The organism is Mycobacterium sp. IS-2888, from assembly GCF_001954215.1.
Classification (GTDB): domain Bacteria; phylum Actinomycetota; class Actinomycetes; order Mycobacteriales; family Mycobacteriaceae; genus Mycobacterium.
The window spans coordinates 1-44,769 of the sequence record NZ_MBET01000073.1; the positions used below are offsets into that span (position 1 = coordinate 1).

The 44,769-nt window shown below is 68.8% G+C and carries 39 protein-coding genes and 1 pseudogene; 23 read left to right on the forward strand and 17 right to left on the reverse strand.

The features are described from left to right. Positions 1 to 62 precede the first annotated feature (62 nt). The 3 genes from A5745_RS15160 to A5745_RS15170 are packed head-to-tail and all read right to left on the reverse strand — an operon-like array spanning position 63 to position 1,624. Positions 63 to 494: a DUF4247 domain-containing protein gene (locus A5745_RS15160; RefSeq protein WP_076117007.1), complete on the reverse strand. Its 432-nt coding sequence runs from the start codon at positions 492 to 494 to the stop codon at positions 63 to 65. Next, positions 491 to 1,003, reverse strand: coding sequence for a DUF2617 family protein (locus A5745_RS15165; RefSeq protein ID WP_076064618.1), 513 nt, complete (start codon positions 1,001 to 1,003; stop codon positions 491 to 493). The genes A5745_RS15160 and A5745_RS15165 overlap by 4 nt, the downstream gene beginning before the upstream one ends. A 9-nt stretch (positions 1,004 to 1,012) precedes the next feature. Next, positions 1,013 to 1,624 carry a DUF4178 domain-containing protein gene (locus A5745_RS15170; RefSeq protein WP_076117009.1) on the reverse strand — a complete coding sequence of 204 codons (612 nt, stop codon included), beginning with the start codon at positions 1,622 to 1,624 and terminating at the stop codon, positions 1,013 to 1,015. A 180-nt stretch (positions 1,625 to 1,804) separates the two neighbouring features. Between A5745_RS15170 and ruvC the strand changes: the two genes are divergently transcribed. The 6 genes from ruvC (at position 1,805) to A5745_RS15200 (ending at position 6,093) form a co-directional block, all read left to right on the forward strand. Continuing rightward, a complete protein-coding gene (gene ruvC, locus A5745_RS15175; RefSeq protein WP_076064616.1) occupies positions 1,805 to 2,359 on the forward strand; it encodes a crossover junction endodeoxyribonuclease RuvC in 555 nt (184 codons plus the stop codon). Beyond that, positions 2,356 to 2,949, forward strand: coding sequence for a Holliday junction branch migration protein RuvA (ruvA, locus tag A5745_RS15180; RefSeq protein ID WP_076117011.1), 594 nt, complete (start codon positions 2,356 to 2,358; stop codon positions 2,947 to 2,949). The genes ruvC and ruvA overlap by 4 nt, the downstream gene beginning before the upstream one ends. A 4-nt stretch (positions 2,950 to 2,953) precedes the next feature. Further along, positions 2,954 to 4,015, forward strand: a complete 1,062-nt coding sequence (gene ruvB / locus A5745_RS15185) for a Holliday junction branch migration DNA helicase RuvB (protein WP_076117013.1) — start codon at positions 2,954 to 2,956, stop codon at positions 4,013 to 4,015. 216 nt (positions 4,016 to 4,231) lie between these two features. After that, positions 4,232 to 4,864, forward strand: a complete 633-nt coding sequence (locus tag A5745_RS15190; RefSeq protein ID WP_076117015.1) for a hypothetical protein — start codon at positions 4,232 to 4,234, stop codon at positions 4,862 to 4,864. A gap of 57 nt (positions 4,865 to 4,921) precedes the next feature. Then, complete coding sequence (locus A5745_RS15195) at positions 4,922 to 5,308, forward strand: DUF1304 domain-containing protein (protein ID WP_076117017.1); 387 nt, start codon at positions 4,922 to 4,924, stop codon at positions 5,306 to 5,308. Between the two features lie 71 nt (positions 5,309 to 5,379). Further along, the gene (locus A5745_RS15200; RefSeq protein ID WP_076117019.1) at positions 5,380 to 6,093 is read left to right on the forward strand and encodes a hypothetical protein; all 714 of its coding nucleotides are present in this window, start codon (positions 5,380 to 5,382) and stop codon (positions 6,091 to 6,093) included. Positions 6,094 to 6,126: 33 nt separating this feature from the next. Here A5745_RS15200 and car read toward each other — a convergent pair whose 3' ends face one another. Together car and gabT are read right to left on the reverse strand one after the other, a co-directional pair. Beyond that, on the reverse strand, positions 6,127 to 9,606 hold the full coding sequence (gene car / locus A5745_RS15205; RefSeq protein ID WP_076117020.1) for a carboxylic acid reductase: 3,480 nt from the start codon (positions 9,604 to 9,606) through the stop codon (positions 6,127 to 6,129). Between the two features lie 126 nt (positions 9,607 to 9,732). Then, positions 9,733 to 11,082, reverse strand: coding sequence for a 4-aminobutyrate--2-oxoglutarate transaminase (gene gabT / locus A5745_RS15210; protein ID WP_076117022.1), 1,350 nt, complete (start codon positions 11,080 to 11,082; stop codon positions 9,733 to 9,735). 144 nt (positions 11,083 to 11,226) lie between these two features. On the opposite strand from gabT, the gene yajC reads away from it, so the two are divergent. Genes yajC through A5745_RS15240 form a run of 6 tightly spaced genes read left to right on the forward strand, consistent with a single transcriptional unit; the run spans position 11,227 to position 19,154 of the window. Continuing rightward, complete coding sequence (gene yajC, locus A5745_RS15215) at positions 11,227 to 11,556, forward strand: preprotein translocase subunit YajC (RefSeq protein WP_076064608.1); 330 nt, start codon at positions 11,227 to 11,229, stop codon at positions 11,554 to 11,556. A gap of 57 nt (positions 11,557 to 11,613) precedes the next feature. Next, positions 11,614 to 13,251 carry a protein translocase subunit SecD gene (secD, locus tag A5745_RS15220; protein WP_076117024.1) on the forward strand — a complete coding sequence of 546 codons (1,638 nt, stop codon included), beginning with the start codon at positions 11,614 to 11,616 and terminating at the stop codon, positions 13,249 to 13,251. A gap of 3 nt (positions 13,252 to 13,254) precedes the next feature. Then, the gene (secF, locus tag A5745_RS15225) at positions 13,255 to 14,529 is read left to right on the forward strand and encodes a protein translocase subunit SecF (protein ID WP_076117026.1); all 1,275 of its coding nucleotides are present in this window, start codon (positions 13,255 to 13,257) and stop codon (positions 14,527 to 14,529) included. Between the two features lie 25 nt (positions 14,530 to 14,554). After that, positions 14,555 to 16,189, forward strand: a complete 1,635-nt coding sequence (locus A5745_RS15230) for an ABC transporter substrate-binding protein (protein WP_076117062.1) — start codon at positions 14,555 to 14,557, stop codon at positions 16,187 to 16,189. A 7-nt stretch (positions 16,190 to 16,196) separates the two neighbouring features. Further along, a complete protein-coding gene (locus A5745_RS15235) occupies positions 16,197 to 16,739 on the forward strand; it encodes an adenine phosphoribosyltransferase (protein WP_240563157.1) in 543 nt (180 codons plus the stop codon). Positions 16,740 to 16,763: 24 nt separating this feature from the next. Beyond that, positions 16,764 to 19,154 (forward strand): bifunctional (p)ppGpp synthetase/guanosine-3',5'-bis(diphosphate) 3'-pyrophosphohydrolase, encoded by a 2,391-nt coding sequence (locus tag A5745_RS15240; protein ID WP_371336960.1) that lies wholly within the window; start codon positions 16,764 to 16,766, stop codon positions 19,152 to 19,154. A 32-nt stretch (positions 19,155 to 19,186) separates the two neighbouring features. Here the strand turns inward: A5745_RS15240 and A5745_RS15245 are convergent, their stop codons facing one another. Both A5745_RS15245 and A5745_RS15250 read right to left on the reverse strand, forming a co-directional pair. Next, entirely contained in the window at positions 19,187 to 20,929 is a 1,743-nt protein-coding gene (locus A5745_RS15245) for a protein kinase (RefSeq protein WP_083662942.1), read from the reverse strand. 137 nt (positions 20,930 to 21,066) lie between these two features. Then, positions 21,067 to 21,960, reverse strand: a complete 894-nt coding sequence (locus A5745_RS15250) for a peptidylprolyl isomerase (protein ID WP_076064605.1) — start codon at positions 21,958 to 21,960, stop codon at positions 21,067 to 21,069. Positions 21,961 to 22,066: 106 nt separating this feature from the next. Between A5745_RS15250 and A5745_RS15255 the strand changes: the two genes are divergently transcribed. The 5 genes from A5745_RS15255 to A5745_RS15275 all read left to right on the forward strand — a co-directional run bounded on the left by A5745_RS15255 (position 22,067) and on the right by A5745_RS15275 (position 26,319). After that, entirely contained in the window at positions 22,067 to 22,729 is a 663-nt protein-coding gene (locus A5745_RS15255) for an MBL fold metallo-hydrolase (protein ID WP_076064604.1), read from the forward strand. After that, positions 22,726 to 23,988, forward strand: a complete 1,263-nt coding sequence (gene hisS / locus A5745_RS15260) for a histidine--tRNA ligase (RefSeq protein WP_076117030.1) — start codon at positions 22,726 to 22,728, stop codon at positions 23,986 to 23,988. The genes A5745_RS15255 and hisS overlap by 4 nt, the downstream gene beginning before the upstream one ends. Further along, on the forward strand, positions 23,988 to 24,284 hold the full coding sequence (locus A5745_RS15265) for a hypothetical protein (protein WP_076117032.1): 297 nt from the start codon (positions 23,988 to 23,990) through the stop codon (positions 24,282 to 24,284). The genes hisS and A5745_RS15265 overlap by 1 nt, the downstream gene beginning before the upstream one ends. 182 nt (positions 24,285 to 24,466) lie before the next feature. Next, positions 24,467 to 25,246 carry a DivIVA domain-containing protein gene (locus A5745_RS15270; protein WP_076117064.1) on the forward strand — a complete coding sequence of 260 codons (780 nt, stop codon included), beginning with the start codon at positions 24,467 to 24,469 and terminating at the stop codon, positions 25,244 to 25,246. 47 nt (positions 25,247 to 25,293) lie between these two features. Next, a complete protein-coding gene (locus A5745_RS15275; RefSeq protein ID WP_076117035.1) occupies positions 25,294 to 26,319 on the forward strand; it encodes an Rv2578c family radical SAM protein in 1,026 nt (341 codons plus the stop codon). Here the strand turns inward: A5745_RS15275 and A5745_RS15280 are convergent. Next, on the reverse strand, positions 26,316 to 27,902 hold the full coding sequence (locus A5745_RS15280; RefSeq protein ID WP_076117037.1) for a metallophosphoesterase family protein: 1,587 nt from the start codon (positions 27,900 to 27,902) through the stop codon (positions 26,316 to 26,318). The genes A5745_RS15275 and A5745_RS15280 overlap by 4 nt on opposite strands. A gap of 27 nt (positions 27,903 to 27,929) precedes the next feature. Then, positions 27,930 to 28,775, reverse strand: coding sequence for a patatin-like phospholipase family protein (locus A5745_RS15285; RefSeq protein ID WP_076117039.1), 846 nt, complete (start codon positions 28,773 to 28,775; stop codon positions 27,930 to 27,932). A 63-nt stretch (positions 28,776 to 28,838) separates the two neighbouring features. On the opposite strand from A5745_RS15285, the gene A5745_RS15290 reads away from it, so the two are divergent. Further along, complete coding sequence (locus A5745_RS15290) at positions 28,839 to 29,282, forward strand: hypothetical protein (protein WP_076117041.1); 444 nt, start codon at positions 28,839 to 28,841, stop codon at positions 29,280 to 29,282. A 28-nt stretch (positions 29,283 to 29,310) separates the two neighbouring features. On the opposite strand, the gene A5745_RS15295 is transcribed toward A5745_RS15290, so the two are convergent. The 3 genes from A5745_RS15295 to A5745_RS15305 are packed head-to-tail and all read right to left on the reverse strand — an operon-like array spanning position 29,311 to position 31,597. Further along, entirely contained in the window at positions 29,311 to 30,192 is an 882-nt protein-coding gene (locus tag A5745_RS15295; protein WP_076117043.1) for a neutral zinc metallopeptidase, read from the reverse strand. 9 nt (positions 30,193 to 30,201) lie between these two features. Further along, positions 30,202 to 30,699, reverse strand: a complete 498-nt coding sequence (locus tag A5745_RS15300; protein ID WP_076117045.1) for an SRPBCC family protein — start codon at positions 30,697 to 30,699, stop codon at positions 30,202 to 30,204. Between the two features lie 10 nt (positions 30,700 to 30,709). Then, a complete protein-coding gene (locus tag A5745_RS15305) occupies positions 30,710 to 31,597 on the reverse strand; it encodes an oxidoreductase (protein ID WP_217695286.1) in 888 nt (295 codons plus the stop codon). A gap of 56 nt (positions 31,598 to 31,653) precedes the next feature. Between A5745_RS15305 and aspS the strand changes: the two genes are divergently transcribed. Then, entirely contained in the window at positions 31,654 to 33,426 is a 1,773-nt protein-coding gene (aspS, locus tag A5745_RS15310) for an aspartate--tRNA ligase (RefSeq protein ID WP_139329634.1), read from the forward strand. 47 nt (positions 33,427 to 33,473) lie between these two features. Here the strand turns inward: aspS and A5745_RS15315 are convergent, their stop codons facing one another. Further along, entirely contained in the window at positions 33,474 to 33,797 is a 324-nt protein-coding gene (locus A5745_RS15315) for a hypothetical protein (RefSeq protein WP_076117049.1), read from the reverse strand. 126 nt (positions 33,798 to 33,923) lie between these two features. On the opposite strand from A5745_RS15315, the gene A5745_RS15320 reads away from it, so the two are divergent. Beyond that, positions 33,924 to 34,358, forward strand: coding sequence for a nitroreductase family deazaflavin-dependent oxidoreductase (locus tag A5745_RS15320; protein ID WP_076117051.1), 435 nt, complete (start codon positions 33,924 to 33,926; stop codon positions 34,356 to 34,358). Positions 34,359 to 34,400: 42 nt separating this feature from the next. Further along, positions 34,401 to 35,465 carry an aromatic acid exporter family protein gene (locus tag A5745_RS15325; protein ID WP_076117053.1) on the forward strand — a complete coding sequence of 355 codons (1,065 nt, stop codon included), beginning with the start codon at positions 34,401 to 34,403 and terminating at the stop codon, positions 35,463 to 35,465. Between the two features lie 7 nt (positions 35,466 to 35,472). Here A5745_RS15325 and A5745_RS15330 read toward each other — a convergent pair whose 3' ends face one another. Further along, entirely contained in the window at positions 35,473 to 35,862 is a 390-nt protein-coding gene (locus A5745_RS15330) for an MmcQ/YjbR family DNA-binding protein (RefSeq protein ID WP_076117055.1), read from the reverse strand. 69 nt (positions 35,863 to 35,931) lie between these two features. On the opposite strand from A5745_RS15330, the gene A5745_RS15335 reads away from it, so the two are divergent. Next, on the forward strand, positions 35,932 to 36,873 hold the full coding sequence (locus A5745_RS15335; RefSeq protein ID WP_076117056.1) for a transglutaminase family protein: 942 nt from the start codon (positions 35,932 to 35,934) through the stop codon (positions 36,871 to 36,873). Next, a pseudogene (locus A5745_RS15340) lies at positions 36,866 to 37,932 on the forward strand (putative zinc-binding metallopeptidase). The gene A5745_RS15335 and the pseudogene A5745_RS15340 overlap by 8 nt, the downstream one beginning before the upstream one ends. Here the strand turns inward: A5745_RS15340 and A5745_RS15345 are convergent. The 3 genes from A5745_RS15345 to A5745_RS15355 all read right to left on the reverse strand — a co-directional run. Further along, the gene (locus A5745_RS15345; protein ID WP_076117058.1) at positions 37,929 to 40,562 is read right to left on the reverse strand and encodes a circularly permuted type 2 ATP-grasp protein; all 2,634 of its coding nucleotides are present in this window, start codon (positions 40,560 to 40,562) and stop codon (positions 37,929 to 37,931) included. The pseudogene A5745_RS15340 and the gene A5745_RS15345 sit on opposite strands and share 4 nt — an antisense overlap. After that, on the reverse strand, positions 40,562 to 43,894 hold the full coding sequence (locus tag A5745_RS15350) for a DUF2126 domain-containing protein (protein ID WP_076117068.1): 3,333 nt from the start codon (positions 43,892 to 43,894) through the stop codon (positions 40,562 to 40,564). The genes A5745_RS15345 and A5745_RS15350 overlap by 1 nt, the downstream gene beginning before the upstream one ends. Before the next feature lie 72 nt (positions 43,895 to 43,966). Beyond that, a partial coding sequence (locus A5745_RS15355) for a hypothetical protein (protein ID WP_217695285.1) occupies positions 43,967 to 44,769 on the reverse strand: 803 nt, incomplete at its 5' end.

A 44,769-nucleotide genomic window follows, 5' to 3' on the forward strand; every position in this document is an offset into this window, starting at 1 on the left:
GCATGGGGTCCACACCCCGAGCCCGCGGGCGCGCACCAGCGTTGGCTGTTTGGGTTTTGGCGTTACTGGGTTCCGCCCGGGCCGCGGGGGGCCCCGCCGCCCCCGCGGGCGGGGGACCCGGGGCTGAACCCGGGGCCGAGGAAGAGGAACGCTCCGTGGCTGTATCCGCCGCCCAAGCCTTCGACGCGGATGCTGCACGGATACTTGCCGTCGGGGCCGACGATCACGATGTTGTTGCTGTAACGCAGGTATTCGCTCTTGTCGTTGTCGGCGCGCGCGTCGGGTGCCTGGTAGTCGGCGAGCGTGTCGGCGACGTCGTCGGGCGATCCGCTGCACTGGTAGCGCGTTCCGCTGGCGTCCGTGGCGTACGCGTGGTAGTGGTCGGCGACGTAGGACCCAATGTCCTTGTTCAGCAACACGATTCCGAAAACCAGCGACGCGATGGCCGCGACGGCCAGGCCGCCGGAAAGCCAGAACAGGCCCTTGCGGCTCATGGGTGCCACCGGCTCGCCGTGTGCACCACCATGCCGCCCGACCCCACCGGGCGGAGCGGGTAGAGATGCCATGTCTGCCAGCGCCAGCCGGCGCCGTCGGGCTCGGCGGCCAGCGCGGTCAGGGCGGCGTCGTCGCCGGGAAAGGTTCCGCCGAGCCAACCGGTTTCGGTCGCGCAGCGGCGGCGAAGTTCGTGCGCGAGTTCGCGAAACGCTGCCTCATCGCGGGTGTCGGTCCGCGACTCGATGCGGTAGCCGGGCGCGTCGGCGTGCCCCGGCAGCCCGCCGCCGTGGCTGCGCGCGGCGCAGGAGACCTGCTCGGAGAACCGGCTGCCGGCCTTCTCGACGGTGACGACGTGCGATGCGCCGAGGACTCCGAGCAGCAGGGTGCCGCCGCCGGGATGGTTCAGCGCATGGCTGGCCAACGGGTCCGGCGCGGGGGCGTTGAGCGCCAGTCCGAGCCTGTTCCCGGACACGTCCGCCGGAGTCACTGCGAGCTGATGAAGCGGCACCGACGTCGCCTACGGGGAGGGGGCTGGGGGCGCGGGGTAGACGGTCAGCTCGCCGGGCGACACGGACTTGCCCGTGGATACCTCCCAGGGCGTGTCCGGTGCCCAGCGTTCGAAGGAGAGCAGCACGCTCTCGTCGGCGTTGGCGCAGTCGACGAATTCCATCTCACCGCCGGCCGGCAGGCCCGTCGTGCCTTCGGTGGTGTACGAGGCGCGACCGCGCTCCGACTCGTGAAAGGTCACCCCGTCGACCACGTACTGGTCGCCGGGCCGCAGCGTCACGTCCTTGCGGGTCACCCACATCACCAGCTCCAGGCGCCCGTCGTCCTCCTCGACGCTGAACCAGAGCGGCTGGTCGCCACCTTCCAGCAGGTGCTCCCACCACACGAACGGGCCCTCGCGGAAGGTCACCGACCCGCGCACCACGTAGTCGACGCCGCCGTAGCTGACGATGGCGCCGGGGCCCAGGCTGCGCGGCCCGAACTGCGGCATCGCGTCGGCGGAAAGCGGATCCTGGCGCCCGCGCCGCGCGGCCGGTTGCTTGGGCCGCCGCAACGCCACGACGAGTACCACGATGGACGCGACGAACAACACCGCGGCTATCACGACCAGCAGTGTTCCCACGCATACCCTTCCGTGCCCGCGGCGGTCCAGCGAATGTGGGCTTTAAGTTAACAGCTTTCGCTGGGCCCGTCGCCGCAACACGACCCGGTGACCGGTGCCGCGTGTCCTACCCGGCGCGGTCGGTATCGCCCGTTAGGCTATCGAACAGCTGTTCGGTACGCGATATAGGGGAGCGGGCGCATGCGCGTGATGGGCGTCGATCCGGGGCTGACCCGATGCGGGCTGTCGGTCGTGGAAAGCGGGCGCGGCCGAGACGTCGTGGCGCTGGACGTCGACGTGGTGCGCACCCCGGCGGATGCACCGTTGGCCAAGCGGTTGCTGGCCATCGGCGAGGCCGTCGACCACTGGCTGGACACCCACCGGCCGGACGTCGTGGCCATCGAGCGAGTGTTCTCTCAGCACAACGTGATGACGGTGATGGGCACGGCTCAGGCCGGCGGGGTCGTCGCGCTGGCCGCCGCCAAACGCGGCATCGACGTGCACTTCCATACGCCCAGCGAGGTCAAGGCCGCGGTCACCGGCAACGGGGCCGCCGACAAAGCACAGGTCACCGCCATGGTCACGAGAATCCTTGCGCTGCAAGCCAAACCGACACCGGCCGACGCGGCCGATGCGCTGGCGCTGGCGATCTGCCATTGCTGGCGGGCGCCGATGATCGCCCGGATGGCGGCGGCCGAGGCGGTGGCCGCGCGCCAGCGCCGCGCCTACCTCGCGAAAGTGAAGGCCGCCCGATGATCGCGTCGGTGCGCGGTGAGGTGCTCGAGGTGGCCCTCGATCACGCGGTGATCGAGGCCGCCGGCGTCGGCTACCGGATCAACGCGACGCCGTCGACGCTGGCGACGCTGCGCCAGGGCAGCGAGGCCCGGCTGATCACGGCGATGATCGTGCGTGAGGACTCGCAGACGCTCTACGGGTTCCCCGACTCCGAGACCCGGGATCTGTTCCTGACACTGCTGTCGGTGTCGGGCGTCGGGCCGCGGCTGGCGATGGCGACGCTGGCCGTGCACGACGCCGCGGCGCTGCGGCAGGCGTTGGCCGACGGCGACGTCGCCGCGCTGACCCGGGTGCCGGGCATCGGCAAGCGCGGCGCCGAGCGGATGGTGCTGGAATTGCGCGACAAGATCGGCGCGATTGCCGGGTCGGCGCCCGCCCCGGCGGTCAACGGCCACGCCGTGCGGAGCCCCGTGGTAGAGGCCCTGGTCGGCCTCGGTTTTGCGGCCAAACAAGCGGAGGAGGCCACCGACAGCGTGCTGGCCGGCGATCACGACGCGACGACGTCGTCGGCCTTGCGGGCGGCGCTGTCGCTGCTGGGTAAGGCCCGGTGAGCCGATGAGTGCCGAGGACGACTTCGCCGACCCGGAGGTCCGGGAGGTTTCGCCCGCGCTCGCGTTCGGCGAGGGCGACATCGACGTCAGCCTGCGGCCCCGCACGCTGAATGAGTTCATCGGCCAGCCGCGCGTGCGCGAGCAGCTGCAGCTGGTCATCGAGGGGGCCAAGAACCGCGGCGGCACACCGGATCACATCCTGCTGTCCGGCCCGCCGGGCCTGGGCAAGACGTCGCTGGCCATGATCATCGCCGCCGAGCTGGGGTCCGCGCTGCGGGTGACGTCGGGGCCCGCGCTGGAACGCGCCGGCGACCTGGCCGCGATGCTGTCCAACCTCGTCGAGCACGACGTGCTGTTCATCGACGAGATCCACCGCATCGCCCGGCCCGCCGAGGAGATGCTCTACCTCGCGATGGAGGACTTCCGGGTCGACGTGGTCGTCGGGAAAGGCCCTGGGGCGACGTCGATTCCGCTGGAGGTCACGCCCTTCACCCTGGTCGGCGCGACCACCAGGTCCGGCGCGCTGACCGGCCCGCTGCGCGACCGCTTCGGCTTCACCGCGCACATGGACTTCTACGAGCCGGCCGAGCTGGAACGGGTGCTGGCCCGGTCCGCCGGAATCCTGGGCATCGAACTGGGCGCCGAGGCCGGGGCGGAGATCGCGCGGCGCTCGCGCGGCACGCCGCGCATCGCCAACCGGCTGCTGCGGCGGGTGCGGGACTTCGCCGAGGTGCGCGCCGACGGCGTGATCACTCGCGACGTCGCCAAGTCCGCGCTCGAGGTGTACGACGTCGACGAGCTCGGCCTGGACCGGCTGGACCGGGCGGTGCTGTCGGCGCTGACCCGCAGCTTCGGCGGCGGCCCGGTCGGCGTTTCGACGCTGGCGGTGGCGGTCGGCGAGGAGGCCACCACCGTGGAAGAGGTGTGCGAGCCGTTCCTGGTCCGCGCGGGCATGATCGCGCGCACCCCGCGGGGCCGGGTCGCGACCGCGCAGGCCTGGACGCACCTGGGCATGACCCCGCCGGCCGGTGTCACCGGACTGGGGCAACCGGGGCTCTTCGACTAGCTCGCCGCCGGCGGCTTGGGCATTTCGCGTTCAAATCGTGACCTTCGCGCCGGGGCGCCGCCAGAAGGCCCGCTGGCTGGGGCTTTGCGGCGACGGCGGGCGCGCGCGCCGGTCACACCGGCCACAGCAAACGCAGCCGTGGCCGCGCGCCGGTTACATCCAGGAGCCGTCGGGTATCCGAACCCACAGCAGTAATGCCTGTTGAAGGAGATTCAGATGAGGCACACGAACGCTGACTATGAACGCCCCCGCGCGCTGTACATGCCACGCAGCCGCGGCGCGTTGACCGGGCTGCTCTTGATCCTCTTGGGTGCCTGGGGTGCATTGGTGCCGTTCTTCGGACCCAACATCGATTGGGCGTACATGACCGACCCGGCCTGGACGTGGAGGACGGCGAAAGGCTGGCTGGAGGTGCTGCCCGGCGCGGCCGCCGCAGTGGGCGGCCTGCTGGTGCTCTTCTCCGGTAACCGCGCCAGCGGTGTGTTCGGCGGCTGGCTGGCGGTCTGCGCCGGCGCGTGGTTCGTGGTCGGCCGCGCTTTCGCATCGACCCTGAGCATCGGCGACGTCGGCCAACCGGCGGCGGCGACCGACCTGAAGCGTGCCCTGCTCGAGGTCACGTACTTCACCGGTCTCGGTGCGTTGATCGTGTTCCTGGGTGGCGCCGCCGTGGCGCGCCTGGCGGTCCGGCACGCGCGCGACGTCGCCGTGGCCGCACCGGCGCCCGTCGCCGAGGAGGAGCCATTACGCGAACCGGTTGCGGCCGAGCCCGACGGGCACCGCGGGCGTGGACTTTTCCACCGTCACGACGGTGGTGGGCTATTCCGCCGGCACCACCACGTCGGCGCCTAGCGCCCTAACCGGCTGAGGGTAGTCGCGGCGACACCAGGTCGGTAGTGTTCATCGGCGATGATCACTGCCGCCCTGGTGTTCGCTGGCCTGGCCGCCCTGCTGCACGTCTATATCTTCACGATGGAGTCGCTGACCTGGACCTCGCCGCGCACCCGGGCCACCTTCGGGACGACGTCCGAGGAAGCCGAGACCACCAAGCTGCTGGCGTTCAACCAGGGTTTCTACAACCTGTTCCTCGCGGTGGTCAGCGGCATCGGCATCGCCGCGATTGCCATGGGGCACAACGCCGTTGGAGCCGCACTGGTTTTCGCGGGCGTCGGCTCGATGGCTGCGGCCGCGCTCGTCTTACTGCTGTCGTCGCCGGACAAGGCGCGCGCCGCCTTGACGCAGGGCACTTTTCCGGTGATCGCTGTGGTGCTGCTCACACTCGGTCTCGCCGTTTAGCGGTTACTTCGTCTCGACGCGGGGTATCCAGGCACCTGCTGAAGTAGCCCGGCGACAATTGAGGAGAGCTAATGAAACACCCATTAAACGGCCACCCATTGTGGATGCCCCGCTCGCGCGGCGCGGTGAGCGGATTGCTCCTGGTCGTCCTGGGTGCATGGGGTGCGTTGATACCGTTCGTCGGTCCACGCTTCAACTTCGCCTACACGCCCGACCAAGATTGGGCATGGACCTCGGCCCGGGGCTGGCTCGAGGTGCTACCGGGGGGCGCCACCGTCCTGGGTGGCCTGCTGCTGATCTTTTCCGGAAACCGCATGACCGCGATCGTCGGCGGCTGGCTGGCGGCCGTTGCCGGGGCATGGTTCGTGATCGGGGGGCAGATCGCCCCGCTCCTGGGGATCGGGTCGGCCGGGGATCCGATTGCCGCGACCGACCGCAAGCGGGCCGCGCTCGAGGTGTCGTACTTCTCCGGCCTGGGCGCGCTGATCGTATTCATCAGCGGCATCGCGCTGGCGCGCCTGGCCGTGCGGTTGGCGAGCGACGTCGAGGCCTTCATGGAGCCGGCGGAACTCGCCGGACCCGCGGAACCGGCCTCGGCACCCGCCGGCGAGCCGGTGTACATGTCCGGGCTGGAGGAACCGGCGCGCGAGGTGTCCTCGGGCGCGTTCACCAAGCCGCGGACGGCCGAAGACGGACCGAAGCCCAAGGGCTGGCGGCGGCATCGCGCCGGCACCGAGGCCGGTGGGGCCAACGCGTATCTGCGCTGGCCCCATCCGCAGAGCTGAGGCCGCCCGAGCTGAGGCCTTAGAGCAGCGGCCTTAGAGCAGCCCGAGCAGCCGCAGGTCGCTGACGTACTTCGCGATGATCGGCGGCGTGATGTGCGGAATGTCTTTGTCCGGGCCCACTTTCGCGTCCTGGACCGCCGCGCGGAACCGATCGGTCGGCGCCATCGAGCCGTTGATCGGCTTGTCGGGCTTCTGGTAGTTGTGCAGCAGCGGCAGTAGCGAGGCGTTGCGCTGCTTTTCGGGCAGGGCGCGCAGCGCGGTCTCGAACCGCTGCAACCACTCGCCGTAGTCGTCGATGCGCTGGATGGCGCACCCGGCGACGGCCGGGTCGATCAGCCAGTCGACGAACTCGTCGAACCCGATGCCGTCGTCGTAGGGGTTCATCACGTGGTACGTCGCGAACCGGTCGGCGCTCTGGGCCCCCAGCGTCGCGATGGCCTCGGCGATGAACTCGACGGGCAGGCCGTCGTAGTGCGCGCGCTGCCGGTTGCCCTCGGCCCCCAGCTCGTAGAACGAGCCGGGTGCGATGCCGGTTGCCACCAGGCTCAGAATCGTCCGGGTGAACATGTCCGGCACGTTGAGCTGACCGGCGTAGGTGGTGTCGGCGAGGATCATGTCGCAGCGGAACACCGCGACGGGCAGGCCGCACAGGTCGTGCGCCTCGCGCAGCAACACCTCGCCGGCCCACTTGCTGTTGCCGTAGCCGTTGGCGTAGCTGTCGCTGATCCGCCGCGTCGCGCTGATGGTCCGGATATCGGCGTCCTCGGTGAACTTCCCGGGCTCGATCTGGTCGCCCACGCCGATCGTCGACACGTACGTGTACGGCTTTTGCTTGCCGGTCAACGCGATTCGGAGCAGCTCCGCGGTGCCCAGCGCGTTCGGGCCGAACAGCTCGCTATACGGCAGCACGTGGTTGACCAGCGCCGCGGGGTCGACGATCAGGTCGACGGTGTCGGCCAGCCGCTGCCACGTCGCCGGATCCAGGCCCAGGTTGGCCTCGCCCTTGTCACCCGCGATGACCTCCAGGTGGTCCGCGGCCAGCTTCCGGTAGTGGGCCAGCAGCGCCGGGTCGGAATCAAAAGTGTTGTCCAGCCGGGCCCGCGCGTCCTCGTCGGACTTGGCCCGCACCAGCGCAATGACCTTGCCGCCGACGAGGTCCATCCGCTCCAGCCATTCCAGCGCCAGGTAGCGCCCCAGGAACCCGGTAGCCCCGGTCAGCAGGACGGTGCGCACCTCGGCGCTGGGCCGCGGCAGCGTCGGCGCGGCGGCCAGCGTCGCCCCGTCGATGAACTTGTCCAGGGTGAGGTCACTGGCGTACACCTCGGTCGTGTCGCGGCCGTGCACGGTGGCAAAGCTCGGACGCTTCGTGCCCTGCCGCTCGCCTTCGATGTAGTCGGCTATGGCCTGCAGGTCGCTGGCCGGGCTGACGATCACACCCACCGGCACGTCGATGTCGAAAATCTCGCGCAGCAGGTTGCCGAATGTCAACGCGGACAACGAGTCTCCACCCAAGTCGGTGAAGTGCGCGCCGGGCGACAGGTCGGTGGTCGCCGCGCCGAGCAGCGCGGCCGCGGCCCGGCTCACGGTTTGCAGGACCGGGGCGTCGGACCCGCTGCGGCGCAGTTCGCTCAACTCATTGGCCTGTCCCTCGGCCAGTTCTGCGTACAGCTCTTCCAGCCGATCGCCGTAGTGTTGCTTCAGCTTCGGCCACGCCAGCTTGCGGATGCCGGTGAGCAGACCGTTCTCGAGCGTGAAAGGCGTTGTCTCGATAAGGAAGTCGCGCGGCACCTCGTAGGACTGCAGGCCCGCCTCCTTCGCGACGGCCTGTAGCGAGTCGGCAATCAGCGGCTTGAGCGCCGCAATGTCGTTGCCGGCCAACGCTTCTTCGGTGGGAACCACGACCGCCAACAGGTACGGGTGGGCGCTGTTGCCGTAGACGTAGATCTGGCGGACCAGTGGGCTGTTGCCGAAGACCGCCTCCAGCTTCGCGACGGTGACGAACTCGCCCTGCGCGAGCTTGAGCACATTGTTGCGGCGGTCGACATAGACCAGGCGGTTGGGCGCGACCTCGGCGACGACGTCTCCGGTGCGGTAGTAGCCGTCGGCGTCGAACACGTCGGCGGTCACCTGGGGCCGCTTGTAGTAGCCGGGGAACATGTTCTCGGTCAGCAGCAGCAGTTCGCCGCGCGGGTAGGGCCGGTCGGTGGCGAAGTAGCCGAGGTCCGGGACGTCGACGAGCTTGTAGTCGATGACCGGCGGGCGCTGCACCTCGCCGTCGAACAACACCATGCCGGCCTCGGTGGAGCCGTAGCCGTCGAGTAGGTGCATTTCCAGTAGGTCTTCGACCCACGCCTTGAGCTCGGGGGAGGTGGGCGCCGATCCCGTCATCGCGAAGATGAACCGACCGCCCAGCAGGTTTTGGCGCAAGTCCTCCATGACCTCGGCTTCGTCGGCCCCGCGGTCGACCTGACGCTGGTATTCGCCGTAGATGGTCTCCCAGATCCGCGGCACGAAGTTCATCTCGGTGGGCCGCACCAGCGCGAGGTCGTCGAGCAGTGTCGACAGGTCGCTCTTGGCCGCGAAGTACGCGGTGCCGCCGTTGCCGAGGGTGCCGTAGAGGATGCCGCGCCCCATGACGTGGCTCATCGGCATGAAGTTCAGGGTGATCGACGCGGCGGTGGGGCCGAACCAGTTCCTGCTCGACCGGCGGAACATCTTGGCCACGTTGCGCTGCGGGTACATCGCGCCCTTGGGCGCTCCGGTGCTGCCGGAGGTGTAGATCAGCAGGGCCAGGAGATCGTCGTCGTCGGGCGCGGCGACCGGTCCGGCGGGCAGGTCGTTGCCGCGGGCGAGCACGTCGTCCAGCGTCTCCACGATCGTGTCCGTCAAACGGGTGCGCGCCGCCGCCACTGCGTCGCGGTGGTCGTCGACCTCGGGGTGGTAGTCGAACACGACGAGCCGGGCGGGTGCGGGGCCGGTGCTGACGAGCTCGACGGCGTCGGTCAGCTGGTTGACGCTCGCGGCGATGACGGTGGGCTCGGTCTCGGCCACGATCGGCTGCAACTGGCTGAGCGCCGCGCTGGTCTGCAGCGGTACCGACACCGCGCCGATCTGGCCCAGCGCCATGTCGATGGTGGTGTAGTCCACGCCGGTGAAGCCCAGCACGCAGACTCGGTCGCCGGCGCGGACCGAGTCGGTGGACCAGGCGCGTGCCAACGCGCCGACCCGGTCGCCGAGCTCACGATAGGTGATGGTGTCGAAGTGGTTGAGCAGCTCGGCGACGGTGCGCCCGCTCGCCGGGTCCGTGACGAACTCCACGGCGCGCCGGCCCAGCGCGGGCCGGTCGGCGTATCCCTCCACCAGGGTCGCGACGATTTGCGGCAGTCGCAGCTCGGGCTGCTCCAACGCGGCGGCGACGGCGGGGTCCGGTCGGGCGGCGGCGAACTGTGGGTCGTTGGCGGTCAGGTCCTCGACGCGGCGGGCAAGCCACTCTTCACGGGTAATAGTCGACATAACAGTTCCCCTGTACTGACTGAGAAATGGTCTGTGCGCGACGCTGCGCTGACCGACATAACGTTAGCTAAACTAAAGGTATTCCACAATGGCCGTGGCCGACATGTGAGATGCCACACGAAGGGGCTAGAGCTCGCCCAGGGTCCGGACGACGATGTCGAGTCCTTCGGTCAGCAGCTCTTCGCTGATGTTCAGCGGCGGCAGCAGCCGGATGATGTTGCCGAACATGCCGCAGGTCAACACGATGACGCCGGCGGCGTGGACGGCGGTGGCCAGCCTGTCGGTCAGCTCGGCGTCGGGCTCGGCGGTGCCGGATTTCACCAGCTCGATGGCGATCATGGCGCCGCGGCCACGCACGTCGCCGATCCGGTCGTCGGCGGCCTGTAGGCGCAGCAGCGGTTCGGTCATCAATCGTTCCAGCTGCCGGGCGCGCTCGATCAGGCCGTCGCTCTCGATCGTCTCGATGGTGGCCAGCGCCGCGGCACAGGCGACGGGGTTGCCGCCAAAGGTGCCGCCGAGGCCGCCGACATGCGGGGCGTCCATGATCTCGGCGCGCCCGGTCACGGCCGACAGCGGAAACCCGTCGGCGATGGCCTTGGCGGTGACGATCAGGTCGGGCTCTAGACCATTGGGGCCCTCGTGCTCGCAGGCGAACATCGCCCCGGTGCGGGCGAAGCCGGTCTGCACCTCGTCGGCGATGAACACCACCTCGTTGTCGCGGCACCATTCGAGCAGGGCCGGCAGGAAGCCCTCGGCCGGGACGATGAAACCGCCCTCGCCCTGGATCGGCTCGATGAGGACGGCGGCCAGGTTTTTCGCGCCCACCTGCTTGTCGATGACGCTGATGGCGCGCTGCGCCGCCTGCTCGCCGTCGGTGGCCAGCTCCTTGTCCAGCAGCCCGTCCCGGTAAGGGTAGGACAGCGGCGCCCGGTAGATCTCCGGCGCGAACGGACCGAATCCGCTCTTGTAGGGCATCGACTTGGCCGTCAGCGCCATCGCCATGTTGGTGCGCCCGTGGTAGGCGTGGTCGAACGCGACGACCGCGGGCTTGCGGGTATAGGAGCGGGCGATCTTGATGGAGTTTTCGACCGCCTCGGCGCCGGAGTTGAACAGCACCGAGCGCTTCTCGCCGGATCCCGGGGTGATCCGGTTGAGTTGTTCGGCGACGGCGACGTACAGCTCGTAGGGCGTCACCATGAAGCAGGTGTGGGTGAACTCGGCGACCTGGGCGCGCACGGCGTCGACGACGCGCGGCGACGAGTTGCCGACCGTGGTGACGGCGATGCCCGAACCCAGGTCGATGAGCCGGTTTCCGTCGACGTCCTCGACGATGCCGCCGCCGGCACGGGCGGCGAACACCGGCATGGCGACGCCGACACCCCGCGGCACCGCGGCGGCGCGCCGTTTGGTCAGTTCCAGCGATGCCGGACCGGGGATTTCGGTGACCAGCTGACGAGTCTGCTCGAGGCTGGCCACGACGTCCTCCTCACCGCGGCGCGAGTGTCACGTCGCGAACAAAAGCGTATCTGGTCAGCCAGACCCCGGCCGACCTGTGAGCTGCCAGACCGGACGGGCACACTGGACCCTTACGAGAGAAATACCGAGACGAAAGACGGGTTGATGGATAGTTTGGTCTTGTTCTTGCCGTTCCTGCTCATCATGGGCGGCTTCATGTACTTCGCGTCGCGGCGGCAGCGCCGCGCGATGCAAGCCACGATCGACCTGCACGAGTCATTGGAGCCCGGCGACCGGGTGCACACCACGTCCGGCCTGCAGGCCACCGTCGTCGCCATCGCCGACGACACCGTCGACCTCGAGATCGCGCCCGGCATCGTGACCACCTGGATGAAGCTGGCCGTCCGGGACCGGATCGAGCCGGAGGACGCCGAAGACTACGACGAAGACGACGAGGACTCCGCCGACGATCACCGGGTGACCGAGGATTCCTAGGGCGCCACGTAGGCTCTGTCGGGGTAGAAACCGATTCGCAAGGAGATATGAAGGAACGTGGCATCGTCTTCGGCGCCGGTGCACCCCGCCCGCTACCTGTCGGTCTTCTTGTTGTTGCTCGTCGGCGTGTATCTGCTGGTATTTCTCACCGGGGACAAGCGGGCCGCCCCCAAGCTCGGTATCGACCTGCAGGGCGGCACCCGCGTCACGCTGACGGCACGCACCCCCGACGGTTCGCGCCCGAGCAGGGAGGCGTTGGCGCAGGCGCAGCAGATCATCAGCGCGCGCGTCAACGGGCTGGGCGTTTCCGGGTCGGAGGTCGTCGTCGACGGTGACAACCTGGTCATCACGGTGCCCGGGAACGACGGCAACGAGGCCCGCAACCTGGGTCAGACCGCGCGGCTCTACATCCGACCGGTGCTCAACGCGGTGCCGGCGCAGGGCGCCCAACCGAAGCAGCCCTCGCCCGGCGGAATGCCGCCCGGGGCCCCGCCCGCCGGTACGCCGCCGGTGCCCGGCCAGCCGGCGCCCCCGGGCCAGCCCGGGGAGCCACCGCCGCCGGATCCGCGCAAGGATCTCGCCGAGCGCATCGCCGACCAGAAAGCGTTGCGGCAGAGCACCAATCAGTACATTCAGACGATCGCGCTGGAAGTGCAGGCCAAACACTGCGACAAAGAGGACCTCCTGGCCGGCAACGACGACCCGGCCCTGCCCCTGATTACCTGCTCGACCGACCACAAGATGGCCTACCTGCTGGCGCCGTCGATCATCAGCGGCGACCAGATCCAGGACGCCACGTCGGGGATGAACCAGCGCGGGCTCGGTTACGTCGTCGACCTGCAATTCAAGACCGCTGCGGCAAACACGTGGGCCGACTTCACCGCCGCCCATATCGGTACTCAGACCGCGTTCACCCTGGACTCGCAGGTCGTCAGCGCCCCGATGATCCAGGAAGCCATCCCCGGCGGACGCACCCAGATCACCGGCGGTGATCCGCCGTTCACCGCGTCCACCGCGCGCCAGCTGGCCAACGTGCTGAAGTACGGGTCGCTGCCGCTGTCCTTCGAATCGTCGGAAGCCCAAACGGTTTCCGCGACACTGGGTTTGACGTCCTTGCATGCGGGCCTGATCGCCGGTGCGATCGGATTGGTCCTGGTGCTGCTGTATTCGTTGCTGTATTACCGGGTGCTGGGATTGCTCACGGCGCTGTCGCTAACCGCTTCCGGCGCAATGGTTTTCGCGATCTTGGTGTTGCTGGGCCGATATATCAACTACACCCTGGACCTGGCGGGTATCGCCGGTCTGATCATCGGCATCGGCACCACCGCCGACTCGTTCGTGGTGTTCTTCGAACGCATCAAAGACGAGATCCGCGAAGGCCGTTCGTTCCGATCGGCGGTGCCACGAGGCTGGGTGCGGGCGCGCAAGACCGTCGTGTCCGGCAACGCGGTGACCTTCCTGGCCGCCGCGGTGCTGTACTTCCTGGCCATCGGCCAGGTCAAGGGATTCGCGTTCACCCTGGGGCTGACCACGATCCTCGACCTCGTGGTGGTGTTCTTGGTGACCTGGCCACTGGTATACCTGGCGTCCAAGTCTCCGACGCTGGCCAAGCCGGCGTACAACGGCCTGGGGGCCGTTCAGCAGGTTGCCCGCGAACGCCGGGCTGCGTCGCACGTGAAGACGGGACAGGGATAGCGCATGGTTGCCTCCAAGGCCCCCAAAAGCAAGACGGAAACGGACGCGGTCGAAATCACCGAAGCCACCGAGGGTGCCGTCGAGCTGACGTCCGGCGCGTCCGCCCAGCTGCCGCACCACAGCTTCATCACCCGGCTCTACACCGGGACCGGCGCGTTCGAGGTGATCGGGCGCCGTCGGCTCTGGTACGGGATCAGCGGCGCGATCGTCGCGGTCGCGATCGTCAGCATCATCCTGCGCGGCTTCACCTTTGGGATCGACTTCAAGGGCGGCACCACCGTGTCGATGCCGCGTGGCACCGCGACGGCCGCCGCGGTGTCCGATGTCTTCCGGAAGACGCTTGGCCGCGACGCGGAATCGGTGGTCATCGTCGGCAGCGGCGCGTCGGCCACGGTGCAGATTCGCTCGGAAACGCTGTCCAACGACCAGACGTCGAAACTGCGAAACGCGCTGTTCGACACGTTCCAGCCCAAGGGCACCGACGGTAAGCCCAGCAAGCAGGCCATCAGCGACTCGGCGGTGTCGGAAACCTGGGGCGACCAGATCACCGACAAGGCGCTGATCGCGCTGGTGGTGTTCGTGGCGTTGGTCAGCCTGTACATCACGGTGCGCTACGAGCGCTATATGGCGATCTCGGCGCTGACGACCATGTGTTTCGACCTCGCCGTCACCGCCGGGGTGTACTCGCTGGTGGGATTCGAGGTCACCCCGGCCACGGTCATCGGTTGGCTGACGATCCTCGGGTTCTCCCTCTACGACACGGTGATCGTGTTCGACAAGGTGGAGGAGAACACGCACGGTTTCCAGCACACCACCCGGCGCACCTTCGCCGAGCAGGCCAACCTGGCGATCAACCAGACCTTCATGCGCTCGATCAACACCAGCCTGATCGGGGTGCTGCCGGTGCTGGCCCTGATGGTCGTGGCGGTGTGGCTGCTGGGCGTGGGCACGCTGAAGGACCTGGCGCTGGTGCAGCTGGTCGGCATCATTGTCGGCACCTATTCGTCGATCTTCTTCGCCACCCCGCTGCTGGTCTCGCTGCGCGAGCGCACCGAGCTGGTGCGTGGCCACACCCGTCGCGTGGTCCGGCGGCGCAAGCCCTCGCACGAGGACACCGCCGAAGAGCCGGCCGAGGAGAGCGCCGAGGCGGCTGAGGTGGCCGAGCCGTCCGCGGAATCGAGCAAGCCCGCATCGAACAAGCCGGCGCCGGGGGCGCGGCCGGTGCGTCCCACCGGTACCCGGCGCCCGACCGGCAAGCGAAACGCCGGCCGGCGGTAGTCACGTGTGGGGCGGCCGGGGGAGCCTGAGGGGGTCGGCTGCCGCCGCTTTGGCCGTGATCCTCACGACGGCTTGCACGCTGACCGCCTGTTCGGGCAGCGCCGCGTCGCAGATCGACTACGTGGTCGACGGCGGCCTGCCCACCTATAACACGAACACCGTCGTCGGCGCCGCGTCGGCCGGCGCACAGGCGTTCGCTCGCACGCTGACCGGCTTCGGCTATCACGGGCCCGACGGCCAGGTCGTCGCCGATCACGACTTCGGCACCATCTCGGTGGTCGGGGGCGCGCCGCTGGTGCTCGACTACCAGATCGCCGACAACGCCGTCTATTCCGACGGCAAGCCGGTGACCTGCGACGACCTGGTGCTGGCGTGGGCGGCGCAATCCGGGCGGTTCCCCGGGTTCGACGCCGCCACCCAGGCCGGCTACGTCGACATCGCCAACATCGAGTGCTCGCCCGGGCAGAAGAAGGCGCGCGTGTCGTTCGTCCCGGACCGCAGCGTCGTCGACTACACGCAACTGTTCACGGCGACCTCGATGATGCCGTCGCACGTCATCGCCGACCAGCTGAACGGCGATGTGACCGCGGCGCTGCTGAACAACAACGCGGGCCTGGTCGCGCAGATCGCGAAGCTGTGGAACACCACCTGGGACCTCAAGCCCGGTGTCGACCTCAAGCGCTTCCCGTCGTCGGGGCCGTACAAGATCCAGTCGGTCCTGGACGGCGGCGCCGTGGTGCTCGTCGCCAACGACCGGTGGTGGGGCCCCAAGCCCATCACCAAACGGATCACCGTGTCGCCGCAGGCTCCCGACATCCAGGACCGGGTCAACAACCACAGCGTGGACGTGGTCGACGTCGCGGCCGGGTCGTCGGGCACGCTGGCCACCCCGGACAACTACCAGCGCACCGATTCGCCGTCGGCCGGCATCGAGCAGCTGATCTTCGCATCGCAGGGACCGCTGGCGCAGGCGAAGGCGCGCCGGGCCCTAGCGCTGTGCACGCCGCGCGACACGATCGCGCACGACGCCGGCGTGCCGATCGCCAACTCGCGGCTGTCCCCGGCCACCGACGACGCCATCGCCGCCGGCGACGGGGCCGCCGAGGCCGCGCCGTACGGCAAGGCGGACGCTGTCGCCGCGCGCGCTGCGCTGGACGGCGCGCCGCTGACGGTGCGGATCGGCTACCACGGACCCAATGCGCGGCTGGCGGTCACGATCGGGGAGATCACCAAATCGTGCGCCGCGGCCGGTATCACCGTCGTCAACCCCACCCTGGACGGCCCCGGCCCCCAGGCGCTCAAGGACGGAAAGATCGACGTGTTGCTGGCGAGCACCGGGGGCGCCGCGGGCAGCGGCTCGACGGGGTCGTCGGCGATGGACGCCTACGACCTGCACAGCGGCAACGGCAACAACCTGTCCGGCTACGCGAATCCCCAGATAGACGGCATAATCGGCGCGCTCGCGGTGTCCGCCGACCCCAGCGAGCGGATCAGGTTGCTGGCGGAGAGCGCCCCGGTGCTGTGGGGCGATTTGCCGACGTTGCCCCTGTACCGCCAGCAGCGCACGCTGCTGATGTCGAAGAAAACGTATGCCGTGAGCACGAATCCGACACGCTGGGGGGCGGGCTGGAACATGGACAGATGGGCCCTAGTACAATAAACGAGCGGTGACTAGCGTCTGGGGGAACACTTTGCTGGACAAGATCATCGCCTCGCTGACCCGGAACGTGGCCGACTTTCCCAAGCCCGGTGTCCAGTTCAAGGACCTCACCCCGCTATTCGCCGATCGGGATGCGCTCGCCGCGATCACCGACGCGTTGGCGGAGATCGCTGCCGGTGCTGACCTGGTGGCCGGCGTCGACTCCCGCGGGTTCCTGGTGGCGGGGGCGGTCGCGGAGCGGTTGGGCACCGGCGTGCTGGCCATCCGCAAGGGCGGAAAACTACCCCCGCCGCTGCACGCGGAGGAGTACGACCTGGAGTACGGCAGCGCCGTCCTGGAAATCCCCGCCGACGGCATCGATCTGAACGGTCGCGATGTCGTGCTCATCGACGACGTGCTGGCCACCGGGGGCACCCTCGCCGCCGCGACGCGGTTGCTCGAGCAGGCTGGGGCCAACGTCATCGCCGCGGTCGTCGTCTCCGAACTCGTCGAACTGGGTGGTCGCGAGGCGGTTGCGCCCGTGCCGGTACACAGCTTGAGCTGCGTCTAACCTGGCGGTTACGCGATATCCTCGATGTCGGAGGTGACCACCGTGGCGGACGACAAGGGTGCGGCGCAAGCCCTTGACGCGCCCTTAGAGACGCCCGCGGAGCCGCCTCCGGTTCCCGAGGCGCCGGAGCCGCCGGCCGAAACTCTGAAGGCCCCCAGCAGCGCGTCGCGCCGCGTTCGCGCCCGGTTGGCCCGGCGGATGACCGCCCAGCGCAGCACCCTCAACCCCGTGCTCGAGCCCTTGGTGGCGGTGCATCGGGAGATCTACCCCAAGGCGAACGTCCAGCTGCTGCAGCGCGCCTTCGAGGTCGCCGACCAGCGCCACGCCTCGCAGTTGCGGCATTCGGGTGACCCCTACATCACCCACCCGCTGGCGGTCGCCAACATCCTGGCCGAATTGGGCATGGACACCACCACTTTGGTGGCCGCGCTGCTGCACGACACCGTGGAGGACACCGGTTACACGCTCGAGGCGCTGAGCGAGGAATTCGGCGAGGAGGTCGGCCATCTCGTCGACGGCGTGACCAAGCTGGACCGCGTGGTGCTGGGCACCGCCGCCGAGGGCGAGACCATCCGCAAGATGATCACCGCCATGGCCCGCGATCCCCGCGTGTTGGTGATCAAGGTCGCCGACCGGCTGCACAACATGCGCACCATGCGCTTCCTGCCGCCGGAGAAGCAGGCCCGTAAGGCCCGCGAAACGCTGGAAGTCATTGCGCCGCTGGCACATCGGCTGGGTATGGCCAGCGTCAAGTGGGAACTGGAAGACCTGGCGTTCGCGATCCTGCACCCCAAGAAGTACGAGGAGATCGTCCGGCTGGTCGCCGGGCGCGCCCCGTCGCGGGACACCTACCTCGCCAAGGTCCGCTCCGAGATCGTCAACACGCTGGGCGCATCGAAAATCAAGGCGACGGTGGAGGGTAGGCCCAAGCACTACTGGTCGATCTATCAGAAGATGATCGTCAAGGGACGCGACTTCGACGACATCCACGACCTGGTCGGCATCCGCATCCTGTGCGACGAGATCCGTGACTGCTATGCCGCTGTCGGCGTGGTGCATTCGCTGTGGCAGCCGATGGCGGGACGGTTCAAGGACTACATCGCGCAGCCGAGATACGGCGTGTACCAGTCGCTGCACACCACCGTCGTCGGTCCGGAGGGCAAGCCGCTGGAAGTGCAGATCCGCACCCGCGACATGCACCGCACCGCCGAATACGGCATCGCCGCGCACTGGCGCTACAAGGAAGCCAAGGGCCGCAACGGACTTCCGCACCCGCACGCCGCCGCCGAGATCGACGACATGGCCTGGATGCGTCAGCTGCTCGACTGGCAACGGGAGGCCGCGGACCCGGGCGAGTTCCTGGAGTCGCTGCGCTACGACCTTGCGGTGCAAGAGATCTTCGTGTTCACCCCCAAGGGGGACGTCATCACTTTGCCGACCGGGTCGACTCCGGTGGACTTCGCCTACGCGGTGCACACCGAGGTCGGCCACCGCTGCATCGGCGCCCGGGTGAACGGGCGCCTGGTGGCGCTGGAGCGCAAGCTCGAAAACGGGGAAGTCGTCGAGGTTTTCACGTCCAAGGCGCCCAACGCCGGGCCGTCGCGCGACTGGCAGCAGTTCGTGGTCTCGCCGCGCGCCAAGACGAAGATACGGCAGTGGTTCGCCAAGGAGCGCCGCGAGGAAGCGCTGGAGGCCGGCAAGGAGGCGATGGCCCGCGAGGTACGCCGCGGCGGACTTCCGTTGCAGCGCTTGGTGAATGGCGAGTCGATGGCCGCCGTCGCCCGCGAACTGCACTACACCGACGTGTCGGCGCTCTACACCGCGATCGGTGAGGGACACGTGTCGGCCCGCCACGTCGTGCAGCGGCTGCTGGCCGAGCTCGGCGGGATCGATCAGGCCGAAGAGGAGCTGGCCGAGCGGTCCACGCCGACGACCATGCTGCGACGCCCGCGCAGTACCGATGACGTCGGCGTCTCCGTTCCCGGAGCCCCGGGCGTGCTGACCAAGCTGGCCAAATGCTGCACGCCGGTGCCCGGTGACCAGATCATGGGCTTCGTCACCCGCGGCGGCGGGGTGAGCGTGCACCGCACCGACTGCACCAACGCAGCGTCGCTGCAGCAGCAGGCCGAGCGCATCATCGAGGTGCTCTGGGCGCCGTCGCCGTCGTCCGTGTTTCTGGTGGCCATTCAGGTCGAGGCGCTCGACCGGCACCGGCTGCTCTCGGACGTGACGCGGGTGCTGGCCGACGAGAAGGTGAACATCCTCTCGGCCTCGGTCACCACCTCCGGTGACCGGGTGGCGATCAGCCGGTTCACCTTCGAGATGGGCGACCCGAAACACCTCGGGCACCTGCTCAACGTGGTGCGCAATGTCGAGGGCGTCTACGACGTGTACCGCGTGACGTCTGCCGCTTAAAGGCGGCCTAGGGCAACGCGCCTCGGACGGGCTCAGCCCACCCGCACCGAGGTGATGGTGACCGTGCTGGCGGGCATGCCCTGGTCCCGATTGCCGGCGATGCCGCCCTTGACGATCTTGTCGATGGTCTCCAGGCCCGCCTCGTCGATTGTGCCCAGCACCGTCGAGGTCGGCTCCGTCTCGGTGTCTTTGAACACCAGGTTGAACTGGCTGCCGTTGGTGTTGGGCCCGTTGTTGGCCATCGTGATGGTGCCACGCGGGTACACCACCGTCGCCCTCAGCGCGGGATCGCCGGCCTGGTACTGATTGGCGGGGTATTCGTCGGCGAATTCGTAGCCGGGACCACCGGTGCCCTCGTTGTCGGGGCCGCCGCACAGCAACAGGCCCCCGTCGGCCATGTTGGTCAGCCGGCCGCATTCGGTGTTGTCGAAGAATTGTTGCCGCACCAGGCTGGTGAAGCTGTTCACCGCGCACGGCGACTTGTTGTTGGCGAGCCGGATGCCGATGTTGCCGAAATTAGTGGAGATGGTGGCGGGGATCTCCGCGGGCTCGGTGGACACCCTGCCGGATGGGGGCGGGGTGACAGGCTTGCTCGCCGGATCCGGAGCGGCGGGGTACTGACAGTTGGCGCCAAGGTCGGCTGGCGGAGCGAACGCCGGCAGCGGCGGCACGCTCGGGGCGGCCGACTCCGAGGGTTTGGGGGTCCGGGCGCGGTTCGTTGGCCTGCCCCCGGCGGGCGCCGTGGACGCCGCGCTGTTTTTCGCGGGGGCGTCGCTGTGCGTCACCAGCGCGATGACTAGGGCCGTCACCGCCGCCAGCGCCAGCACCGACGCCCCGACGATGCCCAAGACCAGACGTCTTGAGTGCGTCGGCGGGTGATACGCCAGCCGCGGGTCGACCTCGCCTGTCGGAGCGGGCGGCCCCGCAGCGGACGGCGCGGGAGCGGACGGCGCGGGTGGCGGCGGCAACGGTGTTCGCGACGACGGCGCCGGACCGGGCGCGGCCATGATGCCCGTGCCGACCAGCGCGGCCTTGGCGTCCTCCGCCAGCTCGATCGCGCTCTGGTACCGCTCGTCGACGTCCTTCGCCATTCCCCGGGCGACCACCGCATCCAGGGCCGCCGGCACGTCGGGGGCGGTGATGGAGGCTCGCGGCGGCGCGGTGTTCAGGTGCCCATTGAGCTGCTCTTCGAGGCTGTCGCCGGGGAACGGACGGATTCCGGTCAAGGACTCGTGCAGGACGCAGGCCAACGAATACACGTCGGCCCGGTGGTCAGTGCTGCCGCGGAAACGCTCGGGCGCCATGTACGCCACGGTGCCCATCGTGTGCCCGGTGTGGGTGAGCGCGGTGTCGGCGGCCGTGCGCGCGATCCCGAAGTCGATCAGGTAGACGAAATCTCGCGCGTTGGTGAGCAAGATGTTCGTCGGCTTGATATCGCGATGGACCAACCCCACCTGGTGGGCGCTGTCCAGCGCCGCCGCAACCTGTTCGATCACCGCGACCGCGCGCTGCGGGCTGAGCCGCCCGCCGTTCTCGGTGATGTACTGCGCCAGGTCGCGGCCCTCGATCAGCCGCATGTCGACGTACAGCCGACCGTCGATCTCGCCGTAATTGTGGATGGGCACCACGTGTGGGTCGTTGAGGCTTGCCGCGATGCGTGCCTCGCGCCGGAAGCGTTCCTGGAACTCGGCGTCTTGGGCGAGATGCGTCGGCAGCACCTTGAGGGCGACTACCCGGTCGGTGCTGGAGTCGTAGGCGCGGAAGACTTGTCCCATCCCGCCGCGACCCAAGACATCCAGCAACTGGTAATGGCCGAATGATTCCTTCCCCACGCAACGACCATAAACTTTCGACCGCCCGGTCGTGGGAATCGCGCGAACAAAGCGCGATTAATGTTGCGCCGCTTGAGGGTTTAGTCCAGCAGCAGCGACTTGATGGTGACTTCGCTGTTGGGCGCCCCGTCCTCGCCGCCGCCGGAGACGCCGGCCTTGGCGATCTTGTCCAGGGTCGCCAGCCCGTCGGCCTGGATGGTGCCGAAGACGGTGTATTGCGGCGGTAGCTGAGAATCCTTGTAGACCATGAAGAATTGGCTGCCGTTGGTGCCCGGTCCGGCGTTAGCCATGGCCAGCGTGCCGCGCGGGTAGACCACCGGCTCCTGCAGCTTCGGGTCGTTCGGCGGGTACTGGTCGGTGGGGTACTCGTTGGCGAATTGGTAGCCGGGGCCGCCGGTGCCGTCGCCCTTGGGGTCGCCGCATTGCAGGACGCCCAGCGTGGCCGAGGTGGTCAGCCGGTGGCATTTGGTGTTGTCGAAGTATTTCTGGCCGATGAGGCTCGCGAAACTGTTGACCGCGCAAGGTGATTCGTTGTTGGCCAACATCAAGCCGAGGTTGCCCTGGCTGGTCGCCATGCTTGCGCTGACTTGGGCCGGGTCGGTCGGAATCTTGCCGGTGCGCGGCGGCTTGACCGGCTTGGCGGCCGGGTCCGGCGACGCCGGGTACTGACAGTTGGCGCCGGTGGTGGCCGTAGGCTTGAACGGCGGCAACGGCGGTACCTGGCCAGTCTGCGGAGCGGTCGTCGTGGCCGGCGCTGAGCTGCCGGCCGGGGTGGTCGTGGCGGCGGTGGTGTTCTTGTGCTCGCTTTTGCTGTTGACCACGGCGATCACCACGGCGGCCACGATCGCCACCGCGACGATCGAGCCACCTGCGATGAGCGCGATCCGGCGCCGTTTGGCTTGCTTTTGGCGGCGTTCCAGCTGCCGTTCGAGTTTGCGCTTGGCGTTCGCTCGTCGCTGTTCGTTGGTCGGCACGGCCGGTATGCCTCCATGGTTGCTTCAGTCGGGGCCAACTTGCCTGCTCAGGCTAATGTGGGCGCGGTGCCCGGTGTCAACCGGGCCCCGTGGGAAACTGGGAACCGTGTTGATCACCGGATTTCCCGCCGGCGTGTTGCAGTGCAACTGCTACGTGCTGGCCGAGCGGCCCGGAACGGATTGCGTCATCGTCGACCCGGGACAGCGCGCGATGGGCGCGCTGCGGCGCATCCTCGACGAGAACCGGCTGACTCCGGCGGCGGTGTTACTCACCCACGGCCACATCGACCACATGTGGTCCGCGCAGAAGGTTTCCGACACGTTCGGCTGCCCGACCTACATCCATCCCGAGGACCGGTTCATGCTGAAAGACCCGATCTACGGCCTGGGCCCGCGGCTGGCCCAGGTAGTGGCCGGCGCGTTCTTCCGCGAGCCCAAGCAGGTGGTCGAGCTGGACCGCGACGGCGACAAGATCGACCTGGGCAGCGTGACTGTCAATGTCGATCACACACCCGGGCACACCCGCGGCTCGGTGGTGTTCCGGGTCTCCGCGGACAAAGATGTGGTGTTCACGGGAGACACGCTCTTCGAGCGCTCGATCGGGCGCACCGACCTGTTCGGGGGTAGCGGCCGCGACCTGCTGACCTCGATCGTCGACAAACTGCTGGTGCTCGACGACGCGACCGTCGTGCTGCCGGGGCACGGCCCCTCCACCACGATCGGCGCCGAACGACGTTTCAACCCGTTCCTCGAAGGCCTGAGCTCGTGACGGAGTTTGTCGCCCCCAAGGGAGTGCCGGACTACATCCCGCCGGAGTCGGCGCAATTCGTCGCCGTGCGCGACGGGTTGCTCGCCGCGGCCCGCAGGGCCGGTTACGGCGACGTCGAGCTACCCATCTTCGAGGACACCGCGCTGTTCGCCCGCGGCGTCGGCGAATCCACCGACGTGGTGTCCAAGGAGATGTACACCTTCGCCGACCGCGGTAACCGCTCGGTGACGCTGCGGCCCGAGGGCACGGCCTCGGTGGTGCGGGCGGTGATCGAACACGGCCTGGACCGCGGCGCGCTGCCGGTGAAGCTGTGTTACGCCGGCCCGTTCTTCCGCTACGAGCGTCCGCAGGCCGGCCGCTATCGCCAGCTGCAGCAGGTGGGCGTGGAGGCGATCGGTGTCGACGATCCGGCGCTGGACGCCGAGGTGATCGCCGTCGCCGACGCCGGGTTCCGCTCGCTGGGCCTGGACTGGTTCCGGCTGGAAATCACCTCGCTGGGCGACGACAGCTGCCGCCCGCAATATCGGGAACTGTTGCAGGACTTCCTGTTTGGGCTCTCACTTGATGAGGAGACCCGTCGCCGTGCCGAGATCAACCCGCTGCGGGTGCTCGACGACAAACGTCCCGAGGTGCGGGCGATGACGGCCGATGCGCCGGTGCTGCTCGACCACCTCTCCGATGTCGCCAAGCAGCATTTCGACAGCGTGCTGGCGCACCTGGACGCGCTGGGCGTGCCGTATGTCCTCAATCCGCGGATGGTGCGCGGGCTGGACTACTACACCAAGACGACGTTCGAGTTCGTGCACGACGGCCTGGGCGCGCAATCCGGCATCGGCGGCGGCGGCCGTTACGACGGCCTGATGCGCGAGCTCGGCGGACAAGACTTGTCCGGCATCGGGTTTGGGCTCGGCGTGGACCGGACCCTGCTGGCGTTGCGGGCCGAGGGCAAGAGCGTGGGGGAGACGACGCGCTGCGAGGTGTTCGGTGTGCCGCTGAGCGAGCCGGCCAAGCTGCGGCTGGCGGTGCTGGCCGGGCAGCTGCGCGCGTCCGGAGTCCGCGTCGACATGGCCTACGGCGACCGCGGGCTCAAGGGCGCGATGCGCGCGGCGGACCGTTCCGGTGCCCGCTTCGCGCTGGTCGCCGGTGACCGCGATCTCGAGGCCGGCACGATCGGGGTGAAGGACCTCGGCTCGGGTGAGCAGGTCTCGGTGCCGGTGGATTCGGTTGTCGCCGAGGTACTTTCGAGCCTGGGGCGCTGATGACCGGCAAGGGATTACTCACCATGGACCTGATGTGCCCCGAGGGACACGTCGCCGGCCAACTGATCCAGAACACGGAGCAGCAGTCCATTGCGATCGAGGTGCCCGACAGGGCCCGCGAGGAATGGCCCCGTGGCGGAGACACGATGTACACACTTCTGACCTGCCAGGGCTGCAATCGCCGGGTTTATGGAGCGACGGATGCGATCCGGGAGAGGGCCACCTGGCAGTCGGAGCTCGAGTCCGAGCCGCAGTGCAGATACTCGCTGCGCTACCTGGAGGACGGCCTGACGTAGGTTTGCCGCGCTTGCTATTTCGGCGTTGACCATCCCGCCGGGGTGCCGGGCTGAACCGCGCTGACGAATACCGAAAGCCGGAGAAAATGGCTTATTCCGGCGGATGCGTGAACGTGGAATACTCGACTTTGGATCGATCTCCCCGGGTCTACATGCGTTTTCAGTCAGAAGGGGGAATGGCAGTGATAACCGAACCCGCAACGACATTCGCTCGCATCCTCAGAGGCTACGATCCGGCCGCGGTCGATGCCTATATCGAGAAGCTGATCAGCAAGCAGCAGTTGCTGATCGACGAAAATGAAAGCCTCAGAACCCAGCTGAAGGAATGCGGCGATGAAGCGGCCGCACTGCGGATTGATGTCACCGTCCTCAGGGACGAAGTCGCCGCCCTGACCGAAAGTTCACCGTCGCCGTACGCGATGCAACAGCGGATCGCGGCCCTGCTGCGGCGCACGATCGAAGAGGTTTCCGAAATGCAAGCCGAGGCGCGCGCCGAGTCAGCGGCGCTGATCGCTTCGGCCGAAGCCAAGAACGAGGCCGCGCAGCGAAAGTACAAGGAGCTGTTGGCGGATATTGCCGCGCAGCGGAAAGCGCTCGACGCCGAGTACGAGGAAACCAAAAAGAAGCAAGACGCCGAACTGGCCGGGTTGCGCGCCGAAGCGCAATCGGCGATCGAGGACGCGTGGAACACCGCCCGACGGGAGCATGAGCAGCTGCTTGCCGACGCCAAGCAGGGGGCTGATCAGTATCGTGAGCAGGCCCGGCGGACGGTCGACGAGGCGAGCCAGCAACGAATCAAGATCCTCGAGCAACTGGTGGGCGTGTACCGCGGCCTGGAAGGGTTTCCGGCCACCCTGGAGGCGGCATACGAAGAACGAAAGAATCCGCCGGAGGCGAGCCCGGATACGAGCACGGTGGTGTCGCTGGACCCCAAGATCAGTCGCCTGCCCGCGGGCTTCTAGCCGCGAGCCGGCTTGACGCCGCATCGAACGAGTGTTCGAATAGGTGGATGCGGTGGGCTACCCAGGCCGTCGCGGTCAACGGGCAACCCGTCGACGACGGGGCGCTGCCCGGGTTGCAGCGGATCGGCTTCGTCCGAAGCGTGCGCGCGCCGCAATTCGACGGGATCACCTTTCACGAGGTGCTGTGCAAGTCCGCACTGAACAAGGTGCCGGATGCCTCGGCGCTGCCGTTCCGCTACACCGTCAACGGCTATCGCGGCTGCTCGCATGCCTGCCGCTACTGCTTCGCGCGCCCCACCCATGAATATCTGGAATTCGACTGCGGCACCGACTTCGACACCCAGGTGGTGGTCAAGACCAACGTCGCCGACGTGCTGCGCCGCGAGCTGCGCCGCCCGTCGTGGCGGCGCGAGGCCGTCGCGCTGGGCACCAACACCGATCCCTACCAGCGCGCCGAGGGCCGCTATGCGCTGATGCCGGGCATCATCGGCGCCCTCGCCGACTCCGGCACGCCGCTGTCGATCCTGACCAAGGGCACGCTGTTGCGCCGCGACCTGCCGCTGATCGCCGATGCGGCCCAACACGTTGGGGTGTCGGTCGCGGTGTCGCTGGCGGTGGCCGAGCCCGAGCTGCACCGCGACGTCGAGCCCGGCACCCCGACGCCGCAGGCGCGTCTGGGCCTCATCACCGCGATCCGCGACGCCGGCCTGGACTGCCACGTGATGGTCGCGCCGGTGCTGCCGCATCTCACCGATTCCGTCGAGCACCTCGACGGTCTGCTTGGCCAGATCGCGGCCGCGGGGGCCACCGGCGTCACGGTCTTCGGCCTGCACCTGCGCGGCTCGACCCGCGGCTGGTTCATGTCGTGGCTGGCCCGCTCGCATCCCGAGCTGGTCGGCCGCTATCGCGACCTCTACCGCCGCGGCGCCTACCTCCCGACCAGCTACCGCGACATGTTGCGCGACCGGGCCGCGCCGCTGATCGCGAAGCATCGGCTCGGTGGCCACCATCGCCCCGTCCCACGGGCTGCCGCGGTGGCGGCGCCGGAACCCGTTCAGCAGACGCTGTTTTAGGCCGGCTTGTCGCCACGCGGCTTGGTGAGCGTGAACTGGTCGACGACGGTGACCGCGCCGAACAACCCGCGCAGCGCGTAATACGTCGCCTTGATCGAGGTGTTGCCGCCGGGTTGCCCCGGATCGACGTCGAAAGCCACGAAGCCGTAAGGGTTGTCGCGATCGCGAAACGCCGACCACGGCGCATCTTCGATCGCATAGATCGGTGGCTTGCGCCCGATCGCCGGATCGAACGCGCCGACACCCGTCAACACGCGGCACAGCGGCTGGGCGAAGAACAGGCCATTGGACGGCGCGGAGGTGCCGCCCCCACCGATGACGATGTGCACCGTGCCCCGGGTCGCGTCGATGAGATCGGAACGGGTGTCGACGGGCCTCGGGGTCCGGGTATCGGTGCCCAGCGTCCCGCGCAGCGGATGTGACCGTTCGTAGTGATGTTCGTGGCCGCACAGCACCAGATCGACCTGGTACTGATCGAACAACGGCAGCCATTCCTCGCGGATGCCGAGGTCGGCGCCGTTGCGGCGGTCGGCGGTGGAGATCGCCGTCTGATGCATGCAGACAACCACCCAGTCGACATCGGGGTCGCGCCGCGCCGCGGCGAGTTCGCCTGCAAGCCAGCGCTTTTGCTCGCCGCCGGAGTAGCCGTGCACATAGAAGTTGCCGCCGTCCTGAAAGGCCACGTCGTCGTTGTTGAGGCTGATCACCCGCACCGAGCCGGCGGTGAAGGAGTACCACATGCCGCGCATCTCCGGGCCGGATCCCGAATCGGGTACCTGGAAGTACGTTTGATACGCGCCGTAACCGATTGGGCCGTTGCCCAATTCGTTCTCGTGATTGCCCGCCGCCGGCATCCACGGCCGATAGCGCGCCGAGCGGGTGTTGTTCTCGAACCAGTTCGACCAGGTGCGAATTCGGTCCTGTGCCAGGTTGGCGTAGCACAGGTCGCCGTTGACCAGGTTGAACAGCGGGCCGAGCCGTTCGATCGCCAGCGTGGTGTCACCGGCCGCGGGTGAACCGATGTTGTCGGTGCCGTAGCCGCCGTTGGGCAGCTTGTCCAGTGTCGGTGTGGACTGATCGCCGAAGCTGGTGAAGCGCAGCGGTTTTCGCCCCACCGGCGCGGTGCGCACCGTTCCGGGTTCCGGCTCGGCGCCGTCGTGCAGCGCGGCGTAGACGTAGTCGGTATCCGGGGTAAGGTTCGTCAGGCGGGCGTGGTTGACGCGAACTTCGGTGTTGGACTTGGCGTCCCGGTACGTGCGAGTCTCGGCCGCCACGGTGCGGCCGAATCCGGACGCCGGGGTGCCCAGCATGACTCGTGGATTGCCAACGGCGTCGGTGCTGTGCCACGACACCACCACCTCGGTGGCGGCATTCCTGCCGAATTGCAGGTGCAGCCCGGCCACCGGCGGCGCCGCGCCGCGATCCGGCTGGTGCCACAGCGCCGGGCCCCGGGGATGCGCGTGGCCCGACCACAGCAGCGCGGCCCCGCCGACCCCGACGCCGCCCAGCACCGCGGAGGCCGCGGTCAAGGTGAGCAGCCGGCGGCGGCTGATCCCGCCGGCCCGCTCCGGGTCGTCGCTCATGCTTGCTTCATACCCGAGCCGGGCGACCTAGTGGCGATGCGGTTCGAGCAATCCGGCTTGGCCTTCGGCCGGCGGGCGCGCCGCGAGCCACTCGCGGGTGGCCGCGTGCGACCGCTCGATCAGCGTTGCCCCGTGCGAGAAGTCGGCTCCCGACGTGGCGACCGGGCACAGCGGCCGGATCACGCGGAGGTCGATGTCCCGTTCGAAGCGCTCGACGTCGACGGCCAGGCGGTGGTTGACGGCGAGGGTCATGGCGTGCAACGCCATGTTCACGGCCGTCTTGGGTGCCGCGGGCAGGTCGCACGAGTAGCCGGTCGGCAGCACCCAGATCCGGTCGGCGCCGAGCTTGACGGCGTGCGAGATCGGGGTGTTGTTCACCACGCCGCCGTCCATCAGGTGGCGGCCGTCGATGCGCACCGGCGGGAAGACGCCCGGGATCGCGGCGCTGGCGGCGATCGCGTCGACGGCGTCGCCCGACGACAGCCGCACATCGGTGCCGGAGATGACGTCGGTGGCCACCACATGCAGCGGGACGGGCGCGTCCTCGAGGCGTTCGAACTCCAATTTCTCGGCGAGCAGGCGCCGCAATCCGGTGTTGGGTACCAGGTGCGACCGGCGACCAAGCATGCCCAGCGCCCCGGCAAGCGGATGGGTGGGGAAGATGTCGCGTCGCGACAGCGACACCCACAGGTCGGCGAGGCCGCGAATCCCGGCGGCGTCGGGCCGCGACGCGATCCACCCGCCGTTGACCGCGCCGACGGACGTGCCGACGATCAGGTCGGGCGATTCCCCTTCGTCGGCCAGGGCGAGCAGCATCCCGACATGGATCGCTCCGAGGCTGGCGCCGCCGGACAACACGAATGCGGTGGGCACAGCTGCATCGTAGGGACTTTCGGGTCAAATTCCCGGGGTAACGGATCCGGTAGCGTTTTCGATATGACCAACGTGCGAAATGTGACCAGCGTGGTCGCCGCGGCAACGTTTGCGGCAGCTGCAGCAGTGGCTGTCACGCCCGCGACCTCCTATGCGGATCCGGCCGGCCATCAGGTGACGTACACCGTGTCGAGCCCCAACAATCTGACCGCCACCGTCAACTACGTGAACGCCGATCCGCCCAGCCAGGCCGCCTACGATGCGGACCCGTCGAAGTTCATGACCAGCGTGCAGGCTCCGCTCAGCGGTGGAACGCCGGTCACCTACACCGTCACCATGGCGAACCCGACGCAGTGGGCGAGCATCAGCGCCAGCGGCATGCTGCATTGGCCGGATTCGGGCAACGGTCCGGCCTCATTCCACTGCGAGATCGCTGTGGACGGCCAGGTGGTCGCGCAGCAGGACGCGACCACCACCGTCACCTGCGCGGCCCGGCCGCCCGGGTAAGCGCCGAACTCAAGGGCCTGCTTGCCGCCTAGCCGAGGTTCGTGGCGGCGAAGGTGTCGCACTGGTGCGGGTCACCGGTCTGATACCCGATGGTGAACCACTTCTGCCGTTGCGCGGCGGACCCGTGCGTCCACGACTCCGGGTTGACGCGCCCGGTCGTCTCCCGCTGGATGCGGTCATCGCCCACCGACGCCGCGGCCGACAGCGCGTCGGCAATGTCCTTGTCGCTCAACGGCTGCAGGTACGGCACGCCGGTGCTTTCCTGCTTGACCGTCGACGCGTAGTGCGCCCAGATGCCGGCGTAGCAGTCCGCCTGTAACTCGGTGCGCACGCCGTTGCCGCCGGCGCCCTGCGCGCCCTGCTGCGAACGGCCCAGGACGCCCTGCAGCTGCTGCACGTGATGGCCGTATTCGTGGGCGACCACGTACTCCTGCGCGAATGGTCCACCGCTGGAACCGAATTTGTCGACCAGCTCCTGGAAGAAGTCGGTGTCGAAGTACGCGGTCTGATCCACCGGGCAATAGAACGGCCCGACCGCGGTGGTGGCCGCGCCGCAGCCGGTCTCCACCTGGCCGGTGAAGAGCCGTACGCGCGGGCGGGTGTAGCCCGGCATCAGCTGATGCCAGACCGCGTCCACCGAATTGCCGGTGGCGATCACGCGGCACTGCACGTACTTGTTGGCGTCGGCGCCGGTCTTGCACTGGCCCAGGTCAAACCCGGGCGCCGAGTAGCCGCCCGTGTTCATCTGCTGGGAGTTCATCACGCGGCCGGGGTCGACGCCGAAGAACAACGCCGCGAGCAGGATCAGGAGCCCGACGCCGCCGCCCCCGACGGCCATGCCCATGCCGCCCATACCGCCGGACGACTCCGCGGTGCTGGTGTCGATCTGCATACCCTCGTTGAAGGTCATCGCACCCTCCTAATGCTGCTGGGCCGCGCGCGCATCGGTATAGCTACGCAGATTACGCAGAAACCGGCGCAGGCCCAGGTTCAGCAGGGGCCCGGCGAACAACATCGCCAGCCGCGCCGGGCCGGCCGGCTGCTGCGCCATGGTCCAGGTCAGCCGGCAGCCACCGGGAATGACTTCCACGACGTAGTCTTCGGCGAACGCGGCCACCGAGCGCGTCGAGCACTCGTTGAACCGAAATGCCATGCGGCGAAACGGTTCCCACGCAATGAACTCCTCGTCGCCGACGATGCCGCCGCGCATCTCGACGATGCGGGTGGTGCCCACGCCGCGCGGCTCGGGACTGGTCCAGGTCACCTTGGTGATCACCGGGGCCCAGCGCGGCCAGGATTCGGCGTCGGCGAGCACCTCGAACAGCTGCTCGGGTGTGATGGCGAGCTCGACACTGTTGCGGAATCGGAATGGCGCGTTCTCGATGAAGCCGAGGTCGACGCGCTCGCAGGCGTACATGGCCTCTAACCTAGCCCGGACCGTCGCTGGCGGCGGCCAGCAGCGGCACCAGGATGTCGCTGATCGGCGTCGCCAGGTTGTGGGCGCGGGCCTTGCGGATGATCACCCCGTTGCGGATCTGCCACTCCAGCCGCCGGCCGTTTTCCGCGTCGGCCAGCATCGAGGTGCTCATGTCTTCGGGAACGTGACGGAACATGTCGACCAACTCGTCGACCACGCCGTCCGGCAGCCGGGCCCCTTCGGCCCGCGCGACGGCCAGGCATTCGGCGACATAGCGCCGCGACAACGCGGCGACGTCGTCGCGGCGGAACATGCCGGATCGCCGCCGTGAGAGCACCATGAACCCCGCCAGCGCGTTGGTCAGCAGCTTGCGCCAGGCCCCCGTGAGGAAGTCCGGATCGCACTCGACGTGGCAGCCGGCGCCGCGCAGCAGCTCGGCGACGCTCTCCGCCGCGGGTCCGGAGGGCAGCACCAACCGGGCTTCGGTGCGTAATCGCACCCAGCCGCCGGCCTGAGTCTCGGCCGAATACCACACGATGCCCGGGATCACGGGGGAGGACGGGCAGTGCGGCTTGACCTGTTCGACCTGCTCGACACCGTTTTGCAGCACGGCGACGATGGTGTGCTCGTCGCACAACCGGGCCAGCCAGCCGGCCGCCTCGTCGTTCTGGGTGGCCTTGACCGCCAGCACCACCAGGTCGACCGTGCCCGTGATCTCCGCGGGATCGGTGAGCACCGGGCCGGGCACCACGATCGGCTCTTCGCCGTCGGGCCGCAGCTCGATGCTGTCGCGGGGAGTGTGGCCGCAGACCAGGACCGAATGCCCGGCCTTGTAGAGCAGCCCGGCGACCGTCGTGCCGACGGCGCCGGGACCGACGAGGGCGATGGTGGTGGCGATAGGACCGAAAATACCTGCTCTAGACTGGTCACTCGTCCAAAGCCTGCTGAAAGGGAGTGTTTGTGCTGCGCAGCCACGCCGCTGGTTCGCTACGGGCTAGCGACGCCGGACAGCAGGTGACGTTGGCCGGCTGGGTGGCGCGCCGCCGCGACCACGGCGGTGTCATCTTCATCGATCTGCGCGACGCCTCCGGCGTGGCACAGGTCGTCTTCCGCGCCCCCGACGTGCTGGCCCAGGCGCACCGGCTGCGCGCCGAGTTCTGCATCGCGGTCGACGGCGTCGTGGAGATCCGCCCGGAAGGCAACGCCAACACCGAGATCGCCACCGGCGAGATCGAGGTCAACGTCACCTCGCTGACCGTGCTCGGCGAAAGTGCCCCGTTGCCGTTCCAGCTCGACGAGCCCGCCGGCGAGGAGCTGCGGTTGAAGTACCGCTACCTCGACCTGCGCCGCGACGGCCCGGCCGGGGCAATTCGGTTGCGCTCCAAGGTGAATGCCGCCGCCCGCGCGGTGCTGGATCGCCACGACTTCGTCGAGATCGAGACCCCGACCATCACCCGCTCGACGCCGGAGGGCGCGCGCGACTTCCTGGTGCCGGCCCGCCTGCACCCGGGTTCGTTCTACGCCCTGCCCCAAAGCCCGCAGCTGTTCAAGCAGCTGCTGATGGTCGCCGGGATGGAGCGCTACTACCAGATCGCCCGCTGCTACCGCGACGAGGATTTCCGCGCCGACCGCCAGCCAGAGTTCACCCAGCTCGATATGGAGATGAGCTTCGTCGACGCCGAAGACGTGATCGCGATCTCCGAGGAGATCCTGGCCGCGCTGTGGGAGCTGATCGGCTACCGGCTGCCGACCCCGATCCCGCGGATCAGCTACGCCGACGCCATGCGACGGTTCGGCTCCGACAAACCCGACATGCGGTTCGGGCTGGAGCTCGTCGAGTGCACAGAGTTCTTCAAAGACACCACATTTCGGGTCTTCCAGGCGCCGTATGTCGGCGCGGTGGTGATGCCCGGCGGGGCCTCGCAGCCGCGCCGCACGCTGGACGGCTGGCAGGAGTGGGCCAAACAGCGCGGCCACCGCGGACTGGCCTACGTGCTGGTCGGAGACGACGGCACGCTGGGCGGCCCGGTGGCCAAGAACCTCAGCGAGCGCGAACGCGACGGCCTGGCCGCGCATGTCGGCGCCAAGCCGGGGGACTGCGTCTTCTTCTCGGCGGGCCCGGCGAAGTCGTCGCGGGCGCTGTTGGGCGCCGCCCGCGGCGAGATCGCGCGCCGGCTCGACATGATCGAGGAGAACGCGTGGGCGTTCGTCTGGGTGGTCGACCCGCCGCTGTTCGAGCCCGCCGAAGAGGCGACCGCCGCCGGCGACGTGGCGGTCGGCTCCGGAGCGTGGACCGCGGTGCACCACGCGTTCACCTCGCCCAAGCCCGAGCACGAGGACGCGGTCGACAAGGACCCCGGCGGTGTGCTGGCCGACGCGTACGACATCGTCTGCAACGGCAACGAGATCGGCGGTGGCTCGATCCGTATCCACCGCCGCGACGTCCAGGAACGCGTGTTCGCGGTGATGGGCCTCGACAAGGCCGAGGCGGAGGAGAAGTTCGGATTCCTGTTGGAGGCGTTCATGTTTGGCGCGCCGCCGCACGGCGGCATCGCCTTCGGCTGGGACCGGATCAACGCGCTGCTGTCCGGCGTCGACTCCATCCGCGAGGTGATCGCGTTCCCGAAGACCGGCGGCGGCGTCGACCCGCTGACCGACGCGCCGGCGCCGATCACGGCCCAGCAGCGCAAGGAGTCCGGAATAGACGCCAAGCCGGAACCCAGCTGACCCCGGGCGCGTAACGCCCGGGGCGAGCTTCAGTGTGGTTGCCCCGCTTACACTTTCCGGGTCTGTACCGGCGCGTGATTCGGCGGTGCCACCGGCGGGTGGGGGTGCGTGCGTGCCGGCGCATCGGTGACGACCGTTTTGCCGTTGGTGCAGGTGACGAGCTTGCCGCCGACGATGACGCCCTGGCCCTCGTCGATCGGGATGTCGTAGCCGTCCGGGTCGGTGTAGTGGCATCCGCCGCTCGGGCCGGTGGGCCCGTTGGGCTCGGCATACGCGGTGGCGGGGGCCAACGCGACAATGGCCAGCGCGCCGAAGAGCGTCGCGGCGTACCGAAAGCGACTGTGTTTGCGGCTGGTTGAGGTGTTCTTCATGGTGATCTCCCTTAGGTTGTCGCCGCCCGTTTTTGGGCTGCGTTCATCGACTAGGGGCAACCAGGAGCACAAAAATGGACACTTTCTGTCCGGAATAGACGCCGAACCCGAAAAGGTTGACCAGGCATGACCCAAGGGATCCCTGATACCGACACGATCAACGCATTCAACAACGGCATCGTCGACGAGTTCCGCGCCAACGGCGGCAAGGTCGGCGGCCAATTCGCCGGTGCCAACCTGTTGCTGCTCACCACGACGGGCGCCAAGTCCGGCAAGAAGCGGACTTCACCGCTGGCGTACTTCCGCATCGACGGCAAGCTGATCATCATCGGCTCCTTCGCCGGCGCCCCGGTCAGTCCAGCGTGGGTGCACAACCTGCGCGCCAACCCGGCGGCCCATGTCGAGATCGGCACCGACACGTTCGACGTGACGGCCCGCGAGCTGCCGACCGCGGAGCGCGACGAGCTCTTCGAAAAGGTCGCGGCCGCGGCGCCGGGCTTCGCGGAGTATCAGTCCAAGACCACCCGGGTGATCCCGCTCTTCGAATTGCAAACGACCTAGCCCCGCCGAGCGACCCCGCGCGCGGTGGGGTAAGTAAGCGTGATGAGCGCTTCGCTGTTGACGCGGCCGTCGGGGGCCAAATCCGCCGTCGTCGCGGGTTTCAAACGGGTCCGTGACCTGTGGTTCACGCTCCTGCAGACGTCGGTGGCCGCGGGCCTGGCCTGGTATCTCGCCCACGATGTGCTCGCGCATCCCCAGCCCTTCTTCGCGCCGATCGCCGCGGCCGTGTCGTTGTCGATCAGCAACGTGCTGCGCGCCCAACGCGCCATCCAGATGATGATCGGCGTCACGCTGGGAATCGGGGTGGGCACCGCCGTGCAGGGCCTTCTGGGGCCCGGGGCGGTCCCCATCGCGGTCGCCGCGCTGATCGCGCTCCTGGTCGCGGTGTTCATAGGTCAGGGCTACATCGGCCAGGGCATGATGTTCGCCAACCAGACCGTCGTGTCGTCGATCCTGGTGCTGGCGTTGTACCGCGGCGGGGTTGGTTTCGAGCGCATCTTCGACGCGCTGATCGGCGGCTGCCTGGCCATCGTCTTCGCCGTCGTCCTGTTCCCCGCCGACCCGCTGGAGGTGCTGCGCAGCGCGCGCATCGGAGTGCTCGGCACCCTGCGCGCGGTGCTGGCCCGCACCGCGGACATCGCGTCGGGCCGCAGGGTGCCGGCGCCCGACTGGCCGCTGTCGGCCGTCGACAGGGTGCACGGGCAGCTGGGTGGCCTCATCGGCGCGCGCACCACCGCCCGCCACGTGGTGCGGATCGCCCCGCGGCGATGGGGGATGCGCGGAGCCGTGCAGGCCGCCGAGCACCAGGCCGTGCACGTGGCCCTGCTCGCCGGTTCCGTGCTGCAGCTGGCGCGGGCCGTCGCGCCCCCCGACGACGCCGGCTGCGATCTTGCGCCCCCGGTGCCGGACGTGCTGGTCGACCTCGCGGCGGCCACGGCGCTCGCCGATTCCGATCCCGCGGGAGCATGCGCCTACGTGGCCCCCCCGCGCCGCCATGCGTCGACGCTGCACGCCGGCGCCCGCGAGCGAACCGACGTGGTGCTCGCCGACGTCGTCCAGGCCTGCGTGGACGACGTGCAACGGGTCATCGACCTGCGGGCGCTATGACCCGGGCTCAGAAGGAGCCGGTCAGGAACTCCTCGACAAGTTTCTTGGGCGCCTGGGTCAGCCAGGCCTCGGTGATCAGCTCCTCGAGGCCGCGGGCCTCGATCTCGGCCAGTCTGACCAGCACCGCCGGATACCCGTCGAAGTGCGGGGTGGTGAAGTAGATGGCCGGCTCGTCGGCGATCAACGCGAACTTGACGCCCTCGTCGGACACCCGGACGCCGAGAATGTCGCCCTCGGGTGGCTCCACGCCGCTTGCCGCCAGCGCCTCGCGGTCCGAGGGGCGCAGCGGACGCTCCCACGCCAGCAATTTCTTGCCGACCCGCCAGTCGTGCGGTGACTGCTCGGAGGTCAGCGGTAGCTCGCCAACGATGCGGGCGACGTCGTCCCACGTGGCCACACCACGATTGTGCGCCGGATATGGTGCGGATGGTGCCGTATTGGCAATCGATTGCTAGGAGGTGGCGGGTTGTCTTCGGAAGCGTCTCAGGTGCAGGCCGCGGTCACCCGCCGCCATCGCGTCACCCATCGCACCGAGTACCGCTACTCCGACACCGTGACCAGCTCCTACGGCCGCGGTTTTCTCACCCCGCGGGATTCACTGCGGCAGCGCTGCATCGCGCACCGGCTGGATATCGAGCCGGCCCCCGCCGACATCTCCACCAGCCTCGATGCCTACGGCAACATCAGCTCCTTTTTCCACGTCACCGAGCCGCATCGCACCCTCACGATCACCAGCGACTCCATCGTCGACGTGTATCCGCTGGCCGCCGAGACCTACACCAGCGGGCCGGCCGTGGCGCCCTGGGAGGAAGCCCGGCCGGCCGGACCCCGCGGGGCGCTGGCGACCGAGTTCACTCTGGACCTCGACCCGCCCGAGATCACCGACGCCGTGCGCGAATACGCGGCCCCCAGCTTCGCGCCCGGGCGCCCGCTGGTCGAGGTGTTGCGCGACCTCGCGTCCCGGATCTTCACCGACTTCACCTACCGATCGGGCTCTACGACGATTTCCACCGGGGTCGACGAGGTTCTGGCGGCCCGGGAGGGGGTATGCCAAGACTTCGCGAGGCTGGCGATCGCCTGTCTGCGAGCCAATGGTCTGGCGGCGTGCTACGTGTCCGGTTATCTGGCCACCGACCCGCCGCCGGGAAAGGACCGAATGATCGGTATCGACGCCACCCATGCCTGGGCCTCGGTATGGACGCCGCGGCAGCCCGGCCAGTACGAGTGGCTGGGCCTCGATCCCACCAACGACCAGATGGTCGACCAGCGCTACATCGTCGTCGGGCGCGGCCGCGACTACGCGGACGTGCCGCCGCTGCGGGGCATCATCTACACGGATGCGGAGAACAGCGTGATCGACGTCGCCGTGGACGTGGTGCCGTTCGAGGGTGATGTGCTGGATGCGTGACTTCCACTGCCCCAACTGCGGCCAGCGTCTGACGTTCGAGAACTCCACCTGCCTGGCGTGTGGCAGCGCGCTGGGGTTTTCGCTCGAGAACATGGCCCTGCTGGTGATCACCACCGGTGAGGAAGGCGACAAGCCCGGCTTCGTCTGCGCCAGCGAGTACGAACTGTGCGCCAATCGCCATCTCGCCGAATGCAATTGGTTGGTTTCCGTGAACGACCCCGGCGGACTGTGCGCATCGTGCGCGCTGACGCTGGAACGGCCCAACGACAACGACGCCGACGGGCTGGCCGCGTTCGCCCGGGCCGAGGCGGCCAAGCGGCGGCTGGTCGCCGAGCTGTCCGAGTTGAAGTTGCCGATCGTCGGGCGCGACCGGGATCCCGACTACGGCTTGGGCTTTCGCCTGCTGTCCAGCGCGCACGAAAAGGTGATGACCGGCCACGACAACGGCGTCATCACGCTGGATTTGGCCGAGGGCGACGACGTCCATCGCGAACAGCTGCGGGTCGAGATGGAAGAGCCGTACCGGACCCTGCTCGGCCACTTCCGGCACGAGGTCGGGCATTACTACTTCTACCGGCTGATCACCCCGTCCAGCGATTACGTGACGCGGTTCAACGAGCTGTTCGGCGACCCGGACGCCGACTATCAGGAGGCGCTGGATCGGCATTACAGCGAGGGCGCGCCGCAGGGTTGGCAGGAGAGCTTCGTGTCGTCGTATGCGACCATGCACCCCGCCGAGGATTGGGCCGAGACCTTCGCCCACTACCTGCACATCCGCGACACGCTGGACACCTGCGCGTGGTGCGGCCTGGCGCCGGCATCGGCGACGTTCGACCGGCCGGCCTTGGGCCCCAGCGCATTTCCCAACATCATCGAGATGTGGCTGCCGTTGTCGTGGTCGCTGAACATGGTGAACCGTTCGATGGGCCACGACGACCTGTATCCCTTCGTGCTGCCCGCGGCCGTCCTGGAGAAGATGCGGTTCATCCACACGGTCATCGACCAGGTGACCTCGGATTCGAAGGGGCCCACGGCCGTCAGCGCTTAGCTGCCGGCTAGGCGGGCATCACGCGGCGTTCGTCGCCGCCCCACAGCGGCCGCATGGCGACCGGCAGTGCCAGCTGTGTTTCGGTGATCGCCTCGGCCAGATCGCGCAACTCGGCTTGGATGGCAGCGAGCAGATCCGCCAGCTGCGCGCGGCGGCCGTCGGTGACCTCGTCCAGCTCGTCGGGATGCGACCGGCGCAGCCGCGTCCCGATCTCGTCGACCAGCCGCTCCGGTCGCGACGATCCCGACGAGCCGGGCAAGTCCTTGAGGTCGGCCCGCAGCCGCTCCACCTGATACAGCAGCGATCGCGGGTTTTGCGCGTCGAACAGCATCAGCTCGGTCATCGCGGCGACACTGACCTTGCCGACCGTGCGGCGCCGGTAGATCACCGACGACTCGCACGCCACCAGCGTGGCCTCGATGACGGCCTGCTCGGCGGCGGCGCCGCGCACGGTGGTCATCGTGGCACCCAGCAACGCGGTCAGCCAGAGGCCCCGTTCGATGCGTTTGCCGATGTCCATCATCGTCCAACCCACGTCGCGCACCATCGACTCGCCGGCGATCCCCGCCAGCGTCAGCATCCCGGCCAGCGTCTGCGAATGCGCCGAGGCGAGCAGGCCGTCGGCCCGGGCGAGCGACTGCGGCGGATCGGCCCGGTGGGCCAGCGCGCGCTCCACGCCGGCCAGCACCATCCACGTGTCGTTGGACAGCTGGTCGCGCACCGCCCTGGCGGCCAGCGCGAGCCCCTCCACCGACTGGACCAGCGACCCCGGCCGGTCAGGGTCCACCGTCAAGGACCACAGCGTCGAGGGGGCGATGGCGATCACCTCCGCGTGGTCGTGGTCGGCCCCGGTGTCGGTCCCGGTGATGCGGCCCAGCGCGGCCATCAGCACTGGGACACACAGGCTTTCCTCGGTGTCCTGCTGGAGCCGGTAGACGTGGAAGCGGTCGCGGGCGACGATCAGCAACCGGGCCATGTTCTCCGCCCGCTCGCCGTAGCGTCCCATCCAGAACAGGTCGGACAGCACACGCGGCGAGCTGACCGCCCAGGTACCGGCGGCGGTCTTCACCGGTGGCTCGACCAAGGGCAGCGTGATGGCCTCGGCGCGGGCCCGCTCGGTTGGGCGCACCCAGACATCTTTTGCCGCAACGGTTTTCAGCGTGTACGCGGCGGGCCCGGGTGCCAGTACATAGCCGACGCCGCCGACCATCGGCGCGTAGCCGCTGCGCTGGGCGACGGTGAACAACCGCATGCCGATACCGGCCGACGACAACTCGCCGGAATGATCGGTCGGCGCCGACGAGAACTGCGGCAGCTCCTGGCCGACCCAGTGCCAGGGCATGTCCTCGATCCTGGCCGCCAACTCGGTGAGCTGGGTCGACGAAAGTGTCGGCCCGACAAGGGTTTTCCCGCCGACCGTGGACTTGATCAGCAGCGACGAGAGATTGGCCAGCAGGTGCGAGCGTTCGCTCGCGATGCCGCCCCAGTACAGCGGTGCGGTCCCCAGCAGCGGGGGTTCGCCGAGCAGCCGCTCGGCCAGGTCAGGCAGAAAGCGCAGTAGCCCAGGGCTTTCCAGGATGCCGCTGCCCAGGGTGTTGACCACGGTCACCGTGCCGCGGTGCTGGGCCTCCACCAAACCGACGACGCCCAGCCGCGAGTCCGCGCGCAGGTCCAGCGGGTCGGCGTAGACGGCGTCGACGCGGCGAAGCACCACGTCGACCTGTTTGAGCGTGCCCAGCGAGCGCATCCACAGCTTGCCGTCGCGCACCACCAAATCGGCGCTTTCCACCAGCGGAAAGCCCAGCAGCGTCGCCAGATACGCCTGATCAAAAGCCGTTTCCGAGTAGATGCCGGGCGACAGCACCACCACCACGGGGTCCTGGGCGACGTCGGGCGCCGCATCGATCAGCGCCAGCCGCAGCGCCTGCGCGAACGGGGTGGTCGGTCGCGGCGCGATCCGCTCGTAGAGGTCGGGAATGGCGTGCGCGATGACGCGCCGGTCGGCCAGCGCGTAGCCGGCGCCCGACGGGGCCTGCGTCCAGTCGGCGTTGACCTGAAAGCTGCCCTCGGCCAGCCGGCTGACATCGCAGGCGTGCATGAAAAGCTGGTGGTGCCCGGGCACTTCGATTCCGGTGGCGCTGCGCACGTAGCCGGGATGGGCGAACACCAGCTCCGGCGGAATCACCTCGTCGGTGAGCAGGCTGCGGGGCCCGTAGAGATCCGCGAGCACGGCATCCAGCAGGCGCGAGCGCTGCACGAGCCCGGCCTCCAGCACCTCCCAGTCGGCCGCGGAGATCACGATGGGCAGCGTGTCCAGGCTCCAGGGTCTGGGCTCCACGCCGTGGCCGTCGCGGCCGGAATCGACCTCGGTGTAGGTAATGCCGTCGTTGTCGATCAGGCTGTGCACCAGCGACCGCAGCTGGTTTAGCCCGGCCCGCCCGCACTCGGCGACGGTATCGGCCAACTCGGCCCAGGCCGGGCGCACGTTGCCGTCGTTGTCGACGAATTCGTCGTAACCGATCCCCGGACCGTGCCGCAGATCGAACAGCGCTTCCTGCGCCCGCGCGGTCTGATACCCGGCCAGCAGCCGGTCGGCGTCGTAGCGGTCCGCAGGAACCGCAAGGGAATCCGGGGATGCCATTACTGCTGAACGGTACGCACGCGCCGCAGGTCAAGGATGCCCGGCGCGCCGATGTCGGTGAATATTCGGGCCTGCTTCTCCCGGATGGCGGACAGGTCGAGCTTGCCCGGGGTGAAGCCGGTGGCCTCGAAGCGGCGGGCGCGCCGCGACTCGGCCTCGACGGCGTTGACGGGCGGCTCGTCGTAGGCGCGGCCACCGGGATGCGCGACGTGGTAGGTGCACCCGCCGCGCGACGTCCCGGTGGCGAGGTCGACCAGCTCGAACTGCAGCGGCACGTCGGTGGTGAGCGTCGGGTGCAGGGCGCTGGGCGGCTGCCACGCCTTGAACCGCACCCCGCCCACGTGGATGCCGGGGTTGTCGGTCGCCAGCAACGGCAGCGGATAACCGTTGCACGTCACCACATAACGGTCGCGGTCGGCGCCGATGATGCGGACCTGAATGCGTTCGACCGACGAGTCGACGTAGCGGGCTGTGCCCGTCGCGGTGGCCTCCTCGCCGAGGGTGTTCCACGGCTCGATGGCCCCGCGCAGCTCGATCTCCACGCCGTCGAAGACGGCGGTGCCGATGCGCGGGAAGCGGAATTCGGTGAACGGGTCGAGCCAACTGGTCTCGAACGCGATGCCGTGCGCGCGCAGGTCGGCGGCGACGTCGGCGATGTCGTGAATCAGGAAGTGCGGCAACAGGTATCGCCCGTGCAGGTTGGCGCCGTGGCGTATCAGCGGGGCGCGCAGCGGCTCGTCCCAGAACCACGCGACCAGCGAGCGCACCAGCAGCGACTGCACCATCGCCATGCGCAGATGCGGCGGCATCTCGAAGCCACGCAGCTCCAGCAGGCCCAGCCGACCGCGCGGACTGTCGGGGCTGTAGAGCTTGTCGATGCAGAACTCGGCGCGGTGGGTGTTGCCGGTGATGTCGGTGAGCAGGTGGCGCAGCGCCCGGTCGGTCACCCACGGCCGCGGCGCGTTGCGCCCGAAAGGTCCGGCCAGCCGGGAGATTTCGGCGAACGCGATCTCGAGTTCGTAGAGCGCCTCGTCGCGGCCCTCGTCCACGCGCGGCGCCTGCGACGTGGTGCCGACGAACCGCCCGGCGAACAGATAGGACAGCGCAGGGTGTCGCTGCCAGTAGGTCAGCAGCGAGACGAGCAGGTCGGGGCGGCGCAGCAGCGGCGAGTCCGCCGGCGTGACGCCGCCCAGCGTGATGTGGTTGCCCCCACCGGTGCCGCCGTGGCTGCCGTCGACGTCGAACGACTCGGTGGACAGCCGGGCGAGCCGGGCCTGCTCGTACAGGGTTTCCAGCTGCCGATGCTGTTCGGCGAAGCTGGCGGTGGGCGCGACGTTGACCTCGATCACGCCCGGGTCGGGCGTGATCGTCGTCGAGGCCAGCCGTGGATCCGGCGGCGGGCCGTAGCCCTCGATCACTACCGGGCAGCGGGCCTGCGCGGCCGCGGCCTCGACCCTCGCGATGAGGTCGACGAAGTGATCCAGTGCCTCGGTCGGCGGCACGAAGATGTACAGCAGCCCGTCGCGGACCTCGCCGACCATCGCCGTCGGCGGCGCGGCGTCGTCGTCCACCACCGTGGCCGTCGACTCCTCCGCGGACTCGCCCGCGGACAGGGGGTCGGCGTCGAACGTCGCGCGCGGCGGTTGCCAGCTGATCGAATCCAGCGGCAGCCGCAGGCCCGCCGGCGAATCGCCCTCCAGCAGCACGATGCGGCCGCGGCGCAGCCGCCAGTCGGCGCTGGCCCAGCCCGAGCCGTCGTCGCGGCGGTGCAGCGGCAGCACGAACGCCGCCGGGGACGTGGTGGATTCGTCCAGGCGCGCCAGCAGCGCGGCCCGGGCGGCGGCGCTGTCGGCTGTGAGGTCTTCGCCTGCTTGCACCGGGTCGCCGTCGGGCAGGCGGACTTTGGCCGCCAGCCACGCCAGTGGATCCTCGTAAGCCGGCCGCACCTGCGACGGCGGCAGCCCCAGTCCCTCGGCGACCCCGGCGAGCAGCTTGTAGGCCGCCTCGTTGTCCGCGGCCGGACCCTTCGGCTCGCCGGCCCAGGGGTCGGCGAGCAGCGTGTCGTCGGTCCACAGCGGTCGGCCGTCGGTGCGCCAGTACAGCGCAATCTGCCAGCGCGGCAACGGTTCTCCCGGATACCATCTGCCCTGCCCGCGCTGGATCAGCCCCGTCGGTGCCCACGCCGCCTTCAGCCGCGCGGCCAGATCGGAGGCCCGCTGGCGCTTGTGCGGGCCGTCGGCGGCCGTCGTCCACTCCTCGTCGGTTTGGTTGTCCACCGACACGAACGTCGGCTCGCCGCCGACGGTCAGCCGGACGTCCGCGGCGGCCAGCCGCTCATCGACGCGGCGGCCCACGTCGCAGATCGTCTGCCACGCCTGATCGATGTAGGGCAGCGTGACGCGCGGGTCTTCGTGCACCCGGGTGACGGTGTTGGAGAACTCCAGCACCGTGGTGCAGATCTCGGTGCCGCCGCTGATGGGTGCCGCGGTCGCGGGATGCGGGGTCGCGGCCAACGGGATGTGGCCCTCGCCGGCGAACAGGCCCGACGTCGGATCCAGCCCGATCCAGCCCGCGCCGGGGATGTAGACCTCGGCCCACGCGTGCAGATCGGTGAAGTCGGCCGCGGGGCCCGACGGTCCGTCGAGCGCCTCGACGTCGGACGCCAGCTGCACCAGATAGCCGGACACGAAGCGGGCGGCCAACCCGAACTGGCGCAGGATCGACACCAGCAGCCACGCCGAGTCGCGGCACGAGCCGATGCCGGTGCGCAGCGTCAAATCCGGTGTCTGCACACCCGGTTCCATGCGCAGGCTGTAGCCGACGTCGGCGTTGATCGCGCGGTTCAGCGCCACCAGGAAGTCGATGGTGCGGGTGCCGTCCGGGACCGAGAAGTTGCGCACCCACGCCTGCACGAGCTCGCCGGGACCGGAGGCCCCACCAGCCTCCGGGTCGCCCTCGTCGACGGGCCGCAGATACGGTTCGAGGTCCTCGGCCAGCGGCTTGGGGTAGGTCAACCCGCCGGGCGGCCACGTCTCGGCCCAATCCTCGATGAAGAAGTCGAACGGGTTGATCACCTTGAGGTCGGCGATCAGCCCGACGGTGATGGTCAGCTGTCGCATGGGATCCGGAAACACAAGCCGGGCAAGGAAGTTGCCCACCACGTCCTGTTGCCAGTTGATGAAGTGCTCGGCCGGCTCGACGCGCAGCGAGTAGGCCTCGATGGGCGTGCGGGAGTGCGGCGCCGGGCGCAATCGCACCACGTGCGGATACACCTGCACCAGGCGATCAAAGGAGTAGCTGGTGCGGTGCTCCAGCGCGACTTTGATACTCATCACCGCTGATTGCACCACAAGGGCCGCAACCACGCAGCGCAGCGTGCTGCGCAGCGAAAACCGACGCGTCGGCTATGCGGGCTGTGATCCCGGCGGCGGGCCCGTCTGGTAACCCGGCTGGGTCGCCGGAACGACCTGACCACCCGACAGCTTGCGGTAGGTGTAGATCTGGATGAGCTGGGCGATCGGGAAGGCGACGATAAGGCCTATCCCGCAAAGCAATTCACCGACCAACACCACCGCGTATTGCACGAGCCACGACAGCAGCGCGCCGCCGATGTTGGACCTGGTGGTCGCGATGCTGGCCTTGATGGAGTCGATCGGCGACAGCGATCGGTCGATGGCGAACGGGATGGCGAACATCGCGAGGAAGCCGAAGATGAGGCCGGGGATGATGCACAGGAGCGACCCGATCATGACGCCGATCGCGAGCAATATCGAGGTGAGCACCACGGCACCGAGGTTGCGCACCTTGAAGAATGTTCCGACGGTCACGGGCTTTCCGTCGGCGATGTCCAGGCAGCCGGACGCCAGCGCCGCGGTCATGTAGATCGCCGTCAAGAAGAGCAGCACGTAACCGATGAACAGGACGACGTACGACGCGGCGCTGTAGGTGACGGCGACGTTGCTGGCGGTGTTGCCGTAGGGGTCGGTGTAGGTGCTGCTCGTGCTCTGGCCGAAGACCACGGGCAGGAGTCCCGCAACCAGACCGAAGATCACCAACGCCACCACGTACACCACCACGGGCACGATGAGCGCTACGGCGTTCTGGGAGAACTTGTTCCACGCCCAGGTCACCGCCTCGCCGACATTGAACTGCGGCGATGCCGGGCCACCCGGGGCCCCACCGTAACCGGGTTGCGGTGGTGGGTAGC

Coding starts and splice junctions, on each gene's coding strand:
- A5745_RS15240 (WP_371336960.1), top strand. CDS start 16,764: ATGTCGGAGGTGACCACCGTGGCGGACGACAAGGGTGCGGCGCAAGCC.
- ruvA (WP_076117011.1), top strand. CDS start 2,356: ATGATCGCGTCGGTGCGCGGTGAGGTGCTCGAGGTGGCCCTCGATCAC.
- A5745_RS15320 (WP_076117051.1), top strand. CDS start 33,924: ATGACCCAAGGGATCCCTGATACCGACACGATCAACGCATTCAACAAC.
- A5745_RS15315 (WP_076117049.1), bottom strand. CDS start 33,797: ATGAAGAACACCTCAACCAGCCGCAAACACAGTCGCTTTCGGTACGCC.
- A5745_RS15245 (WP_083662942.1), bottom strand. CDS start 20,929: ATGGGACAAGTCTTCCGCGCCTACGACTCCAGCACCGACCGGGTAGTC.
- A5745_RS15200 (WP_076117019.1), top strand. CDS start 5,380: ATGAAACACCCATTAAACGGCCACCCATTGTGGATGCCCCGCTCGCGC.
- A5745_RS15295 (WP_076117043.1), bottom strand. CDS start 30,192: ATGACCTTCAACGAGGGTATGCAGATCGACACCAGCACCGCGGAGTCG.
- A5745_RS15290 (WP_076117041.1), top strand. CDS start 28,839: ATGACCAACGTGCGAAATGTGACCAGCGTGGTCGCCGCGGCAACGTTT.
- A5745_RS15190 (WP_076117015.1), top strand. CDS start 4,232: ATGAGGCACACGAACGCTGACTATGAACGCCCCCGCGCGCTGTACATG.
- A5745_RS15275 (WP_076117035.1), top strand. CDS start 25,294: ATGCGGTGGGCTACCCAGGCCGTCGCGGTCAACGGGCAACCCGTCGAC.
- A5745_RS15350 (WP_076117068.1), bottom strand. CDS start 43,894: ATGAGTATCAAAGTCGCGCTGGAGCACCGCACCAGCTACTCCTTTGAT.
- A5745_RS15280 (WP_076117037.1), bottom strand. CDS start 27,902: ATGAGCGACGACCCGGAGCGGGCCGGCGGGATCAGCCGCCGCCGGCTG.
- car (WP_076117020.1), bottom strand. CDS start 9,606: ATGTCGACTATTACCCGTGAAGAGTGGCTTGCCCGCCGCGTCGAGGAC.
- A5745_RS15345 (WP_076117058.1), bottom strand. CDS start 40,562: ATGGCATCCCCGGATTCCCTTGCGGTTCCTGCGGACCGCTACGACGCC.
- A5745_RS15195 (WP_076117017.1), top strand. CDS start 4,922: ATGATCACTGCCGCCCTGGTGTTCGCTGGCCTGGCCGCCCTGCTGCAC.
- ruvC (WP_076064616.1), top strand. CDS start 1,805: ATGCGCGTGATGGGCGTCGATCCGGGGCTGACCCGATGCGGGCTGTCG.
- A5745_RS15300 (WP_076117045.1), bottom strand. CDS start 30,699: ATGTACGCCTGCGAGCGCGTCGACCTCGGCTTCATCGAGAACGCGCCA.
- secF (WP_076117026.1), top strand. CDS start 13,255: ATGGTTGCCTCCAAGGCCCCCAAAAGCAAGACGGAAACGGACGCGGTC.
- ruvB (WP_076117013.1), top strand. CDS start 2,954: ATGAGTGCCGAGGACGACTTCGCCGACCCGGAGGTCCGGGAGGTTTCG.
- A5745_RS15265 (WP_076117032.1), top strand. CDS start 23,988: ATGACCGGCAAGGGATTACTCACCATGGACCTGATGTGCCCCGAGGGA.
- A5745_RS15325 (WP_076117053.1), top strand. CDS start 34,401: ATGAGCGCTTCGCTGTTGACGCGGCCGTCGGGGGCCAAATCCGCCGTC.
- A5745_RS15160 (WP_076117007.1), bottom strand. CDS start 494: ATGAGCCGCAAGGGCCTGTTCTGGCTTTCCGGCGGCCTGGCCGTCGCG.
- yajC (WP_076064608.1), top strand. CDS start 11,227: ATGGATAGTTTGGTCTTGTTCTTGCCGTTCCTGCTCATCATGGGCGGC.